The organism is Kribbella sp. NPDC050470, assembly GCF_044458365.1.
GTDB lineage: Bacteria > Actinomycetota > Actinomycetes > Propionibacteriales > Kribbellaceae > Kribbella.
In genome coordinates this window covers 279,904-337,574 of sequence record NZ_JBITHV010000004.1, presented here as the reverse complement: position 1 = coordinate 337,574, position 57,671 = coordinate 279,904, and the positions used below count along the sequence as shown (strand labels likewise).

50 protein-coding genes (1 of these 50 running past the window's edge) are annotated in these 57,671 nt (G+C 69.2%); 28 read left to right on the top strand and 22 right to left on the bottom strand.

Annotated features, from left to right (window positions below):
• Together ACIBGM_RS13660 and ssd are read right to left on the bottom strand one after the other, a co-directional pair.
• Positions 1-389, bottom strand: the 5' end (the start) of a protein-coding gene (locus tag ACIBGM_RS13660) for a TadA family conjugal transfer-associated ATPase (protein ID WP_360527197.1). 772 nt of this gene lie to the left of the window's left edge; the window shows 389 of its 1,161 coding nt (coding positions 1-389); its start codon is at positions 387-389; its stop codon lies beyond the left edge, outside the window.
• Positions 386-1,456 carry a septum site-determining protein Ssd gene (gene ssd, locus ACIBGM_RS13655; RefSeq protein ID WP_360527195.1) on the bottom strand — a complete coding sequence of 357 codons (1,071 nt, stop codon included), beginning with the start codon at positions 1,454-1,456 and terminating at the stop codon, positions 386-388. The genes ACIBGM_RS13660 and ssd overlap by 4 nt, the downstream gene beginning before the upstream one ends.
• A gap of 203 nt (positions 1,457-1,659) precedes the next feature.
• Between ssd and ACIBGM_RS13650 the strand changes: the two genes are divergently transcribed.
• A complete protein-coding gene (locus tag ACIBGM_RS13650; protein WP_360527191.1) occupies positions 1,660-3,372 on the top strand; it encodes a glycosyl hydrolase family 18 protein in 1,713 nt (570 codons plus the stop codon).
• 29 nt (positions 3,373-3,401) lie between these two features.
• The gene (locus ACIBGM_RS13645) at positions 3,402-4,943 is read left to right on the top strand and encodes a cellulose binding domain-containing protein (protein WP_360527188.1); all 1,542 of its coding nucleotides are present in this window, start codon (positions 3,402-3,404) and stop codon (positions 4,941-4,943) included.
• A 45-nt stretch (positions 4,944-4,988) separates the two neighbouring features.
• Here ACIBGM_RS13645 and ACIBGM_RS13640 read toward each other — a convergent pair whose 3' ends face one another.
• Positions 4,989-5,738, bottom strand: coding sequence for a hypothetical protein (locus ACIBGM_RS13640; RefSeq protein ID WP_396385618.1), 750 nt, complete (start codon positions 5,736-5,738; stop codon positions 4,989-4,991).
• A gap of 85 nt (positions 5,739-5,823) precedes the next feature.
• Entirely contained in the window at positions 5,824-6,711 is an 888-nt protein-coding gene (locus ACIBGM_RS13635) for a LysR family transcriptional regulator (protein ID WP_360527182.1), read from the bottom strand.
• Positions 6,712-6,782: 71 nt separating this feature from the next.
• On the opposite strand from ACIBGM_RS13635, the gene ACIBGM_RS13630 reads away from it, so the two are divergent.
• A complete protein-coding gene (locus ACIBGM_RS13630) occupies positions 6,783-8,006 on the top strand; it encodes an MFS transporter (RefSeq protein WP_360527179.1) in 1,224 nt (407 codons plus the stop codon).
• A gap of 4 nt (positions 8,007-8,010) precedes the next feature.
• Positions 8,011-8,460, top strand: coding sequence for a YbaK/EbsC family protein (locus ACIBGM_RS13625; RefSeq protein WP_360527175.1), 450 nt, complete (start codon positions 8,011-8,013; stop codon positions 8,458-8,460).
• Here the strand turns inward: ACIBGM_RS13625 and ACIBGM_RS13620 are convergent.
• Both ACIBGM_RS13620 and ACIBGM_RS13615 read right to left on the bottom strand, forming a co-directional pair.
• Positions 8,457-9,359, bottom strand: a complete 903-nt coding sequence (locus tag ACIBGM_RS13620) for a helix-turn-helix domain-containing protein (protein ID WP_360527172.1) — start codon at positions 9,357-9,359, stop codon at positions 8,457-8,459. The two genes, ACIBGM_RS13625 and ACIBGM_RS13620, sit on opposite strands and share 4 nt — an antisense overlap.
• A gap of 1 nt (position 9,360) precedes the next feature.
• Positions 9,361-10,815, bottom strand: a complete 1,455-nt coding sequence (locus tag ACIBGM_RS13615) for a glycosyl hydrolase family 18 protein (RefSeq protein ID WP_360527169.1) — start codon at positions 10,813-10,815, stop codon at positions 9,361-9,363.
• Between the two features lie 406 nt (positions 10,816-11,221).
• Between ACIBGM_RS13615 and ACIBGM_RS13610 the strand changes: the two genes are divergently transcribed.
• Positions 11,222-12,046: an HAD-IB family hydrolase gene (locus ACIBGM_RS13610; protein ID WP_360527267.1), complete on the top strand. Its 825-nt coding sequence runs from the start codon at positions 11,222-11,224 to the stop codon at positions 12,044-12,046.
• 290 nt (positions 12,047-12,336) lie between these two features.
• Here ACIBGM_RS13610 and ACIBGM_RS13605 read toward each other — a convergent pair whose 3' ends face one another.
• On the bottom strand, positions 12,337-13,110 hold the full coding sequence (locus ACIBGM_RS13605) for a cell filamentation protein Fic (RefSeq protein WP_360527166.1): 774 nt from the start codon (positions 13,108-13,110) through the stop codon (positions 12,337-12,339).
• A 24-nt stretch (positions 13,111-13,134) separates the two neighbouring features.
• Here ACIBGM_RS13605 and ACIBGM_RS13600 point away from each other — a divergent pair, with 24 nt between their 5' ends.
• From ACIBGM_RS13600 to ACIBGM_RS13585, 4 genes are all read left to right on the top strand, one after another.
• Entirely contained in the window at positions 13,135-15,351 is a 2,217-nt protein-coding gene (locus ACIBGM_RS13600) for a CDP-glycerol glycerophosphotransferase family protein (RefSeq protein WP_360527163.1), read from the top strand.
• Positions 15,352-15,488: 137 nt separating this feature from the next.
• Entirely contained in the window at positions 15,489-17,171 is a 1,683-nt protein-coding gene (gene argS / locus ACIBGM_RS13595; RefSeq protein WP_396385834.1) for an arginine--tRNA ligase, read from the top strand.
• An 18-nt stretch (positions 17,172-17,189) separates the two neighbouring features.
• Entirely contained in the window at positions 17,190-18,218 is a 1,029-nt protein-coding gene (locus ACIBGM_RS13590; protein ID WP_360527157.1) for an alpha/beta hydrolase-fold protein, read from the top strand.
• A 41-nt stretch (positions 18,219-18,259) separates the two neighbouring features.
• Entirely contained in the window at positions 18,260-19,228 is a 969-nt protein-coding gene (locus tag ACIBGM_RS13585) for a GNAT family N-acetyltransferase (RefSeq protein ID WP_396385617.1), read from the top strand.
• A 43-nt stretch (positions 19,229-19,271) separates the two neighbouring features.
• Here the strand turns inward: ACIBGM_RS13585 and ACIBGM_RS13580 are convergent, their stop codons facing one another.
• Positions 19,272-20,753 carry an MFS transporter gene (locus ACIBGM_RS13580; protein ID WP_360527151.1) on the bottom strand — a complete coding sequence of 494 codons (1,482 nt, stop codon included), beginning with the start codon at positions 20,751-20,753 and terminating at the stop codon, positions 19,272-19,274.
• A 146-nt stretch (positions 20,754-20,899) separates the two neighbouring features.
• Between ACIBGM_RS13580 and ACIBGM_RS13575 the strand changes: the two genes are divergently transcribed.
• Positions 20,900-21,478 carry a TetR/AcrR family transcriptional regulator gene (locus ACIBGM_RS13575; RefSeq protein ID WP_396385615.1) on the top strand — a complete coding sequence of 193 codons (579 nt, stop codon included), beginning with the start codon at positions 20,900-20,902 and terminating at the stop codon, positions 21,476-21,478.
• Here the strand turns inward: ACIBGM_RS13575 and ACIBGM_RS13570 are convergent.
• Both ACIBGM_RS13570 and ACIBGM_RS13565 read right to left on the bottom strand, forming a co-directional pair.
• Complete coding sequence (locus tag ACIBGM_RS13570; protein WP_396385614.1) at positions 21,459-21,962, bottom strand: dTDP-4-dehydrorhamnose 3,5-epimerase family protein; 504 nt, start codon at positions 21,960-21,962, stop codon at positions 21,459-21,461. The genes ACIBGM_RS13575 and ACIBGM_RS13570 overlap by 20 nt on opposite strands.
• A 10-nt stretch (positions 21,963-21,972) precedes the next feature.
• The gene (locus tag ACIBGM_RS13565) at positions 21,973-23,184 is read right to left on the bottom strand and encodes a DUF2786 domain-containing protein (RefSeq protein ID WP_396385613.1); all 1,212 of its coding nucleotides are present in this window, start codon (positions 23,182-23,184) and stop codon (positions 21,973-21,975) included.
• A gap of 179 nt (positions 23,185-23,363) precedes the next feature.
• On the opposite strand from ACIBGM_RS13565, the gene ACIBGM_RS13560 reads away from it, so the two are divergent.
• A complete protein-coding gene (locus ACIBGM_RS13560) occupies positions 23,364-24,755 on the top strand; it encodes an FAD-binding oxidoreductase (protein ID WP_396385612.1) in 1,392 nt (463 codons plus the stop codon).
• Positions 24,756-24,781: 26 nt separating this feature from the next.
• On the opposite strand, the gene ACIBGM_RS13555 is transcribed toward ACIBGM_RS13560, so the two are convergent.
• Genes ACIBGM_RS13555 through ACIBGM_RS13545 form a run of 3 tightly spaced genes read right to left on the bottom strand, consistent with a single transcriptional unit; the run spans position 24,782 to position 27,010 of the window.
• Positions 24,782-25,531, bottom strand: coding sequence for an SDR family NAD(P)-dependent oxidoreductase (locus tag ACIBGM_RS13555; protein ID WP_360527136.1), 750 nt, complete (start codon positions 25,529-25,531; stop codon positions 24,782-24,784).
• Entirely contained in the window at positions 25,521-26,762 is a 1,242-nt protein-coding gene (locus ACIBGM_RS13550) for an AMP-binding protein (RefSeq protein ID WP_396385611.1), read from the bottom strand. The genes ACIBGM_RS13555 and ACIBGM_RS13550 overlap by 11 nt, the downstream gene beginning before the upstream one ends.
• On the bottom strand, positions 26,759-27,010 hold the full coding sequence (locus tag ACIBGM_RS13545; RefSeq protein ID WP_360527130.1) for a phosphopantetheine-binding protein: 252 nt from the start codon (positions 27,008-27,010) through the stop codon (positions 26,759-26,761). The genes ACIBGM_RS13550 and ACIBGM_RS13545 overlap by 4 nt, the downstream gene beginning before the upstream one ends.
• 310 nt (positions 27,011-27,320) lie before the next feature.
• On the opposite strand from ACIBGM_RS13545, the gene ACIBGM_RS13540 reads away from it, so the two are divergent.
• On the top strand, positions 27,321-29,783 hold the full coding sequence (locus ACIBGM_RS13540; protein WP_396385610.1) for a hypothetical protein: 2,463 nt from the start codon (positions 27,321-27,323) through the stop codon (positions 29,781-29,783).
• A 4-nt stretch (positions 29,784-29,787) separates the two neighbouring features.
• Here the strand turns inward: ACIBGM_RS13540 and ACIBGM_RS13535 are convergent, their stop codons facing one another.
• Positions 29,788-31,062, bottom strand: coding sequence for an ATP-binding protein (locus tag ACIBGM_RS13535; protein WP_396385609.1), 1,275 nt, complete (start codon positions 31,060-31,062; stop codon positions 29,788-29,790).
• A gap of 69 nt (positions 31,063-31,131) precedes the next feature.
• On the bottom strand, positions 31,132-32,691 hold the full coding sequence (locus tag ACIBGM_RS13530; RefSeq protein WP_396385608.1) for a glycoside hydrolase family 10 protein: 1,560 nt from the start codon (positions 32,689-32,691) through the stop codon (positions 31,132-31,134).
• A 124-nt stretch (positions 32,692-32,815) separates the two neighbouring features.
• On the opposite strand from ACIBGM_RS13530, the gene ACIBGM_RS13525 reads away from it, so the two are divergent.
• The 5 genes from ACIBGM_RS13525 (at position 32,816) to ACIBGM_RS13505 (ending at position 36,629) form a co-directional block, all read left to right on the top strand.
• Positions 32,816-33,319, top strand: a complete 504-nt coding sequence (locus ACIBGM_RS13525; protein WP_360527118.1) for a GNAT family N-acetyltransferase — start codon at positions 32,816-32,818, stop codon at positions 33,317-33,319.
• On the top strand, positions 33,320-34,372 hold the full coding sequence (gene pseI, locus ACIBGM_RS13520; RefSeq protein WP_396385606.1) for a pseudaminic acid synthase: 1,053 nt from the start codon (positions 33,320-33,322) through the stop codon (positions 34,370-34,372).
• A gap of 10 nt (positions 34,373-34,382) precedes the next feature.
• Positions 34,383-34,718 (top strand): hypothetical protein, encoded by a 336-nt coding sequence (locus tag ACIBGM_RS13515; RefSeq protein ID WP_360527112.1) that lies wholly within the window; start codon positions 34,383-34,385, stop codon positions 34,716-34,718.
• Entirely contained in the window at positions 34,712-35,134 is a 423-nt protein-coding gene (locus ACIBGM_RS13510) for a hypothetical protein (RefSeq protein WP_360527109.1), read from the top strand. Before ACIBGM_RS13515 ends, ACIBGM_RS13510 begins: the two co-directional genes overlap by 7 nt.
• Before the next feature lie 103 nt (positions 35,135-35,237).
• Positions 35,238-36,629 carry a class I SAM-dependent methyltransferase gene (locus tag ACIBGM_RS13505; RefSeq protein ID WP_360527106.1) on the top strand — a complete coding sequence of 464 codons (1,392 nt, stop codon included), beginning with the start codon at positions 35,238-35,240 and terminating at the stop codon, positions 36,627-36,629.
• Here the strand turns inward: ACIBGM_RS13505 and ACIBGM_RS13500 are convergent.
• Genes ACIBGM_RS13500 through ACIBGM_RS13475 form a run of 6 tightly spaced genes read right to left on the bottom strand, consistent with a single transcriptional unit; the run spans position 36,562 to position 45,294 of the window.
• A complete protein-coding gene (locus ACIBGM_RS13500; protein ID WP_360527104.1) occupies positions 36,562-38,748 on the bottom strand; it encodes a glycosyltransferase in 2,187 nt (728 codons plus the stop codon). The genes ACIBGM_RS13505 and ACIBGM_RS13500 overlap by 68 nt on opposite strands.
• On the bottom strand, positions 38,748-40,403 hold the full coding sequence (locus tag ACIBGM_RS13495) for a hypothetical protein (protein WP_360527102.1): 1,656 nt from the start codon (positions 40,401-40,403) through the stop codon (positions 38,748-38,750). Before ACIBGM_RS13495 ends, ACIBGM_RS13500 begins: the two co-directional genes overlap by 1 nt.
• Positions 40,396-41,217: a hypothetical protein gene (locus ACIBGM_RS13490; RefSeq protein WP_360527099.1), complete on the bottom strand. Its 822-nt coding sequence runs from the start codon at positions 41,215-41,217 to the stop codon at positions 40,396-40,398. Before ACIBGM_RS13490 ends, ACIBGM_RS13495 begins: the two co-directional genes overlap by 8 nt.
• 1 nt (position 41,218) lies before the next feature.
• Positions 41,219-43,501 (bottom strand): glycosyltransferase, encoded by a 2,283-nt coding sequence (locus ACIBGM_RS13485; RefSeq protein ID WP_360527096.1) that lies wholly within the window; start codon positions 43,499-43,501, stop codon positions 41,219-41,221.
• Between the two features lie 53 nt (positions 43,502-43,554).
• Positions 43,555-44,307 (bottom strand): N-acetyltransferase, encoded by a 753-nt coding sequence (locus tag ACIBGM_RS13480; RefSeq protein WP_360527093.1) that lies wholly within the window; start codon positions 44,305-44,307, stop codon positions 43,555-43,557.
• Between the two features lie 12 nt (positions 44,308-44,319).
• Positions 44,320-45,294, bottom strand: coding sequence for a glycosyltransferase family 2 protein (locus tag ACIBGM_RS13475; protein ID WP_360527090.1), 975 nt, complete (start codon positions 45,292-45,294; stop codon positions 44,320-44,322).
• Between the two features lie 68 nt (positions 45,295-45,362).
• Here ACIBGM_RS13475 and ACIBGM_RS13470 point away from each other — a divergent pair, with 68 nt between their 5' ends.
• Positions 45,363-47,588, top strand: a complete 2,226-nt coding sequence (locus ACIBGM_RS13470; protein WP_396385605.1) for a hypothetical protein — start codon at positions 45,363-45,365, stop codon at positions 47,586-47,588.
• Here the strand turns inward: ACIBGM_RS13470 and ACIBGM_RS13465 are convergent.
• Positions 47,581-48,603 carry a spore coat protein gene (locus ACIBGM_RS13465; protein ID WP_360527084.1) on the bottom strand — a complete coding sequence of 341 codons (1,023 nt, stop codon included), beginning with the start codon at positions 48,601-48,603 and terminating at the stop codon, positions 47,581-47,583. The genes ACIBGM_RS13470 and ACIBGM_RS13465 overlap by 8 nt on opposite strands.
• Before the next feature lie 111 nt (positions 48,604-48,714).
• Between ACIBGM_RS13465 and ACIBGM_RS13460 the strand changes: the two genes are divergently transcribed.
• From ACIBGM_RS13460 to ACIBGM_RS13415, 10 genes are all read left to right on the top strand, one after another.
• Complete coding sequence (locus ACIBGM_RS13460) at positions 48,715-48,942, top strand: AbrB/MazE/SpoVT family DNA-binding domain-containing protein (protein ID WP_360527081.1); 228 nt, start codon at positions 48,715-48,717, stop codon at positions 48,940-48,942.
• Complete coding sequence (locus ACIBGM_RS13455; RefSeq protein WP_360527078.1) at positions 48,932-49,366, top strand: type II toxin-antitoxin system VapC family toxin; 435 nt, start codon at positions 48,932-48,934, stop codon at positions 49,364-49,366. Before ACIBGM_RS13460 ends, ACIBGM_RS13455 begins: the two co-directional genes overlap by 11 nt.
• A gap of 121 nt (positions 49,367-49,487) precedes the next feature.
• Entirely contained in the window at positions 49,488-50,468 is a 981-nt protein-coding gene (pseB, locus tag ACIBGM_RS13450; protein ID WP_360527075.1) for a UDP-N-acetylglucosamine 4,6-dehydratase (inverting), read from the top strand.
• Entirely contained in the window at positions 50,468-51,592 is a 1,125-nt protein-coding gene (locus ACIBGM_RS13445; protein WP_360527072.1) for an aminotransferase class I/II-fold pyridoxal phosphate-dependent enzyme, read from the top strand. Before pseB ends, ACIBGM_RS13445 begins: the two co-directional genes overlap by 1 nt.
• A 10-nt stretch (positions 51,593-51,602) precedes the next feature.
• The gene (locus ACIBGM_RS13440; RefSeq protein WP_396385602.1) at positions 51,603-52,982 is read left to right on the top strand and encodes a hypothetical protein; all 1,380 of its coding nucleotides are present in this window, start codon (positions 51,603-51,605) and stop codon (positions 52,980-52,982) included.
• A complete protein-coding gene (locus tag ACIBGM_RS13435) occupies positions 52,982-53,797 on the top strand; it encodes a hypothetical protein (protein ID WP_360527066.1) in 816 nt (271 codons plus the stop codon). The genes ACIBGM_RS13440 and ACIBGM_RS13435 overlap by 1 nt, the downstream gene beginning before the upstream one ends.
• Positions 53,785-54,522, top strand: a complete 738-nt coding sequence (locus tag ACIBGM_RS13430) for a glycosyltransferase family protein (RefSeq protein WP_360527063.1) — start codon at positions 53,785-53,787, stop codon at positions 54,520-54,522. Before ACIBGM_RS13435 ends, ACIBGM_RS13430 begins: the two co-directional genes overlap by 13 nt.
• A gap of 38 nt (positions 54,523-54,560) precedes the next feature.
• Complete coding sequence (locus ACIBGM_RS13425) at positions 54,561-55,424, top strand: class I SAM-dependent methyltransferase (protein ID WP_360527060.1); 864 nt, start codon at positions 54,561-54,563, stop codon at positions 55,422-55,424.
• A 97-nt stretch (positions 55,425-55,521) separates the two neighbouring features.
• Positions 55,522-55,863 (top strand): DUF485 domain-containing protein, encoded by a 342-nt coding sequence (locus ACIBGM_RS13420; RefSeq protein ID WP_360527057.1) that lies wholly within the window; start codon positions 55,522-55,524, stop codon positions 55,861-55,863.
• Complete coding sequence (locus tag ACIBGM_RS13415; RefSeq protein ID WP_360527054.1) at positions 55,860-57,512, top strand: cation acetate symporter; 1,653 nt, start codon at positions 55,860-55,862, stop codon at positions 57,510-57,512. Before ACIBGM_RS13420 ends, ACIBGM_RS13415 begins: the two co-directional genes overlap by 4 nt.
• Positions 57,513-57,671: the final 159 nt, after the last annotated feature.

The following is a 57,671-nucleotide window of genomic DNA, read 5'->3' as shown; positions in this document are numbered from 1 at the left end:
CCGTCGGAGAGGCGCACGTCGACGTACGGCGTGGCGTCGTCGAGTCGGCGACCTGCGGCCGCGGCCAACCGGGTGGCGAGACGGCGGATAGCAGGCTCGTCGCCGGTGCGGACCAGCACGCGTTCGAGGCCGGAACCACGGTCGACGTACACCTCGTCGGGACCGTTCACCAGGATGTCGGTGATACCCGGCTCGGACAGCAGGCTGTCGAGCGGGCCCGCACCCAACGCCTCCCGGCGGAGTGCCGCGACCACGGCGAGCACGATCGCGTCGCCGTAGACGCCGCCATCCGCCCGGAGAGCAGCAGCGACGCGAGCAGGTGTCGGCTCCGCACCGGTGACGGCCAAGGTCGCCCGGACACGATCGATGAGTACGGCGGAGGCACTCATGCCGCCGCCGCTGAGTAGAGGCCGAACAGATCCAGGAGCTCCGACGCCGCACGACCGAGAGGCCCACGCGGACGCGGATCGAACCGCCCCTGATCCATCGCCGCCGGCAGATCCCGCTCGTAACCAACTCTCGTTGCCAATGGCAATGATAGGTGCGCCGCGACGTCAGCAGCAGACAGCCCGTTCACCCGCGGATCCCGCGCCACCACCCGAAGATCACCGGCGACGTCGCGCAGCGGACCGACCAACCGATGCGCCGCGGCGACCGACCTGACATCGCACGGTACGACGAGCAGCGTCGCGCCGGCGCGGACGAAACCTTCCTCCACCGCCGGATCCGCCCGCCGAGGCAGGTCGACGACGACCAGATCGCTGCTGCGTTGGGCCGCGCTCAGCACCGAACTCATCGTCTCCGGCGGCAGGACGGTCACATCGGACCGATCCCACGACAACACCGCCAGCCCGTTCACCGACGGCAAGGCGGACCGCAGCGCAGCAGCACTTACCCGGCCGGACGCGTTGAGCAACTTCGGCCAGCGATCGCCGACATCCTGCTCGATCCCCAGCGCCAACTCGATGCCGCCGCCGAGTGGATCGCCGTCGATCAGCATCGTGCGATACCCACGCCGGTTCCCGAACACGGCCACCGCCGAGGCGAGCGTGGTCGCTCCCGCTCCCCCGCAGCCGCCCACGAACGCGAGCGTCAACGCAGTCCGGACCTCGCCATCCAAGGCATCGGCCAACTTGTCGCCCAAGGCGGACTCGTCCGTGGGTAACCGGAACACCGACTCCGCGCCGATGTCGAAGGCACACCGGTACACGTCGTCACCGCCGGCGAACCCGGCGACGACGACGCCGGATCGCCGTACCGGTTGGGTTCGGGCGAGTGGCTCGGCCAGGTCGTGGCCGACCACGACCAGGGAGCCGGCGTGCCAGCTGCGGCGGAGGCCGAGCAGGTCGTGCTCGACCAGTGGGGTGATCGAGGCCGCCGCGGCCAGCCGGAGCAGGTCGTCGAGCAGCAGGTCGTCAGTAGTTGCCAAGAGCACTGAAGTCGAAGAAGTGTCCATGCCTAGAAGATGCCGTCGTCGCGGCATCCTCCGGCCAACGCACTGAATCCCTGTGGACAAAGGCCTGTCGGGTTTCCGTCAGCAGCGGGAATCCGCCATCGCCAGCCCGCGACCAACCCGCCGGGAACGGTTACGGTTCCTTTCGAAGCGTCTTTAACTAAATTTCACCGGACCGCTTCCGTCCCAGCTCCGGAGGACCGCCCATGAGTCGACTACGCATGCTCGCCGCCACCGCAACCGTCGCCGCCACCGCCCTGATCACCGCCGCCGGCGTCTCCCTCGCCAGCCCCGAGACGGCCCAGGCCCCGGCCGCCACGAGCGGTGGGGTGAAGACGGCGTACTTCACCCAGTGGGGGATCTACGCCAACGCGTTCTACCCGAAGAACCTGATCACTACCGGCGCGGCCGGCAAGCTGGACTTCCTGAACTACGCGTTCGCGAACATCCACCCGACCGACCACACCTGCTTCATGGCGAACAAGGCTGCCTCGCAGGACGAGAACAACCCGAACGCGGGTGACGGCGCCGGCGACGCGTTCGCCGACTACGGCAAGTCGTACGGCGCGGACATCAGCGTCGACGGGGTCGGCGACGTCTGGAACCAGCCGATCCAGGGCAACTTCAACCAACTGAAGAAGCTCAAGGCGCAGTTCCCGAACCTGAAGATCCTGATCTCGATCGGCGGCTGGACGTACTCGAAGTACTTCTCCGACGCCGCCTCCACCGACGCCAAGCGCAAGACGTTCGTCAGCTCCTGCGTGAACATGTTCCTCAAGGGCGACCTCCCGGTAATCGACGGCTTCGGCGGTCCCGGCACGGCCTCCGGCATCTTCGACGGCATCGACCTCGACTGGGAGTACCCGGGCTCGCCGAACGGCCACGTCGGCAACCACTGGAGTCCCGCCGACAAGCAGAACTTCACCCTGCTGCTGGCCGAGTTCCGGTCCCAGCTGAACGCGTACGGCGGCCAGACCGGCAAGCGCTACTACCTGACCGCCGCCACCCCGGCCGGCCAGGACAAGATCGCCACGATCGAGACCGACAAGATCGGCCAGTACCTCGACTACAACAACGTGATGACGTACGACATGCACGGCGGCTGGGACGCCACCGGGCCGACGAACTTCCAGGACCCGCTCTACCAGGCCCCGGACGACCCGAGCACACCGATCCCGCCCGGCTCGGCCAAGTACTCGATCGACGGCGCGATCAAGGCGTGGACCACCGGCGACCCGGCGTACGGCATCCCCGGCGGCTTCCCGGCGAACAAGCTGACGATCGGATATCCCTTCTACTACAGGGGCTGGAAGGGCGTTCCGAGTACGGCGAACGGCAAGTACCAGCCCGCCACCGGACCGGCCGACGGGCACGCGATGAGCGGCAATGTGCCCGGTGTCTCCTTCTACAAGGAGCTCGTCGGGTTCGTGGACGATCCGTCGGCGACGTACTTCGACGAGACCACCAAGGCGTCGTGGTTCTACCGCAACGGCACCTTCTGGACCGGTGACAACGCCCAGTCGATCAAGGCCAAGGCGGACTACCAGCACTGCAACGGCCTGGCCGGCGCGATGATGTACTCCCTCGAGGCACTCGACCCGAACGTCACCCTCTTCAACCACGTGGTGAACGCAGTCAACGCGGAGACCCCAGGCTGCAGCGGCCCGAACCCGACGCCGACGCCCACTCCGACGCCCACTCCGACACCGACCCCCACTCCCACGCCGACACCGACGCCGACTCCCACCCCGACGCCGACCTCGACGCCTCCGACGGCCACCCCGTGGGCGCCGAACACGACGTACGCGACCGGTGCGCTGGTGAGCTACAACGGCCTCACCTACAAGTGCATCCAGGGGCACACCTCCCTGACCGGCTGGGAGCCACTGAACGTCCCCGCACTCTGGGGCCGAGTCTGATCACGTACCGCCCACTGATCGGAGCAATCATGAAACGCATCTCGATGGCTCTAGCGGCTGTCATTGCAGTAGTACTGGCACTTCTGATCGCGCCGGCTGCGAACGCGGCCGGTGTCACCGCAGCCTTCACCAAGGTGTCCGACTGGGGCAGCGGGTTCGAGGGCAAGGTGACTGTCACCAACGGCACCACGAGCTCGGTGAGCACCTGGTCGGTCGCGCTCGACTTCCCGTCCGGCTACACCATCAGTAGCTCGTGGGACGCTACCAGGAGCAGCAGCGGCCAGACACACACGTTCACGCCGCCGAGCTGGGCCGGACCGCTCGCACCGGGCGCCAGCGTCACCTTCGGCTTCAACGGCAGCCCAGGCAACTTCCCAGGGCTCACAGCCTGCCGGCTGAACGGCGGCTCCTGCACTGGCGGCGGTGGCGGCACCCCACCGGGCGCACCGACAGGTCTGTCCGGTACGGCGACCTCGTCGTCGGTCAGCCTCAGTTGGTCCGCGGCAAGCGGTGCAACGAGCTACAGCGTGTACCGCAACGGCACGAAGGTCGGCTCCCCGACCGGTACGTCGTACACGGACTCCGGGCTGACCGCGAACACGACGTACAGCTACCAGGTCAGTGCGTCCAACAGCGCGGGTGAAGGGCCGAAGAGCAGCAGCATCTCGGTGACGACGACCACCGGTGGCGGCAACCCCGGCACCCGGCGGGCGGCGCCGTACCTCTACATGGGCTGGGGTGACCCGCCGAACCCGGCGACCGTCATGAACGCGACCGGCATCAGGTGGTTCACCATGGCGTTCATCCTGTCGTCCGGTGGCTGCAACCCGGCATGGGACGGCAGCAGGCCGCTGCAGGGCAGTGCGGACGCCAACGCGATCGCACAGATCCGCGCCGCCGGCGGCGACATCGTGCCGTCGATCGGCGGCTGGAGCGGCAACAAGCTCGGCCCGAACTGCAGTACGCCGGAGGCGCTCGCCGGCGCGTACCAGCAGGTGATCAACGCCTACAACCTGAAGGCGATCGACGTCGACATCGAGAACAGCGACGAGTTCGAGAACGAGGTCGTCCAGGACCGCATCCTGAACGCGCTCAAGATCGTCAAGCAGAACAACCCGGGGATCCAGACGATCCTCACCTTCGGTACGACGACCAGCGGCCCGAACTACTGGGGCAACCGGCTGATCGAGCGGTCCGCGGCTCTCGGCGCGAACATCGACATCTACACGCTGATGCCGTTCGACTTCGGCAGCTCGAACATCCAGCAGGACACCATCAACGCGTCCGTCGGCCTGAACAACAAGCTGAAGGCGACCTTCGGCTGGACCACCGCGCAGGCCTACGCGCACCAGGGCATCTCCGGCATGAACGGTCTGTCCGACCAGCAGGAGATGACCACCACGGCGACCTGGCAGAACATCACCAACTGGGCCAAGTCGAACGGGCTCGGCCGGCTGGCGTTCTGGTCGGTCAACCGCGACCGCCCGTGCCCGGGTGGCGGCGTGGTCTCGAACTGCTCCGGCATCTCGCAGCCCGAGTGGGAGTTCACCCGGATCACGGCCGGGTTCTGACAGCGGTACGGCGACGTGCGGGCAGCAACCCGCGCGTCGCCGTACTCAGCCGGACTTCAGAGCCTCGACGATGAGGGCGTTGCGGGCGTTCTGGCCCAGCGGGATCGACGGGTGCAGGCCGTCGCGGAGGTACTTGGCGAGGCGGTTGGGCTTGGCGGCCAGGTGCTCGGCCCAGCGGATCACGCGGAGGTTCTCGTGGCGGCGCTGCGCCTCGGCGAGCTGGAGGTTGATCCAGGCGCTGTTCCGCTGGTCGGAGACTTGGACGCCGGGACCGTGCCCGGTCCGGGCGGCCTGGATGTTGACCCAGAAGACCGTCCGCTCGGCGCCGACGATCTGCATGGTCCGCTCGACCTGGGCGGCCACCGCGGGCGGGGTGAAGATGTCGTTGGAGCCGACCGACATCAGGATGCGGTGCGGCAGGCCGTAGTCCTGGGCCCAGGTGTCGAGGGCGTCGACGGCGGGCGTGACCGGGCGGCCGGCCCAGTTGTGCACGGCGATGTGAATGCCGTGCGCGGTCAGCTGCTTGGCCAGCGACGGTCCGTCCTGGACGCCGATGCTGTCGCCGAACATGAAGACGCCGTCGGTCTCCCGCGCCTTGCGGATCTGCGACTCGGCCGAGATCGCGCGCGCCTGCCGCTCCCAAGCGCCCAGCACTCCCGACCCGTACGCGCCGGTGGAGCCGAGCTCGCCGGCCGAGGCCGTTGCAGCCGACGCAACCGTCGACGCAGCGGCAGCCGTGCCGGCTGCGAACAGCAGGCGCCGGCTCGGGCGGATCGAACTGAGACGCTTCCTCACGGAGGAAACTGTGCGGTGGAAAGCCCTCTCACTGCAAGTCGACACCGGGAAAATTGGACCAACGCTACGAAAGTCACGGTCAGACTCAGGCCGACCGCACCGGTTGCGACCGGACGAAGTCGCGGAACCGCTCGGCAGCCGGCGTGAGCTGCGCCCGCAACCGCCACGCCATCCCGATCTCCCGCCGCGCCCGCACCCCGGCGAGCGGGATCGACACCGCCCCACTCTCGTTCCCGCGCACCGCACCGGACGGCAACACCGCCACCCCGAGCCCGGCACCGACCAGACTGTCGATGGTCGCGAGGTCGGTCGCCTCGAACGCCAGCCGCGGCGTGAACCCAGCCGCGCGGCACAGCTCCTCACTGATCCGCCGGAACCCGAACCCAGGCCGCAGCCCGACGAACTGCTCGTCAGCGGCCGCAGCCAACTCCACCCGCCGCCGCGACGCCAGCGGATGACCGGGCGGGACATGCAGGCACAGCCGCTGCTGCTCGAGCAGGTGCCACCCGAACAGCTCCGGATCCGGCCGCGGCGCGATGATGCCGATCTCCGCCTCCCCACTCTCCAGGTCCTGGACGATGTCATGCGCCGGCTCCTGCCGCAGCGCGAACCGGACGCTCGGCGCCTGCGAGCGGAACGCCTTCAGCAGGTCCGGCACCAGGCTGGTCGCGACCGAGTGCAGGAACCCGAGCCGCACTGTCCCCGACTCCGGGTCGAGCAGCGCGTCGATGCGCTGACGTGCACTGTCGACAGCCGCCGTACCGGCGCGGGCAGCCTCCAGGACGACGCGCCCGTACGGGTTCAGCCGCAAGCCTCGGTGCTCGCGCTCGAAGAGTTGCACTCCGAACGCGCTCTCGACGCGACGAAGCGAGCGGGACAGGTTGGGCTGGCTCGTCCCCAGTACGGCGGCCGCTTCGGTCAGATGCTCGGTCTCGGCGAGGACGATGAACGAGCGCAGGTCTTCGACATGCATACGAGAAGCGTATCGATTACTGCTGAGATCGACATTTTACGTATCGCACAATGCGTGGCACGGTCGAAGGCATGCACACTTCCGTCGCCGCGCAGCCCGGCTACCGGCCAGGCGAGGCCGGCTACCGCCGGCTGTCCATCGCCCTGTTCGCGGCGGGCCTGGCGACGTTCGCACTGCTCTACAGCACCCAGCCGCTGCTCCCCGAGCTCGTCGATGCGTTCAAGGTCTCGCCGAGCCAGAGCGCGTTCACGGTGTCGCTGGCCACGCTCGGACTCGGCATCGCGCTGCTGATCGCAGGTCCCGCCTCCGAGGTGATCGGACGCACCACTCTGATGCGCTGGTCGGTCGCCGCCACCTCCGTCATTGCCCTGCTGTGTGCAGTAGCGCCGACCTGGCACGCGCTGCTCGCCCTCCGCGGCCTCCAAGGCATCGCGATGGCCGGTCTGCCCGCTGTCGCCATGGCATACCTCCGCGAGGAGGTGCACCAAGACAGCCACGCCCGCGCCAGCGGCCTCTACATCGCGGGTACGGCGGTTGGCGGCATGGCCGGCCGCCTCGTCGCAGGTGGGCTCGCCGACCTCGGCGGCTGGCGATTCGCGGCCGGCGGCATCGCAGTCGTCGGTGTCCTGTGCGCCGCCGTGGTCTGGCTGCTGCTGCCCGCCTCCCAGAACTTCCAGCCGGCCCCGGCCAGCCCGCGGCAGTTGCTGACCCAGACCGGCCGCGTACTGCGGGACCCGGCCTTGCTGGCGCTCTACGGGATCGCTGCCACCGCGGTCGGCGCGTTCGTCGCTGTGTACAACGGAGCCGTGTTCCGGCTGTCCGGAGCGCCGTACGACCTGAGCGCGGGAGCGGCTGGGCTGGTGTTCACCGTCTATCTGCTCGGGTCGGCTGGTTCGGCTACGGCAGGGTGGCTTGCTGACCGGTACGGGCGGCGGGCGGTTGTCCCGGCGGGCTGTCTTGTCACGCTGGCCGGAGTGGCCGTCACCCTTGCTGCGCCGCTGCCGCTGATTGTGGTCGGGCTCGCACTGATGACGGCCGGCTTCTTCGCCGTACATGGTGTGGCCAGCGGTTGGGTGGCCGCCCGGGCACACGCAGGTGGCGGTGGGACCGGGCAGGCGGCCAGCCTCTACCTGTTCTCGTTCTATCTCGGCTCGTCGGTGTTCGGCGGGTTGGCCGGGGCTGCGTGGACGCACGGGGGCTGGAGTGGGGTGGCGCTGGAGGCGTGTGTGCTCTTCCTCATCACTCTCCTGCTGGCCGTACTCCTCAAGGCCGTTCCCAGCAAGGTGCGAAACTAGCCAGGTGACCAGAGCGATCGAGGCAGCCGACCAGTTGGGCCTGAGCTACGAGGTGACCAGGCACGGGCGGGTCAACTCGCTCGAGGAGGCCGCGGCGGCGCGGGGCATCGAGCCGGCCAGCCTGATCAAGACGATCGTGGTCCGGCTGTCCGACGACGACTACCGCTTCGTACTGGTCCCCGGCGATCGGGAGATCGCGTGGCCGAAGCTGCGCACGCTGCTCGGGGTCAACCGGATCTCGATGCCGGACAAGGACACTGCGTTCGACGTGACCGGGTACGTCCGCGGCACCATCACTCCGCTCGGCAGCACGCACGCCTGGCCGGTGATCGCCGACGAGCGCATCACCGGCACGATCTCCCTCGGCGGCGGCGACCACGGCGTCGGCATCACCGTCAATGCCGACGACCTGGTCAAATCATTGAAGGCAGTAGTAGCAGACGTCACCGACTAGGCGAGGAGGCCGCGTTGGCCGGCGCGGAGGCCGGCCTGGAAGCGGGTGGTCGCGTCCAGCGCCTTGAGGATCCGCTGCATCCGGCGCTCGACCGTCCGCTGCGCCACCCCGAGCCGCCGAGCGATCGCCTGGTCCGTCAACCCCGCCGCGGCGAGCGCCAGCAGCTGCTGGTCCTCACCCCTCAGCGGCCCCTCCGAGGCCGAAGGTGCAAGCGGGCTCGCCTGCTGCCACAGCAGCTCGAACAACCGCAGCAGTCCATCAAGCAGGCTGGACGGCCCCACTTCGACGACCACCTCCGGACTGGTCGGCAGCAGCCCAGTACGGCGATCCACCAGAACCAACTCGAGCGGTACGTCGCGCAGGATCCGGCAACCCACCGACCGGGCAGCCGCCAGATCGGTGGGCTCCGACACCGACGCCATGTCGTAGATCACCCGGCACGAGACGCCGCGAACGGGCGTGACGACGTACGCAGGCCGGTTGAGGACGAGCACCTCGTCCTGCGCACACGCCTGCGCCTGGTAGAACCGTTGAGCGATCGCCTCGGATCCGCGGATCACCGTGAACGCGCCATGCCGAGCACGGAACTCCGCAGTGAGCACCGAGGCACCCAGCCGGGCCTCGACGATGGCTGCCTGCTTCCGGAGTGCCAAGAGCTCGACCGCGGCCTCCGGCACGGCCGGGACGTAGCGAGCAGGCCGCCCCGGAGTACGAGACGCCAGGCCGAGTGACAGCAGTGACCGCAGGTGCCTGCCGACGCGCGTCGCAGGCCAACCGGTGTCACGTGCAAGGGCGACAGTCGTGGACTCCGGTCGGGCCAGAAGCGCCCGGTAGAGCTGCTCGTCCTGCGAGCAGACACCAAGCGCTTCCAGCACCGGAGCCGGTCGGTAACTGTGCATGTCAGGGCAGCGCGTGCACGTGGGCGCCGACCTGGTTCGCGAACGCGTTGCCGTTCAGCGCGTCCCAGTTGGTCGACCAGGTCATCGCACCGCGCAGCGACGGCCATGTGGTGCTCGGCTTGAAGTTGCCGCAGTTCGTGCCCCGGGTCAGGCAGTCCAGGGCGTTGTTGACGATCTGCGGCGAGACGTAGCCGCTGCCGGCCGCACGGGACGAGGCCGGCAGGCCGAGACCGACCTGGTCGGGCCGCAGTCCGTTCTGCAGCATGATGCAGGCCTGTGCGGTGATGAAGTCGACCGTGCCCTGCGAGTACACCTGCCCGTCGCAGCCGTTCATCGAGCCGGAGTTGTAGTACTGCACGTTGACCACGGTCAGGATGTCCTTGATCGCCAGCGCCAGCTTGAAGTACTCGAACGACGTGCTCTGCATGTCGATCGTCTGCGGCGCCATCGCGATGATCAGCCCGCTGCCGAACGAGTTGCGCAGGCTGCGCAGCGCCTGGCCCATGTACTGCGCGTTGACCCCGTTCTCCAGGTCGATGTCGATCCCGTCGAAGCCGTACTCGCGCAGCACCGTCAGCGCGCTGTTGGCGAAGTTGGTCGCGGCCTCGGCGCTGCCGACCGAGATGGTGCCGTTCTGGCCGCCGACCGACAGGATGACCCGCTTCCCGGCCGCCTGCTTGGCGGCGATGTCGGCCTTGAACTGGGCCACCGTGTAGCCACCCAGCCCGGCCGAGTCCAGGTTGAAGGTGATGGCACCCGGTTGGGACGGTACGGCGTCGGCGAACGCCACCGCGATCAGGTCGTACGCCGCGTGGACGTCACTGATGCGCTGGACGGTGGCACCGTTGTTGAAGTTCTGCCAGTAGCCGGTCAGGACGTGCTTCGGCAAGGTCCCATCAGACGGCGGCGGAGTGGTCGGCGGCGTGGTGGGCGGAGTGGTCGGTGGCGTGGTCGGGTCCGGCGTACCGCCCGGACCGTCGAGCACGACGTCGTCAGCCTGGTACGGCGGCAGTCCGTACCAACCGTGCAGGTAGATCGTCACCCGGGTCGTGGAGGCACCAGTGGTGAAGGTGGTCGTCAGTTGGTTCCACGTGGTGCTCGTGCTCCAGGTCGACGTACCTCCCTCGAAGCCCAGGTAGACGTTCGAGCCCTTGACCCAGGCGGACAAGGTGTACGTCGTACTGGACTTGACCGGAATCGACTGGCTGCAGCGGGCGTTGTCGGACGACGTCGGGCTGCCCTGGAGCGCGTAACTGCCGGTGCGGGCCGAGGTCGTGGCGGCGCCGGCGGCACAGGTCCAGCCGGACAGATCTCCGGTTTCGAAGGTGCCGTTCGTGACGAGATTGGTGGCGGCGGATCCGGTCGCGGGGACCAGAAGCAGGCCCGTGAGGGCGGCGAGAAGCGTGATCAGGGCGGGGATGATCGCGGCCTGGGGGCGGAGTGCACGCGTTTTCATGACTTACAAACTGTGACTGCGTAACTACATTGTCAAGAGCCTGCATAAAGTGAAAGCGCTCCCACAGGCAGAAAACTGAGGAAGCTTTTACATCCGCGAACCGGAGGAGGAAAGGCGACGGCCCCCGGCGGGGGGGGTGACCGGGGGCCGTCTTCGGCCACGGGCTCGGGGGGAGGAGCCGGGGGCCGTTCAGGAGGCGACAGTCTGCCACTGTCAGGGGGTATGTACCCCCCAAGACCGAGTTCCACACATCTCAGTTCGGTTGCAACTGAGACTGCGTCACCCAGGCGCTGAAACCGCCCGATCAGGCGTTTCCGGCCAGTGTCACTGTCACACTGTCAAACAGTCTAACGGGAGACCGGCCCACACAAAAGCCCGGGTCCCTCGGCGTTTCGCCCCGATGCCTATGCTCGACCCCATGGCGCACCCCGGGACGGGCCGATCGGCCGCCTTCTTCGATCTGGACAAGACCATAATCGCCCGATCCAGCACGCTGGCCTTCTCGCGGCCGTTCTACGCCGGCGGCCTGATCAACCGCCGGACCGTCCTGCGCAGCGCCTACGCCCAGTTCGTGTACCTGCTCGGTGGCGCCGACCACGACCAGATGGAGCGGATGCGCGAGTACCTGTCCGCGATGTGCACCGGCTGGGACGTGGAGACGGTCAAGGCGATCGTCGCCGACACCCTGCACCACATCGTCACGCCGATGATCCACGAGGAGGCGGTCGAGCTCATCGACCAGCACCACGCGGCCGGCCGGGACGTGGTGATCGTGTCGTCGTCCGGGGCCGAGGTGGTCGAGCCGATCGGCGCGATGCTCGGCGCCGACAAGGTGATCGCGACCCGGATGGTAGTTGCTGACGGCAAGTACACCGGCGAGATCGAGGACTACGCCTACGGTCCGCACAAGGCGACCGCGATGTTGGCGCTCGCCGAGGCCGAGGATTACGACCTGGCGAGTTGCTACGCGTACTCCGACTCCGTGACCGACGAGCCGATGCTGGCTGCGGTCGGTCACCCGTTCGCGGTCAACCCGGACAAGGGCCTGCGCCGGATCGCGGTCGCCCGCGGCTGGCCGGTGCTCGACTTCAACGAGCCGGTCGGGCTCGCCGAGCGGAACCGTTTTCGCGACGTACGGCGACCTGCCCTGGCCACCGCGGCGGTCGCCGGACTGGCGGCGTGGGCGTTCTTCCTAGCCTCGCGGCGGCGTACCCGACGGCCCGAAAGCTGAGCCGGCGCCGGGACCGGAAGCTGAAGGATGCTTCATTGTTCTCAACTCCATGAAGGTCACGTAAGCCCTTCACAGAAAGGGTTTTCAGGAGTACAAAGGAAGCACAAAGGACCTTCGGGTCCGGTAGAGATTGCACGGAACCCAGGCACCCACGCGGCGACCAGCCCATCCCAACCGGGCAGCGCGACCCAGGCCAAGTCCTGTGGCGGCAGACAGGTGCACGCATGGTAACCAGGATGACGTGCCAGCGACGGCGTTCTCATCAGAGAACGCCGTTCGCACGTCCCGGGTCAGCCCGCCAGCGGCGAGCGCTCGGCACCGAGTGACACCACTTCACAGGACCGCAGCAACCAGTCACGAACTCCGGTCAGCCCTCGCGCTGCGTAGTCGCCGAGGCCCGACGAATAGGTGCCTGCCAACTCATAGTGACCGGCCTCGGGCACCGTGACCGCGACGGGGTCGATGCCTCGGGCAACCAACATGCAGCGTTCGGCCGCCCGGGCAACCAGTCCGTTGGCGGTCGGGAAGGGGCGCAGGATGGCGAGCTCGGCATGGACGACCGCCGCGACCACGAGACCGGGCGCCTTGGTCGGGCGGGTCAGGTTCTGGGCCAGGGCGCTCAGCCGCTCCCACATCTCGTCCGCGCCCGGGGCCGGCGGCAGGCCCGGGATGTCGTCCGGCACCGGTTCGCGACTGGTCCGGAGATGACCCAACTGGTCTTCCGGCCCCAGATCGGCCGCGGCCAACTGGTGCAGTCTGGTCCAGACCTGCACCGGGGCGGTGTCCGTCCGGGGCGCGAGCCGCATCAGCTCGCCGGTGATCCGGACCGCGCCGGTCGCCAGTCCGTCCGCGGCTCCTCGCCGTACCTCGTCGAGGGTCGCCGGGCTGCCGGCCAGGGCGGCCGAGGCGTGCGCGCCGCGGAGCAGCGCCTCGGCGGTGACGTCCGAGCCGACCTTGCGCAGACCACGGTCCCGGAGCAGTACGTCGACCGCGTCGCGGGCCGCCCGCGCCGCCGACCCGACCCCCTCGAGACCGCCTAGTGGCTCGAACACATCAGCACTCATAGCTGCACCCTAGGATGACGTGGCATGGCGCTCGGCACCGTCCCCAAGTTCAGCATCGTGGTCCCCTGTCACGCCTCCCGGGCGTGGTTGCGGTCGTGCCTGGACTCGGTGCTCGGTCAGTCGTTCACCGACTTCGAGATCATCGGGGTGGATGACGCCGATCTGGACGGCTCCGGCCGGATCCTGGACGAGTACGCCGCGGCCGATCCGCGGGTCCGGGTGCTGCACCTGGACGAGAACGTCGGTCTGGGCCTGGCCCGGAACGCCGGGCTGAAGGAGTGCCGCGGGGACTACGTGCTGTTCCTGGACGCCGACGACCTGTACCTGCCGGGCTCGCTGGAGGCGATCGCGACCCGGATCGACGCGACCGACCGGCCGGACATCCTGCTGTTCGACTACGAGCGGATCTTCTGGGACGGCCGGGTGGTCCGCAACCAGCGGCACGACGCCTTCGCCGGCCACGGCGCCGGGGTGTTCACCGCGGCCGAGCGGCCGATCTTCCTGACCTTCCTCGAGGTGGTCTGGAACAAGGCCTGCCGGCGGGACTTCCTGACCCGGCACGGCTTCGCGTTCACGGCCGGGTTCTACGAGGACGCGCCCTGGACCTACTCGACCATGCTGACCGCCGAGCGGATCGCCACCCTGGACCGGGTGGTCGTTCACTACCGGCAGCACCGCACCGGCGGCAACATCCACGCCACCGGCGGCCGCCGGCAGTGGGACATCTTCGACCAGTACGACCGGGTGCACGCGTTCATCCAGTCCGACCCGGAGCTGGCCGGCTGGCGGCGGTTCGCGTTCGACCGGTCCCTGGACCACATCCTCGCCGTCCTGGCGAAGCCGGAGCGGGTCGCGCCGGACGACCGGGCCGACTTCTTCCACGCGGCGCACGCCTTCGCCAAGCGCTGGAAGCCGGAGGGCTACAACACCGACCGCACGGGCCGCGGGTTCAAGCGCTGGATGCTCATCCACGACGACTACGCGACGTACTCCACGCTCAAGCTGAGCGCCAAGATGCTGCAGGTCCAGAACCCGCGCAAGGCGGTCGGCAAGCTCCGGCACCGCGGCAAGCTCGACCCGAACCTGGCCGCGTACTGCTCCTACTGGTTCAAGCAGTACGCCTGCAACCCGCGGGCGATCTACGAGAAGGCGGCCGAGCTGGCGCCGCAGCTGCGCGGGGTCTGGGTGGTCGACGCCGACCACCTGCACGTCGTCCCGGAGGGAGTCGAGTACGTCGTCGCGGGCTCACCGGCGTACCAGAAGCTGCTCGACAAGGCGACGTACTTCATCAGCAACATGAATTGGCCGAAGGAGCTGGAGAAGCGGGAGGGGCAGATCCACCTGCAGACCCAGCACGGGACACCGCTCAAGACGATGGGGACCGACCTGCGGCACTTCCCGGAGGCCGGCCGGGACCTCGACCTCGACGAGCTGATGCGGCAGACCGACCGCTGGGACTTCAACCTCTCGGCGAACCGGTACTCCTCGGAGATCTGGGAGCGGACCTACCCGGCGTACTTCGAGGAGCTCGAGTACGGCTTCCCTCGGAACGACCGGCTGCTCAACGCGAGCCTGGACGAGGTCCGCGCGATCCGGGCCGGGTTCGGCTTCGACGACTCGCACCTGGTGGTGCTGTACGCGCCGACGTTCCGGGACGGGGTCGACTCGGTGCGGCTGCCGACCGGCCTGGTCGATCTGGGCGGGACCGGCATCCACCTCGACCTGGACCGGCTGGCCTCCTCGGTCGGCGACCACGGCCGGGTGCTGGTGCGGACGCACTACTCGCTGTCGGCGACGCCCGAGGTGCACTCGGGCAAGGTGATCGACGTGTCCCGGCACCCGCGCGTCGAAGACCTGATGCTGGCGGCCGACGTGCTCATCTCGGACTACTCCTCCATCACCTTCGACTACGCGAACCTGGACCGGCCGATCGTGCTGCTGGTCGAGGACCAGACCTTCTACGACGGCCGCCGCGGCACCTACTTCGACATCACCGAGTTCCCGCCCGGCCTGGTCGCGCGGTCGCCCGAGGAGCTGCTGGCCGGCCTGCGGTCCGGCGCGTTCGCCTCGCCGGAGGCCGCCAAGCACCGGCATCTCTACCGGGAGAAGTTCTGCGAGTTCGACGACGGCCGCGCGGCCGAGCGCGTCGTACGGCGGGTGTTCCTCGGCGAGACCGACGTGCCGCCGATCACGCCGCTCGCGGAGCGCAGCCCGGCACCCTCGGCGCACTTTCGTGCATAATGGCTGACATGTCGATCAGCCTGGAGTCCGCGAGCGCCCTGCGCCTGCGCCTCAGCCTGCGACGACGACGCACTGTGTGAACACCTCATCCGTCGTTCCAGTGCGTCTACTTCAAAGGACCTGTGATGTCCGCTGTTCTGCCTGTCCTGGCCACCAGACTGTCCACCGCCGCCGCGGCTGCCTTCGGCTCGTCGTACGGCGACCTCGACCCTGAGCTGCGGTCGGCGACCAAGCCCGAGTTCGGCCACTACCAGAGCAACCTCGCGCTGCGGCTCGGCAACGCCCTCGGTCAACCGCCGCGGGCGGTCGCCGTACGCCTGGTCGAGGCGCTCGACGTCGCGGACCTGTGCGAAACGCCTTCCATCGCTGGGCCCGGCTTCATCAACCTGACGCTGAACCAGTCGACGCTCGCCGCCGCGGTCAACCAGCCGCAAGCCTTCACGCCAAGGAACCAGCGGGTGGTCGTCGACTACTCGCAGCCGAACGTCGCGAAGCAGATGCACGTCGGCCACCTCCGGTCGACGGTCATCGGCGACGCGCTCTGCAACGTCCTGCAGTACGTCGGCTACGACCTGGTCCGGCAGAACCATGTCGGCGACTGGGGCACGCAGTACGGCATGATGATCGAGCAACTCCTGAGTGAGGACCTCGCCGCGGAAGCCCTTGATCTGGAGGGTTTGCAGCTGCTGTACGAGCGGAGCCGGAAGCACTTCGATGCCGACGGCGCCTTCGCCGACCTGTCCCGGGCCCGGGTCGTCCTGCTGCAGTCGGGCGATCCGGAGACGCGGGCGATCTGGCGGCGGATGGTCGAGGTTTCGCTCGACGACTTCGACCAGGTCTACGCGCTGCTCGGCTCCAAGCTGACGCGGGACGACGTGGTCGGCGAGAGCGCCTACAACGACGACCTGCCGCGGATCGTCGACGAACTGCTGGAGAAGGGTCTGCTGACCGAGTCCGACGGTGCGCTGTGCGCGTTCCTGCCGGGATTCAGGGGCCGGGACGGGCAGCCGCTGCCGGTGATCGTGCGGAAGTCCGACGGCGGGTTCGGCTACAGCGCGACCGACCTCGCCGCCGTCCGGCACCGGGTGTCGACGCTGCACGCCGACCGGATCGTGTACGTCGTCGACCACCGGCAGGCTCTGCACTTCGAGCAGATCTTCACACTCGCCCGGATCGCAGACTGGTTGCCGTCGACAACGACTGCGGAGCACGTCGGCTTCGGGACCGTGCTCGGCCCGAACGGGAAGCCGTTCAAGACCAGAGCCGGCGGCACGGTCAAGCTGACCACTCTGCTCGACGAGGCGGTCACCCGGGCCGACGCCCTGCTCGAAGGGCGGGAGGGCATCGACCGGCAGGCCACGGCGAAGGCCGTCGGGATCGGAGCAGTCAAGTACGCCGACCTGTCCAGCGACCGGGGCAACGACTACGTGTTCGACCTGGACCGGATGGTCGCGATGACCGGCAACACCGGTCCGTACCTGCAGTACGCGCACGCCCGGCTGACCAGACTGCTGTCCAAGGCCGGTACAAGCCACGACCAGGTCACCCAGCTTAAGGACCCGGCCGAGCAGCAGCTGGCGCTGCTACTGACCGGCTTTGCGGACGTCGTCGTACAGGTGGCCGAGACGCTGCAGCCGCATCGGCTCTGCACCTATCTGTACGACGTCGCGACCGCACTGTCGGCGTTCTACGAGCTGTGCCCGGTGCTGACCAGCGAAGGCGAGACCAGAGCAAGCCGGATCGCGCTCTGCACGGCGACCCGGAAGGTGTTGCACGATGGACTGGGCCTGCTCGGCATAGCGGCCCCGGACGCCATGTGACTCTTCAGGAGGTTGCCCATGCTGCCGTGGTCCGCGGATCTGGCCGGCCGGTTCGAGCAGACGACGTACACCAGCGAGTTGCTGCGCGGGAACCCGCTCGGTGACCCGCATGAGCGGCCGGTGCTCGTCTACCTGCCGCCCGGGTACGACGACTCCGACCGGCGCTACCCGTCGATCTACGTGACGATGGGGTACACCGGTCACCTCGGGATGCTGTTCAACCGGACGGCGTTCCGGCAGCCCTGGCCGGAGTTGGTCGACGCGCTGTTCGCGACCGGCGACGTGCCGCCGGCGATCGTCGTGTTCGTCGACACCTGGACGAAGTACGGCGGCAGCCAGTGCCTCGACTCCCCCGGCACCGGGCAGTACCACTCGTACCTGTGCGAGGAGATCGTCCCCTGGGTCGACGCGACGTACCGGACCGTCGCCGACCGCGACCACCGGGCGATCACCGGTAAGTCCAGCGGCGGCTACGTGGCCATGGTGACGCCACTGCTGCGACCGGACGTCTTCGGCGCCCTGGCCACGCACGCCGGCGACGCGGCCTTCGACCTGTGCTACCGGCCCGAGTTCCCCGAGCGCGCACGGACACTGCGGGACAAGTACGACGGCAGCTACGACAAGTTCTTCGAGTCGGTGGCGACCCGGATCGGGCGGACCACTGACGAGGACCTGCACCTGATGGAGATGTACGGCTACGCGTCGGCCTACTCCGCCGAACCGGACGGGAAGGTGCTGCTGCCGTTCGACGAACTGGGTGTGCTGATCCCGGAGGTCTGGGCGCGCTGGCTGTCCCGCGACCCCGTCGAGATGGTCCGCGAACCGCAGTACGCCGACGCGCTGCGCTCGCTGCGGGCGGTGTGGATCGACGCCGGCCGGCAGGACGAGTTCTACTTGGACCTCGGCGCGACTGCGTTCCGTCGGGCAGCCGGAAGGGCAGGTTTCCCCGACGATCGGCTGCACTTCGAGCTGTTCGAGGGCACCCACGGCGGGATCGAGTTCCGCTACCCGATGGCGATCGGCTGGCTGGCCGAACGGCTGCAGTAATTCGGGTGCCCGGATCGCGAGGCACGCCGTACCTTCGAACCATGAGCTGGCCGGAGGGGATCGAGGCGCGCCCGATCGACAAGGGTGACGCGGACGCGTGGGCGGAGTTGCTGGCCGCCAAGGAGAAAGTCGACCAAGAGGGGGAGAACTACGACGCCCAGGACCTGATCGACGAACTGGAGGACCCGCACCTCGATCCGGCGCTGGACACCATCGGCCTGTGGGCCGACGGCCGGATGGTCGGGTACGGCAAGCTGCATGCCCCCGAGGGCCTGGTCGAGATCGACCGGGTCACCACCGAGGGCACGGTCCATCCGGAATGGCGCCGGCGCGGCATCGGCTCGGCTCTGATGCCGTGGCTGATCAAGCGGGCCGGCGAGCTGCACGTGGCCCGGCACCCGCAGGCGCCGGGTGAGGTGACCGGCAACCGGATCAACACGAACGTCGGCGCCGAGCGGCTGTTCCAGAAGTTCGGCTTCGAGGAGCGCCGGTACTTCTTCGACATGAAGCGCCCGCTGGACCAGCCGGTGCCGGAGGTCGCGCTCGCGGACGGGCTGCGGATCGTCCCGGTCGACCTGGCGATGAACGAGGCGCTGCGGGTGGTTCACAACGACGTGTTCGCCGACCACTGGGGTTCGACCCCGCGCGACGCGGACAGCTGGAACACCTGGTTCACGGGTGCGCGGGCGTTCCGCGGGGAGTCGTCGTACGTCATCCTCGACGGCGATGCGATCGCGGCCTACGTGCTCGGGTACGAGTACGAGGCCGACACGGAGGCGACCGGGATCCGGGAGCTGTACATCGGCCAGGTCGGGACCATGAAGGCCTACCGCGGCCGCGGTCTGGCCGGCGTGGCACTGGCGAAGGTGCTGACCGAGGCGGCCAAGGCCGGCTACCAGCGGTCCGCGCTTGGCGTGGACGCGGACAACCCGACGGGCGCCCTGGGCCTGTACGAGCGGCTCGGCTACTCGGTGTCGTCCAAGTGGACCAGCTACGGCCTGCCGATCTGACCTCAAGGGGTACGCCAATGACCGGCGCACCCCCTGGGGGTTCTCAGATGTGCGAGTCGACCATCACCGGCTCAGGCGAGCGCTCGATCGGACCGCGGCGGAACCAGGTCCACGGGCGGACGCTGAGGATGATCACCGTCAGGCTCAGCGCGGCGTAGACGAGCGAGCCGACGAAGGCTGCGTGCACGCCGTCGGTCAGCACCTCGCGCGGAGCGGCCGACGTCGAGTTGCGGCTCGCCGTACCGAAGATGGTGACCAGGATGCCGAGGCCGAGCGCGCCGCCGACCTGCTGGACCACGTTCAGCATGCCGGACGCGGCGCCCGAGTCCTCCGGTGCGACGCCCGAGATGGCCCGGCCGACCAGCGGGATGAAGATCATCCCGGCGCCCAGGCCGAACAGCAGCATCGGCCCGACCACATCGGCCAGGTAGGTGCTGCGAGCATCCAGTCGGGTCAGCCACACCGTGCCCAGAGTCACGAGTACCGACCCGGTCAGCATCAGCTTGCCGCCGTCGATCCGGGCGACCAGCCTCGGCACGATCCGGGACGAGGCGAACAGCAGACCGGTCAGCGGCAGGAAGGCGAGACCGGCCGCCAGCGGGCTGAGCTCGAGCACACCTTGCAGGTACTGCGTGAGGAAGAAGAACATCCCGAACATCGTCCCGACCACCAGCAGCATGGTCAGGTACGACGCCGAGCGGTCAGCCGACCGGAACAGCCGCAGCGGGACGATCGGGTGGCTGACCCGGCGCTCGATCAGCACGAACGCGACCAGCAGCACCACGCCGACCGTGAACGCGGCCAGCACCTCGGCCGACGTCCAGCCGACCTCGGCGACCCGGATGAAGCCGTAGACGAGCGAGGTGATGCCGAGCGTCGAGGTGAGCGCGCCGGCCACGTCGAACCGGCCGGTCTCCGGCTCGGTCTCGGTCAGCACCTGCCGCGCCGCGATGACGAGTCCGATGCCGATCGGCACGTTGATGAACAGACCCCAGCGCCAGGACACCCAGTCCGTCAGCATGCCCCCGAGCACCAGGCCGACGCTGCCACCACCGGACGACACCAGGCTGTAGTAGCCGAGCGCCTTCATCCGTTCCGGACCTTCGCGGTAGGTGAGCATGAGCAGGGTCAGGGCGGCCGGGGCCGCGATGGCGCCACCGATGCCCTGCAGGACACGGGCGGCGAGCAGGAGCTCGGCGTTCGGGGCGAGGCCGCCGAGCAGGGAGGCGAGCGTGAAGACGCTCACGCCCGTGACGAACACGCGGCGGCGGCCGAGCAGGTCGCCGGCCCGGGCGCCGAGCAGGAGCAGGCCGCCGAACGCGAGCGCGTAGGCGTTCTGCACCCAGGACAGGCTGGAAGGGCTGAAGTCGAGGGCTTGCTGGATCTTCGGCATCGCGATGTTCACCACGGTGCCGTCGAGGATGACCATCAGCTGGGTGATCAGGATGACCGCGAGGACGACCCCCGGCCGCCGCGCGGGCGAGCCGGCAGCGGCGCCGGCCGGGCCTGAGGTTGTTGCCGACATATTGCTCCTTACCCCGAAGGGGTTACAGTTGAGAGAGAAAGCGGAGCGCTCCTCCGGATACAATACGGAGGCTGCCTCCGCTTTAGCAAGCGATATTCTCGGTGAACTTTGTGCGGAGCCCCCGCTACGGACAGTGAGGAGGCCGGATGGCGCCGACACCCCTGCCGTCGACGCGGCCGACCCGTGCCGACGCGGCGCGGAACTACGACCTGCTGGTCACCGCCGCCCAGGAGGCGTTCGCCGAGCACGGCACCGACACCTCGCTCGAGGAGATCGCCCGCCGGGCCGGCGTCGGCATCGGCACGCTCTACCGCCGGTTCCCGAACCGGGTCGCGCTGCTCGAGGCGGTCTACATCGACGAGATCCAGTCGGTCTGCGACCGGGCGTACGACTTCGACCGGGAGCTCGAGCCGTTCGAGGCGCTGGCCGCCTGGCTGCGCAGCTTCGTCGGGTACGGCCTGTCCAAGAAGTCCCTGGCCAGTGAGCTGACAGTTGCTCTAGGCAAGGACTCGCCGTTCTTCCAGTCCTGCAAGGTGAACGTGCAGGAGGCCGGGCAACTGCTGCTGGACAAGGCGAAGGCGGCCGGCGAGGTCCGGCCGGAGCTCGAGCTGATGGACATCATGCGGCTGGTCGGGGGGATCAACATGGGCCGGGACATGGAGCCCGAGCAGGCCCACCGGCTGCTCGACATCGTCCTCTGCGGTCTCAGGCCCGCGTCCGCCTGACCTCGGCCAGCGACGGGTTCGCGGCGTCTCGCTCGGTGTAGGTGAGCCGCTCCCGCGGGAACGGCCAGTAGATCGCAAGCTCGGGGTCGAACAGGTCCACCGTGACGCGCTCCGGCGACCAGTACTCGTTCACCAGGAAGTTGTAGACGGTGTGCGGCTCCAGCGTGCAGAACGAGTTGCCGACGCCGCGTGGGACGTAGAGCGCCTGCCCGGCGTCGAGCTCGAACGTCTCCACCCGGCCGAAGGTCTCACCGGCACGCAGGTCGACGATCGCCGCGAACACCCGGCCCACCGACGGCGACAGGTACTTGTCCCAGGGCTCGGCGTGAATTCCGCGGGTGACGCCGGGCTCGGCCAGGTACAGCACGTTGTGCTGCCGCACCTCGAAGTGTGGCATCCCGGCGGCCTCCAGCTTGGCGGCGTGGAAGCTCTCCTTGAACCAGCCGTCGTCGTTCGGCTGGACGTCCAGATCGATCCGCAGCACACGGGGATCGTCATCGGCGCACCTGCCGGCGGGCCTCGAGCTGCGCCTGGTCGGCGGCGGTCAGACCTGCGTCCCAGCCGGCGCCGTTGGTGATCCTGGTCCGCCGGGTCGTGGTCCTCGGGAACAGCCTGGTGAACAACGCATCCACCTGCTCCTCCCGTTTCGTCAGCACCGGCAGCAACCGGTCCGCGTCCTCCTCCGGTACGGCGGCCTGAGTCGCAGCCGTGGTCGCCTGCAACCGCTCCCCGATCCGCTGCGCGTACGCCATCAGGAACGACTGCCGGAAGGACCTGGTCCGGGATTCGCCGCGCCGCCCAATGTGTTTGCCTGCGGCAAGCATCGCGCGGTTGGCCTGCACCAGCAGGGAGGTGCTGAGAATCTCGGTGAGCTGCAGGTCCAGCTCGGCGCCGACGATGGAGACCACAGCGAGGTCGTCGATCACGACCGTCCGGCACCGGTTCGCCGACGCGACCGCGCCGACCAGTTGCGCCTTGGCCGACACGTACGGCGTGTCGACCCAGATCCGGCGGCCGGCGGAGTCGTCGGGGATCTCCACCGCCGGGTCGGCCTCGACCAGGGCGCGGTCGAGGGAGAACTTCGCCATCAGCTCCTGCGCCTTGCCGGACAGCGCCTCGGCCTCGTCCGGGAACTCGGTTGCCTCCGCCTTTGCGAGCAGTCCCCGGATCCGCGCGAGCACCTTCCCGTTCGCCGGGACCACGGGCTTGGTGGCCTGGTTCGCCGTACCCGGCAGGGAATAGAGACGAGCCAGGATCGGAAGTGATTGGAGGAAGCCGGCGAGGGACAGGGCGTGGTGGAGGGTGAGGTAGCGGCCGACTCGAGCCGCTGCGGCCCAGGCGGTGAGGCTCAGCTCGGTGAAGGGTTGCGAGACTCCCAAGTCCGTCAACTGGTCGAGCCAGCGTGGGTCGATGGTGGTGACGCGATAGCCCTGGTGCTCCGCGGAGATCGCTGCCAGCAGCAACGGTTCGATGCCCGGATCCAGCTCGCGCCGCCCGTGCTGGACGACGTCGGCCGGGGACCAGCCGCGCTGCCAAGTGGCCCGGAGCAGACCGATCAGAAACCCTTGCAGGCAACGGTCCACCTGCGCCTGGTCGCGCTCGTCGTACGCACCCAGGCGGGCCAGTTGCTGGTCGGCCCGATCGTCGCGCACGGCAACGATCGACGCCGCAACCGGCAACAATCGAAGGACCTCCTCATCACTCACGCGGTCGAGTCTGACACTCAACGAAGTTGTCACTCAAACGCGATGCGGAGCCCTTGTGGAAAACCGGCCCTTTCTTAAGCCTGTCTGAAGACAGCGCGCGAAGATCTGCCCAAAAGGCCGCTGTCGCACGGGAGGCAGGCGCCTAGCCTGACAGCAGCACAAATCGGGGAGGGGAATCAATGACTCAGCTTGCGGAAGCCGGCTTCGACGAACTACGCGCGGCCCTGACAGGCAGCGTGCTCGGACCGGGCGAGGACGGGTACGACGACGCCCGGCGGCTGTGGAACGCACAGCACGACCGGCGCCCGGCGGTGATCGCCCAGGTGCGGTCCGCCGAGGACGTCGCCGCCGCCGTCCGGTTCGCGGTCGCGCAGGGACTGGAGATCGCGGTTCGCGGCGGCTCGCACAGCATGCCCGGTGCGTCGTCGGTCGACGACGGCCTGATGATCGACCTGAGCGGGATGAACCAGGTCACGGTCGACGTGGAGGCCCGCCGGGCCCGGGTCGGCGGCGGCGCGCTGCTGCGCGACCTCGACGCGGCGACCCAGCCGCACGGTCTCGCCGTACCGGCCGGGATGGTCAGCCACACCGGTGTCGGCGGGCTCACGCTCGGCGGCGGGATGGGCTGGCTGAGCCGCCAGCACGGGCTCAGCATCGACAACCTGGTGTCGGTCCGGATCGTCACCGCGGACGGCAGCATCCTGCGCGCCGCCGAGGACGAGAACCCGGACCTGTTCTGGGCCGTCCGGGGTGGTGGCGGCAACTTCGGCGTGGTGACGGAGTTCGAGTTCCGGCTGCACCCGGCCGGGCCGATGGTCAACTACGGCCTGGTGTTCTGGGGCCTGGAGCAGGGCGTTGACGTGCTCCGGCTGGCCCGGGAGCTGATCCCGAGCCTGCCGCCGACGTTCACCGTCGTACCGGCCTGCCTGAACGCGCCGCCGGCGCCGTTCGTGCCGGAGCAGCACCACTTCCAGCCGGGCTACGGCCTGGTGGTGGTCGGGTTCGGCGCGCGGGAAGAGCACACGGAGGTGCTGGAGCGGATCCGCGCCACGTTGCCGCCGCTGTTCGAGTTCGCGACGCCGATGCCGTACGTCGCGCTGCAGCAGTCGCTGGACGAGGCGAACGACTGGGGCCACTACTGCTACGAGAAGGGCACCTACCTCGAGGAGCTGTCCGACGGCGCCATCGAGGTCATCACCGAGCACGTACCGAAGAAGAACTCACCGCTGTCGGCCGTGCTGTTCTACCGGCTCGACCACGCGTACTCGGCGGTCGCCGACGACGCGACCGCGTTCGGTGGCGGGCGGACGGACCGGTACGCGGTGTTCGCGATCGCGCAGACCCCGGTGCCGGAACTGCAGGACGCCGAGATCGCCTGGGTGCGGGGGTTCTGGGACGCCCTGCAGCCGCATGCGGTCAACATCGGCAGCTACGTCAACGGCATGACGGACTACGACGAGGCCCGGCTGCGGGCGTCGTACGGCGATGCCAAGTACGAGCGGCTGGTCGAGATCAAGCGAAAGTACGACCCGGCCAACGTGTTCCACCGGAACCAGAACATCAAGCCCTGAGGCCGGCTCCTGGTCCGTCGGCGGCGTCAGATCGAGGCGGCGCCGTCGACGACCAGGACCTGGCCGTTGATGTTGGTGGTGTCGAGCAGCAGCATCCGGACCACCGGCACGACGTCGTCCGGCTCGGTCAGGTGGCCGGTCGGCGTCCGGCGGACGATCTGGTCGAGCTGGGTCTGGCCGAGCACCGCGGACATCTCCGAGGCGAAGAAGCCGGGCGCGACCGCGTTCGCGAGCACCCGGCCGCCGAGCTCGCGGGCCAGCGAACGGGTCGCCGCGTCCATCCCGCCCTTGGTGGCGGAGTACGCGACCAGGCCTGGGTAGCCACGCTGGCCGCAGATCGAGGTGACGTTGACGATCCGGCCCTTCAGGCCCTTCGTGAGCATCCGGCGCAGTACGAACCGGGTCAGGATCAGCGGCGAGGTCAGGTTGGTCTGGATGATCTCGGCCAGGTGGTCGGCCTTGGTGTGGACGTGCAGCGAGTCCTGGCCGATCGCGGCGTTGTTGACCAGGCCGTCGATCGGGCCGAGGGTCGCCTCGACCGCCTTCACGAACTCCTGACCGGCCGCGGCGTCGTTGACGTCGACGGAGCCGTAGTACAGGTGGTCCGGGTACTTCTCGCCGAGGGCGGTCAGCTCCGGGGTCACGGTCCGGGCGAAGGCGGCCACCTTCAGCCCGGCGGCGAGCAGGTCGGTGACGATCGCCAGCCCGAGGCCGCGGGACCCACCCGACACCAGGACGACCGACGCGGGCGGGACCACGCTGGATTCAGACTTCACTCTTGAGCGTCTCTTTCTGCGGGATCTCGTCGAGGAACCGGATCCGCCGCGGTACGCCGTAGTCCGGCAGCCGGCTCGAACACCACTGGACCAGGTCGGAGTCGGTGATCGGGCCGAGCGCTGGGTTAGGCACCACTTCGGCGGCGACCATCCGCCCGACCAGCGGGGCCTTGCGGGCGAACACCCGCGCCCAGGAGACGCCCGGGTGACCCATCAGCACGTTGCGGACGATGCCGGCCGAGACCTTCGAGCCGCCGACGTTGATCTCGTCGGTGTCGATCCGGCCGGTGATCAGCACCCGGTCGCCCTCGAACTCGACGCGGTCACCGGTGTGCACCGCGCCGACCAGTCCGGCGCCGTGGTGCGGCGAGCGGATCACCAGCTCGTCGCCGTCCAGCGACAGCATCGGGCGGTCCGGATCGGGCTTGCGGTCCAGCCACTCGCGCGGGAACCCGGCCTGCCCGTCGTGCACCACGATCGACGCCCCGACCTCGGACGACGCGTAGATCCAGGAGATGCGGGCCTTCGGGAAGAGCTCGCGCAGCTGGTCCAGGATCGCCTGGTCCACCGGTTCGCCGCCGAGCGTGACCTGCTCCAGCGGTACGTCGGCCAGCGCATCGGCATCGCGGTAGATCGCCTGACGCCAGAAGGTCGGCGTACCCGAGGCGGCGGTGACACCGTGCTCGGCGGCGATCGCCGGCCAGTCCTCCAGCTCGTCGGGCTCGATCACGACCAGGCCTTGATCGGCGTGGGTCAGTGAGAGCGTGACGACCTGCCACCACGCATAGGTGCCGGGTGAGTACGGCAGGAGCCACGTGCGCGGCGGCTGCTCGCCGGTCACGGTCGTCAGGGTCTCGAGGGTGTGGCCGATGCGCCTGGGCCGACCGGTCGAGCCCGAGGTGAGAAGCCAGGCGCGGCCGGATTCCTCGACCCGCTTGAGCTTCGCCGGTGTCACGTCGCCCTCGGGCAGCACGATGGCGAAGCCGGACTCGCCCAGCTCCTCGCGCATGCGCTCGTCGACACGGGTGCGTGTCGCCACCAACAGCTCGGTGCCGTGCACCGCGTGGTGGCGCAGGGCGGCCAGCGCGTCCGCACCGTTGTCGACCAGCACGGCGGCCGGCGACGGAAGTTGCGGAAGCTTGTGCAGGGTCCGCCAGGTCAGGCTCTTCCCGGCGACGACAACCGTGTTGTCGTCACCGATGAGGGCGGTGCTCCGGCGCCGCGTGGTCACGCCGACTGGAGGTGCTCGATGAAGTCCAGCACGTCGCCGACAGTGGCGATCCGGCGCAGCCCGGGGGCATCGAAGTTCAGCTCGTCACCCAGCTCGTCCTCGACCCGGAGGGCCAGCTCGGAGAAGTCCAGCGACCGGAAGCCGATCTCGCGGAGATCGGCGGTGTCGTCGCCCGGCAATGTTCGTCCTTGCGCCGTCATCACCTCGCCCATCAACTCCCTGACCCTGCCGCGTGCTACCGAAGTCATGAGGCCAAAGCCTAGCTGGTGCGTTCGGCGGCTCAGGGCGGCTGATCGGCGGCGCGACGTCGTACGAAGGCCTTGAAACGTTTGACCCGGCTGGAGATCTCCCAGCCGATCAGGGCGATCAACGGCGCCGCGGCGGCGACCGCCGCGAGCACGATCCTTTCCTCGACCGGCAGGCCGGCAATATGCAGAGCGGGCGAGCATCGGACCTCCCGTCTGACCTGGGAGATTACCGAGTGTAAAGGTGAACTTCCGTGCGGTAAACGGCTCGCCGCCTGCCAGTGCGAATCCCGCGACTCATACACTTCTGCGGGTGATCAGAGTCGGGCGGAGCAAGCGGGTGCCCACCGCCCGAGGCCGGCGGGTGGCGCGCGGTCGTGGGGCCCGGGTGGCCGCGATGGTGAGCCTGCCGGTGCTGCCACTGGCCTGGTTCGTCGCGTTGCAGGAGCATCCGCCGTGGATGCCGGGCGCGTACCTCGGCTACCTGCTGCTGGTGATCGCCGTACCGGGCACGATGTTCTGGCGTCGGCTCACCGGCGGCACCGGGTGGTTCACGACCGACGTCGTCCTCGGTACGGCCTTCGGGCTGGCCGTCGAGGCGTTGCTCTACCCGCTCGGGATGGTGTTCAGCATGCCGCTCGCGGCGCTGCTGATGCCTGCGCTGGCGTTCGGCATGGTTCGCGCACTGCCTCGGCGCAAGCTGCCCGAGCGTCCGACGCCGTGGTGGGCGATTGCGGGCGGCATGGCTGCGGTCGGTGTGGCGGCCGCGTGGTTCGTGCGGGTCGGCTCGCAACTGATCCCGCTGAACGGGCCGAGTGCGCTGCGGCCGAACTCGGACGCGCCACACAGCCTCGCACTGGCTGCCGAGCTGACGCACCACTTCCCGCCGAGGATCCCGTACGCCGACGGCAAGTCGCTGACCAGCCACTGGGCCGCGTACGACCACATTGCGTCTTCGCACTGGATCACGAGTGTTCCGCTCGATGTGCTGACGCACCGGATGGTGCCGTTCGCGTTGCTCTTGCTGACCCTGCTGGGAGCCGGCGCGGTCGGCATGCTGCTGACTGGGCGCGCTGTCGCCGGGCCGATCGCAGCCGGGCTCACAGTGTTGGCCGGCGATCTTACTGCTTGGCCGTGGAGCGTGTCGGACCGGTTGTTCACCGACACCCCGTTCTCGCTCGGCCAGCTGACGAATCCGCCGCAGGCGTTCTCCACGGTGTTACTGCTACCGCTGATCGCGGTCACTGCGGTGCTGTTGCGACGCAAACCCGGTCAGACGCGTGCGCAGCTCTTTGGACTGTTCGTTGCGGCCGGAGTGCTTGTTGCTGCGCTTGCTCTGACCAAGGCGACCACGCTGCCGGTGTACGCCGCTGGGCTTGCTGCAGCCTGGGTCTACTTGACTGTCCGGGCTGGTCGGCTCAACCTGCGTGCCCTGGTGCTTGGTGTGGGTGTGGCGGCCGCGTATGCGCTGGCGTTCTTCGTCGTACTGGGTGGTGCGTCGTCCAGCGTGATGTTCGACCCGGGTGCGACGTTCGAGTACATGGCCGAGCGGATGGGCGGTAGTGGGTCCACGGTCGCTGTGATTGCTGCGGTGGTCGCGATCGGGTGGCTGATGCCGGCTGCCGGTGTGCTGCTGATCCGGCGACGGCTGCCACGTGATCCGATGCCGGTGTTCCTCGTCGTTGGGTTCCTGGCTGCGCTGGCGGCTGGAGCGTTGCTGTACGACGACGGACAGGCCCAGCTGTTCTTCGTCCGCACTGGCTTCATCTACGGCGTGCTGCTCGCCACCTGGGGACTTGGCTCGCTGGAGCGGCGTCAGCACTGGGTTGCCGCGATCGCATTGCTCATCGGGGTCGCCGCGATCTACTGGGGTCGCTACCGGTCCCCGTCGTCGTGCACGTCGGAGAGCTGCTTCGGTCAGGGGCTGGCGGTGGCTCTGGCGATCGCGGTGCTCGGCATCGGCGTGTTCGGGCTGATCTTGCGCGGCAAACGTCGTACCTGGGCTGTCATCGCGGTCTCGGTCCTCCTGGGTACGACGGTGTCGCCGACGGCGGTGTCGTTGCGTGAGTTCGCCACGCCGTCGTTGACCGAGTACGAATCGATCGCGCCGGGCGGGATCGAAGCGGCGCGGTTCATCCGGCGCAACTCGGGGTCGGGCGACCTGATCGCGACCAACCTGCACTGCCACCGTGCCCGCGCGTCGCACTGCCTGACGGGCTCCTACTGGATCGCCGGGTACGCCGAACGCCGCGTGCTCGTGCAGGGCTGGGCCTACAAGACCAGAGTGGACGACACGTACCCGGACGGCGTGCAGAGCAGCTACTGGGACGAGGAGAAGCTGCGCCTGAACGACGAGGCGTTCACCAACCCGACGCGCGACGTACTGGAGACCCTGCGGACGCGGTACGGCGTCCAGTGGCTGCTACTCGACGACCGTGTCGGCGCCCCACCGAAGAACCTCGAGCGCCTCACCGAGCTCCGCTTCCACCTGGGCACGGTCCGCGTCTACCAGCTCTACCCACCCCCACCGGCCAACCCGTTCCCGACGACCACACCGTCCCCGACGGGCTCGCCGACCGGTTCCCCGACCGGGTCACCGACCCAGTCGCCGTCGACCCCGGGCCAGACCTTCCCGTCCCCGACGTTCCCGACCCAGACCCTCCCCACGCCGGTTGTCCCCGGCCAAACCTTCCCGACCACAGGCACCACCCCAACCTTCCCCACCGGCCCCCTCCCGACCCAGATCACCACCACACCAGGCATCCGAGTCCCCTGACCGCTCAGGGCCCGAGCAGCGCTGCCGGGACGACCGCGATCGCGTCGGCCCGCCGGTACGCCTCAGGTCCGGTGTAGACAACCACTGCATCCAGCAGGTCGTCGCCGATCTGATTCTTCAACCACAGCAGGTGTTTCACGTCGGCGTCACCGACGGAGGACGCCAACTTCACCTCGAACGCAAGCACCCGTTGATCGGCGCGCTCCACGATCAGATCGACCTCGTGGTCGCCGTTCCTCGTCCGCAGATGCCGAACGGATGCCTCCGCAGCCTGCGCGTACACCCTCAGGTCCAGGGTCACCAGCGCCTCGAACAACTGGCCGAGTAGGACACCGTCCCGAATCTGAGGCGGCCCCTTGATCGCCCCATCGAGCAGAGCCGGCGCATCTGCACCGAGCAAAGCCGCGGCCAGCGCCGGATCAGCCAACTGATGCTTGGGAGCGGACGCCAGCCGGTTGAGCCGGTTGCGCGTCGGCAGCCACGCTTCGACGGGCTCCAGCAGCCACAGCTGACTGAGCACATCCCGGTACGCGATGGTCGTCGTCTTCGCAGGCTTGTCGCTGTCACCGGCGGTCGCGGCGTCCAAAATCGCGTTGTACGACGTTGTTGTCGCGGTGGCCGCCGCATAGGCAGCCAACCAGGCTCGCAACGTGGCCGGCCGACGTACCAGGTGTCCGTGCTCCGGGAAGTCCCGCTCGACGATCCGTTCCAGGTAGCCCGCCAACTGCGCTCTGCGAGCACGGCCGGACAGCCGCCGGATTCCCGGGAAGCCCGACCGGACAATCTCTTCGGCGTACGCTTCCAGGTCCAGGTCCGACGTTCCTTCGACTGGTTCGCGAGCGCCGCTGAGCAGCGCGCGAAGGCTGACACGCGGTACTGCGATGCCGCGCTCAGCCAGAGACATCGGCCGCATGCGCAACCGGACGATCCGGCCGGCTCCCGAGTGGGTCGGAGTGTCGGCCGGACTCGCGCTACCGGTGAGCAGGTACCGGCCCGGCTCGGCACCGCGGTCCACCGCCCGCCGGATCACATCCCACACCGGCGGGTGCAGCTGCCACTCGTCGACCAGGACCGGCGGCGACGTGGCCCGCTCGAGCCGAGCCGGATCCGCCGCGAGCAGTTCCCGCTGGCCTGCCTCGTCGAGCGCGAACACGGTCTTGGCCCGGCGGACCGCAGTCTCGGTCTTGCCGACGCCTTTCGGACCGTCGAGCGTGATCGCGGGCAGGTCGGTGAGGTCGTCCAGCTCGGCGTCGACGGCTCGCCGCAGGTAGCCACTCACCGCGCTAGACTACCGTTAGCAGGACTCAAAGACTACCTTTAGCAGCTCTTTAACACTACCGTTAGCAAGTCAGCGCACGACCAGTGCCGGGATTGGGAGGCTTTGGTTGGCGAGGCGGTCTAGGGCTGTGACTGTGTAGAGGTAGGGCTTGCCGGGGGTTGCGGTGGGGTCTGTGTAGGTGGGAGTGCGGGTGGTGGCGATCAGGTTGCGGGCGTCGGTGTCGGGGCAGTGGTCGCCGCCGGTGAGCTCCCGGCGGTAGATGGCGTATGACGTGGTGTCGGATGACGTACGGCGCCAGGTGAGCTCGACGCCGTCAGCGGTGCGAGTGGCCCGGACGGCGTGGACGGGGAGGGGTGCGCGGGAGTCCAGGTTGCGCATGGTGGGGATGAGGGCCGGGCGGGTGTACCAGATGTTGTTGAGCAGGGTGGTCGCACCGAGGCGGTCGGCGCGGACGTCCTTCGCGGAGAAGTAGATGTCGCCCTTGACCTCTGGGACCGCGGTGTTGAAGGCCAGTTGGTCACTCAGCTCGGCCGGGTCGGACCAGTCCGGCGACTGGGTCGACGTACCGACCTTGTAGGTGGCGTGGCCGATGTAGAGGTGTACGTCGGTGCCGCGCACCTGCTCGGCCCACCACGGGACGATCTTGTTGTAGTCGGCCGGCGCGAACCCGCCGGCCCAGTAGACCTGCGGGACGATGTAGTCGATCCACTCCTCGCGCACCCAGCGCCGGGTGTCGGCGGACAGGTCGTCGTACGTCTGGACGCCGGCAGTCGTGTCGGAGCCGAGCGGGTCGGTGCCCTTGTTGCGCCAGACCGCGAACGGCGAGATGCCGAACTTCACCCACGGCTTGGCGGCCTTGATCCGCTGCTGCATCTCCTGGACGAGCAGGTCGATGTTGTTCCGCCGCCACTCGGCCAGCGTCGGGAAGCCGGCGCCGTACTCCGCGTACGTCGCCGCGTCGTCGAAGACCTGTCCGGCCACCGGGTACGGGTAGAAGTAGTCGTCGAAGTGCACGCCGTCGATGTCGTAGTTCGCGACCGCGTCCATGATCGCGTCCTCGACCAGCTTGCGGGCGGCGGGGATGCCGGGGTTGTAGTAGAGCTTCCCGCCGTACGTGACCACCCAGTCCGGGTGCTGCCGCGCCGGGTGCGTCGGGACGAGCGCGTTGATGTCCGTGCCCATCGACAGCCGGTACGGGTTGAACCAGGCGTGCAGCTCGAGGTTGCGCTTGTGCGCCTCGGCGACGGCGAAAGCGAGCGGGTCGTAGCCGGGGTCGCCGCCCTGCTTGCCGGTCAGGTACTGCGACCAGGGCTCGACCTTGGACGGCCAGAACGCGTCCGCGGTCGGGCGGACCTGCAGGATCACGGCGTTGTGGCGCTGGCGGACCGCGTCGTCCAGCCAGCCGATCAGCTCGGCCTGCTGCTGGGCCGCGGTCAGACCGGTCTTGGACGGCCAGTCGATGTTCACGACCGACGCCACCCAGCTCGCCCGGAACTGCCGGAGCGGCGTGGATGCGCTGGGCTCGCACCGGTCATGAGGTGCGGGTACGGCGGACGCCGTACCGGTCAGACCGCTCAGCAACAGACCTGCCGCCACGCCGAGGACGCCCATGACTCGCCAGACTCTCATGTCACTCTCCGACCATCTTCGCCGATGAACTCGAAAGATGTTTACACACGAAGGGCGGTGCAGAGAAGACGCTGCGCCTCGTCGAGGTGCCGAACGCCCCTCGACGAGGCGCTAGGTTAGGTGCATGCTGCGCAGCGCCACTGAACGAGATGTCGACACGATCCGGCGGCTGCGGAACCAGCAGGCCAATCGCGACGTCAGCATCACCTCGCACGAGATCGGGGCGGACGAGCACGCCGCGTGGTGGGCGAAGGCGTCCGCCGACGCCAGCCGCCGGGTGCTGATCTACGAACGCGACGGCGCGACCGCCGGGGTCGTGAACTTCTTCGACCTCGAGGGATCCACGGCCGCCTGGGGATTCTTCCTCGACGCCGACGGCCTGGCCGAGCGCGGCGAGACGCTGCCGGCGTGGATCGAGGTGATGCGCGAGGCGACGTCGTACGCGTTCGACGTGCTCGGCGTCGACCTGCTCACCGGCGAGGTGCTGGAACACAACACCGTGGTCCGGCAGATGAACCGCCGGTTCCGCTTCACCGAGGGAACGCCAGAGACCCGGTACGCCGACGGCCGCGAGCTGACCGTGATTCCGATCAGCCTGCGCAAGCAGGACCGCAGACAGGGGAAGTAGATGAGCACCACGATCGACATCGGCGGCGTGCAGGTCGGTCCGGACCACCAGCCGTTCGTCATCGCGGAGATGTCGGGCAACCACAACGCCGATCTCGAGCGGGCGAAGGACATCGTCCGGGCGGTCGCGGAGTCCGGGGCGCAGGCGCTGAAGCTGCAGACCTACACCGCGGACACGATGACGCTCGACGTCGACCTGCCCGCGTTCCGGCTGCCGTCCGAACACGAACTGTGGGCCGACGCGCGCCTGTACGACCTGTACGCCGAGGCGAACACCCCCTGGGAGTGGCACGAGCCGCTGTTCGAGCTGGCCACGTCGCTCGGCCTGGTGGCGTTCTCGTCAGCGTTCGACCAGACCGCGATCGACTTCCTGGAGAAGCTGAACGTCCCGGCGTACAAGGTCGCCTCGAACGAGATCGGCGACCTGCCGCTGGTCCGCGGGATGGCGGAGACCGGCAAGCCGATCATCATCTCGACCGGCTCGGCGACGTTGACCGACATCGACGCCGCGGTCCGCGCGGCCCGCTCGACCGGCAACGAGCAGATCATCGTGCTCTCGTGCACGGCGAGCTACCCGGCGCCGCCGGAGCAGTCCAACCTGCGCGCGATCCCGGTCCTCCGCGACGCGCTCGGCGTCCAGGTCGGCCTGTCCGACCACACTATGGGCATCGGCGCAGCGATCGCGGCCGTCGCCCTCGGCGCCACCGTCATCGAGAAGCACGTCACCCTGAAGCGCGACGACGGCGGCGTCGATTCGGCCTTCTCCCTGGAGCCGGGCGAGCTCGAGTCACTCGTCGAGAACACCCGCATCGCCCAGCTGGCCCTCGGCCAGCCGATCATCGGCCCCAAACAGGCCGAGCAGAACGTCCTCCGCTTCCGCCGCTCCCTGTACGTCACCAAGGACGTCCAGGCCGGCGACCTCGTCACCCCCGAAAACGTCCGCTCCATCCGCCCCGCCGGCGGCCTCGCCCCGGACCTCCTCGCCCAGGTAACCGGCCGCCCCTTCCGCACCAACGCCCAAGCAGGCACCCCCCTCACCTGGGACCTGCTCTGAGATAGGGTTCGTGGCTCCGGCGCCGATCGTCGAGGCGGTGATGATGAAGAAGCGAGTCAGCTGGCCGACTGTCCTGACGACCTTCGTCGCGATTGCAGTGGCGGTGCTGTTCAGCTTCCTCTCCGAGATCGTCAGCGATCGCGCGGAACAGGCCTGGGGTTATCCCGTGGCGCTCACGGTGACTTCACTTGCGGCGATCCCGCTCGTCATCGGCGGGCTCGCCCTCCGGCGGAGCGTGTTCCCGCGGCAGCCACCACGCGTCTTCACCGCGGCCGACCAGGCCTGGCACGAGGCGCTCGCCGACCGCGAAGTCGTACCGGGCGGCAGCAAGGAACTCCGTTGGTGAAGCCAAGCGTGCCGAGCCGTCGCCCCGCCGGCGCCGACCCGGACGACGACTGGGCTGCCCGCCTCCCATGGCACGAGGACGCCCGCGACGCCGGCCAGGCAACGCTTCGGCGGCACGCCGCCGAGCTACGCAACGAAGCCGAACGGATCGCCCGGCGCAAGGGCGCCGCGACCGTCTCGAAGACCTTCGTGCACGAGGCCGGCGCCCACCTCGGCCTGTCCACCCCCTCGGGCGGATCCGACGTCCTGCTCGGTGTCGGCGGTCTCCTCCTCGGTATCGCCGGCGGTTTCGGTGCCGCCCTCCTGCTCACCCCGACGGAGGTGACCACGGCTCTGACCGTCATCTCCGTCATCGTGGTCGTCCTGGGAACCGCAGCCTTCGCCGTCGGGGCAACCCTCAAGATGAAACAGCGCTGAGATGTCCGGGTACTTGTTGTTTCCGGGGCGGCATCATGTGCTGACGAGGTTTCAGGCGGGGTTTCTGCAGGGGCATGCGGACGGGCGGACTGTGGTTTGGGCGGTGACTTCGGCCAATCACCACACGACCAAGCGGAATCCGGTGGGGGTGGGGCGGCGGGAGGCCGCTATCGAGCGGTTCAGTGTGGTGGAGGGGATCCGGTCAGTGGTGGTCGGGGTAGTGGACACCCGGCCGACGGACGAGTTTGCAGAGGTAACGGTCAAGGCCATCGAGGCGGGGACCGATGATCTGGTGCGGTTGACGCCGGAGAACACGGTGGTTGCGTGCTCGACGCCCGAGGTGAGCAAGCTCTACGAGCAGCTCGGGTACGACGTGATCGGCGTCGAGCCGCCCGGGGTGGCGCGGCCGTGGGACGTCCTCCTAATGATTGCCGACGGCAATGACCAGTGGCGGGAGCTCGCCCACCCGGCGACGGTGGACGTGTTCGAGCGCTACGGCCTGGACGCGCACATCGCCCGCTGCGTCAACGACCCGGTGGTCGGCGACGACGGCGGGCTGACCACGACGCGGGACTACAAGACGTACGCCGACGCCTTCGAGACCGCCGCCGACCGGAAGTGGCGGCAGATCAAGGACTTCGTGCAGCCCGGTCGCATCCTGGACATCGGCTGCGCGACCGGCGCGACCCTCCAACTCGTCGACGCGGACCCGCGCTTCCACGAGTCGGACCTGATCGGCGTCGAGGTCGCCCGGCACCTGTACGCCGAGTGCGTGCACAAGAAGGAACAGGGTCTGTTCACCAACCCCAACGTCTACTTCTACCAGCGCAACATGCTCGGCTCGGCCGTCTTCCCGGCCCGCTCGATCCACAGCACGCTCACGCTCGCCCTCACCCACGAGATCTGGTCGTACGCCGACGGCTCACGCCCTGCCACTGTCCAGCGGTTCGCCGACGCGCTCTTCGCGCACACCGCGCCCGGAGGTGTCTGGGTCAACTCCGACGTCTGCGGTCCGGCCGAGCCCGATCGTCCCGTCGTACTGCGGCTCGATGACAGCGACGGCGTCAACCCGGACGGGGTGACGGAGCTCGAGTCCCTCGACGACCCGGCGGCGTACGTCGGCAAGCTCTCCACCCGGGCCAGGTTCTTCCAGTTCGCCCACGACTTCCGGCGGAACGCCAAGGTCCCCTTCGAGTACGACGTACGCCAAGACGGGCTCGTGCTCCGGCTGGCCGACGCGATGGACTTCCTGACCCGCAAGGACTACGTCGACAACTGGCTGAGCGAGACGCACGAACAGTTCTGCGGGCTGAACTTCTCCGGTTGGTGCGCGGTCGCCGAGCAGGCCGGGTTCACCATCGACCCGGCCTCGAAGGCCTGGCGCAACGACTGGGTGATCGACAACCGCATCGCCCCCGTCGCGTCGATCACGACGCCCGACGGCGATCCGCTGGACTGGCCGGACACCCACCAACTGCTGGTCGCGCGTCGCTGACCTGGACGTGCAGCGTCCCGGCCTGCGGTCGTACGGCGAACTCGTGAGCGCCCCGCGAGATCGTCAACGGCAACCGGCTGGACAGGAACGGCTCACACTGTACGGCGTGTGACGAACCGTCCGGCACCGTCGCGAACAGAACCCACTCCGCGTCGTCGGCAGCGATCAACGCCTCGACGTCCACCACCGCCGCCCAGCCGTCGTCCGAGAAGGTCCGTCGGCACGACACGTCCACGTAGTCGTCCGAGCCGGCCAGGTACCGCCGCCAGGCGAACGTGACGTCACCCCAGTCCGGACCGCGCACGACCAACATGTCGCCAGCAGCAACCGCCGCGGTGGCGGTGGTCCGGATCGGCGACTCGTGCAGGTTGACGTACCCGCCGGTCGAACGGGTCAGCATCACCGCCCGGCCACCCTCGGCATGGGAAACCAATCGGTCACCGGCCGTCCACAGCAGCGCCTGGTCCTGCCCGGCGGGACCGCGGAGCCGGAACGCCCGCGTCGTCCGCTGGGTGAACGGGTCGTCCGGGTTCGTCTCCTCGAGGATCGGCCCGATCGGGAGCCGCGCGGTGAAGTCGCGGCCGTCGACCTCCAGCGGCACCTCGGCCTCGCCACCCGCGACCGGCCGGGTCACGAACAACGACGGCTCGTCGAACGACGACCGGCCGTGCAGCACCAGCGCGTCCGGCGTCTGCTCGACCGAAGTCAACCGGCACGGATCCGACAGCCGCCGTACGGCGAAACAACCGTCCTTCCCGGGACCCGGCTGAATCCAGCTGGTCTCGTCGATCCATGCACCGGGCGGCCACCCCGGACTGCCGGCGCGTTGCCCACGCAGCACGCCATGCCGCCGGACCCGACCGACTCGCAGACGTACGTCGAAGTGCGCCGGCCCAGCCGTGCACTTGGCGAGCAACGACTGGTCCAGGACGACCTCGAACTCGTCGACGCCGGATCGCCGTACCCGCAGCGGATAGTGCCTGTCGGCGATGACGAGCGCGATCCGCAGACTCGACGAGCCACGGTCCGTCAAGTGCCGGATCGCGGCAGTGCCCTTGATCGACAGGTTGCCGTCGACCCAGGTCACCTCGCGCACGCTCGTCGCCAGGGTCAGATCGTCTTTCGACGGCCGCCACGACTGGGGCGTCGCGTCGGACGTGGTGAGCTCACGAAGCAGTTCGACGTCGCCGGACCGGAGTGCCGCGTACTGCATCCGGTGCAGCGGCGGCGCCTCGTCGAGCACCGACTCGTCCAGCCGATCGAGCAGTTGCAGAGCCAGATCAACGAGTTGTGGCTCTTCCTGCGCGGGCACGGTTGCGAAGGCCATCAGCAGTGCGAGCAGGTCGATCTGGGTGAAGTGCGCATGTACTCCGCGGCGGATCGACGGCAGTGCGTCCTCGACCAGGTCCATGACCAGACCGGCCGAGACGACCCGGTCGCGCAGGTTGCCGAGCTGGAACTTCTGCTGGGTGATCGAGTCGCCCGACTCCCGCTCGCGCCAGTAGTACACGGGCGTGGCGAGGATGTCGACGGTGACTGCGTCGAGGTGCGCCTTGAGGGTGACCGGGTAGTCCTCGTACCGGATTGCCGGGAAGCGGTAGCCGTACTCGGTCCAGAACGAGCGTCGATAGACCTTGTTCCAGACCATCCGGTCGAGCACGAGCTCGGGCGTCTCCGACACGTGCGTGGCGAACCGGTCCTGGGTGAAGCACTGCCCGTGCAGGTACGACGGCCGGACGCCATAACTGTTGTTGAACCGCCGCGCGTTGCCGCCGGCGAAGTCCGACCCGGTCCGGTCGAGCGTCCGGACCAGCAGCCCGAAGCCGTGCCGGGTGACCAGGTCGTCGCTGTCGACGAAGGCGACGTACTCCCCGACGGCGTGGTCGGCTCCGGTGTTGCGGGCCGGACCGAGCCCGGCGTTGTCCTGCTGGACCAGCCGGAACCGCGAGTCGCGGGCGCAGTACTCCTTCGCGATCACCGCGCTGTCGTCGAGCGAGCCGTCGTCGACCAGGATCGCCTCGAAGTCGGACCAGGTCTGGCGGGCGATCGAGTGGAGGCAGTCGCCGAGGTACGCGCCGACGTTGTAGAACGGCACCACCACACTCAGGCGCGGTGTCATCAGCGTCTGCGCAGCCGGCGCGACAGCTTGCGGGCCACCACGTGCGGCCGGCGGATCTGCGCCGCGTGGAAGATCACCCGGGAGACCGCGTAGGTGCGCGATCCCCGGATCCGGGCGTGGTCCACGGTCAGCTTCTGCAGCTGGGTCCGGAGCTCACGGATCCGGTTCTCACGCGTCTTCATCGCCTTGTTGCGGAACCCGAGCGTGCGCTCGAGCCCGTAGACGTGCCCCTTCAGCTCGAACAGCTCCTGCCGCGCCCGCTGGGCGTCGGCCATCACGGTCCGTACGTCGACCGCCGCCTGCTCGCGGGTCTCGAGCGACTCGGCCAGCGCGGCCGCGATTTCCTTGCCGCGGGCAACGTGGTCGACGGACTCGGACGCGCTGTCCGACGAGGACGCCGGGAGTTGCTCCGGCGGCTCGACGCCGGACATTCCCAGCCAGGTGGCGATCAGGTCGTCGCCGATCATCCACGGCGGCCACGGGTGGCGCCGGTGCCGGCCGATCAGCCGGTCGTGGAACCGGGACCACGCGGCCGCCAGCAGGTCGGCCTTGTCGGTCGGCTCCTCGGTCGCCCAGGGCGAAACGCCGTACGCGAAGGTTTCCTCGTCGACCACGACGTCGTCCCACCGGAGCATGACGCGGGAGTCGCTGGCCCATTCGCCGAGCCGGGCAGCCAGCTTGCGGAATGCCGGCACGTCCTCGGCCGCGGCCAACCGGACCAGGACAGATTCGACGGTCACACCAGCTGGCACCTCAGCCGGTACGACGCTCGCGTCGAAACCAAACCCGTCGCCACCATCAACCGCGGTCCGCCAACGGTCGTCAGCCTTGTCGGCCGTGAGCACGGCCGGTCCGGTCTGCACGTAGAGGTCGTGGGCCGCACGCGTGCCGGAGACCGCGAGCCACCCCGTCGGCAGAGATGCCAGCAGGCCGGCCCGTGCCGCGGAGTCGACACCTTCCGCGATCGGTGAGAGGAGCGGAACGTCGACTGCCTCCAGCGCCTCGACCGCGAGCCGGGTCGGCAGCTCTCCGGGGCGGGCAGCCGCGGCGACCTCGGCGGTCACGAAGGCGCGGGAACCGAAGTCGGCGTAGATCTGCGCATCCCAGGGCAAGGCGGACCGAAGTTGCTCGACTGACACCGGACGGGTCGGGTCGTCGTGCAGCGGACGCCACTCGTCGTCGCCGTGACGCTGATCGGCCGGACGACCGTCCAGCAGGTTCAGCAGGGAGAACTCGTTCTCCAGCCCCAGTACGACGACAGCGTCGGACGAAGCGAGCGCGGCAACGGCAGCGAGGCGCTCGGTCCAGCTGAGCTCGTCGCTGTCGTACCCCAGCACCCGATCGAGACCGTCGGCCGCGACGACCACGTCGAAAGGCTCAGCCCGCAGACCGTCCAGGGCGCCCGCGACAACCTGCAGGCAGGGGCCGAAGCTCTCGCTCAGCTCCTGGGCGTCGGAGACCGAGCGGACCAGGATCGTCACGTCCGCGGAGTGCGCCAGCACCGACTCGATCAGCAGCGGCGAGTGCGGGCCGAGGATCAGGGTCCGCCGGTTCGCGGGCAGAACGCCGGCCAGCACCGCCGCCAAGGCAGGCCGCACCGTCGTGTGATCGGTCCACGGCTGCATTTCGCCGCGGACCACCTGGACCTCAGACACGTTCTCTCCAATCGAACAGCATTCGTAGCTCGGCGGCCGGCGCCATCCACAGCTTGCCGAGTTCCAGGTCGGTGGTCGCCCGGGCGGCCTCGAGGTCGATCGACTTGCCGAGCATCTCCGGCCAGAGCCGCTCGATCCGGCCCTGCCCGCCGAACAGCGGGTTCTCGCCTTCCATCTCCATCGGGTCGCCGTACACGGCCGGTTCGCAGCCGGCCGCGACGCCGTAGAAGATGGCCGTCGACAACCGGTTGGCGGCGACCCGCTTGTGCCGCCGGAGCTCGTCCAGCTGCTTGAACAGGAAGCGCCGGTCGGTGCCCTCGTAGGAGAACCCGCGCCGGCCGAACGACACCACGCGGAAGCCTGCGTCCTCGTAGTACCGCCGTACCTCCGGACGCTCGTACTCCGTGTAGTACAAGGAGAAGGTGACCGGGCCGGGCTCGGTCTCGCGGATCTCGTCGATCAGTCGCTGGTGGTCGCCGTGGATCTTGCCGCCCTCCCACCCGTGGAACAGGAACCACAGCGTGCCCTCGCGCTCGACCGGCTCGGCCTCCTGCTCCAGCTCCAGCAGGTAGAGGAAGGGCGCGCCGATGCTGTGGTAGTTCCGCCGGCCGAGGGCATGCCCGCGCCGACGGGGCGCGTCGCTCCAGGTGAACCGCCAGGCGCCGTCGTAGAACTCGTGCACCGGGTTCCAGCCGCAGCCGATGTTCCAGCCGTGCTGCAGGTAGCCGCGCAGCCGGGGCGGGTGGTCGAAGTCGAAGCCCGCGTAGCGCGCCAGGATGTGGGCCTGGCCGTAGTAGTGATTGTGGTGATGCATGTCAGCGGACCTCCACGTGCAACGTGCCGGCGTGCGGTCGTACGGCGAGCGCGTGCCGGCCGGCCGCGATCGTCAACGGCAAGCGGCTGCACAGGAACGGCTCGCACTGCACGGCATGCGACCGGCTGTCGGGCCTGGTCGCGAACAGGATCCAGTCCGCCAGCGAGGCCAGCGGGTCGACGGAGACCTTGACCGCCGCGGCCGGGATCAACGCGTCGATCTCCACAGCGGCAGACCACCCATCGACGGCCAAGGTACGGCGGCATGCCACGTCGACGTGGTCGTCGGAGTCGGGCAGGTAGCGCCGCCAGCTGAAGGCGACGTCGCCGCCGTCGACACCGCGCACCACCAAGCTGTTGCCGTCAGCAACCGCAAGGGTGGCCGTCGTTCGGATCGGCGACTCGTGCAGATTCACGTACCCGCCGGTGGACCGGGTCAGCGTGACCACTCGGCCGTCGCTGGTCTGGGAGACCGCGGACTCACCTGCCGTCCACAGCAACACCCGCTGCTCCCCGCCGGGACCACGGAGCCGCAGCACCCGCGTCGTACGCTGCCCGAACGGGTCGTCCGGATTGGCCTGCGCCAGCAGGTCCTGCATCGCCAGCCGGGCGGTGAAGTCGCGACCTTCGACCTCCAGTGGCACTTGTTCCTCGCCACCGACCACCGGCCGGATCACGAACAACGACGGGTCGCCGAACGACGAGCGACCGTGCAGGACGAGCGCATCCGGCGTCCGTTCGACTGACGTCAACCGGCAGGGATCCGTGAGCCGCCGTACGGCGAAGCAGCCACCCTTCCCGGGTCCAGGCTGAATCCAGCTGGTCTCGTCGATCCACGCTCCCGGCGACCACCCGGGACTCCCCGGTCCCTGCCCACCGAGCACGCCCCGCCGATGCCGCCTCCCGGACTGCATCCGGACGTCGAAGTGCGCAGGCGTCCCTGTGCAGGCCGCGAGCAGCTCACGGTCGAGCAGCACCTCGAACCCGACCAGTGTGGTGTCGCCGTGCAGGTCCAGCGCGTCGTACCGCCGTACCTCGAGCGGGTGCGGCACGTCCTCGATGACCAGCGAGATTTGCAGGGTCGACCCAGGCTCCGTCTCCAGGTGCCGGATCTCCGCCGTACCCTGCACCGACAGCCGGCCGTCGACCCAGGCCACCCGACGCACACTCGTCGCGAGCGTGAGATCCCGGTCCGCCACCCGGTACAGCTCCTGCGGTACGGCGGCCGTCCGCAGGCCCGGGTAGTTGTAGTCGAGCTGCCGTGGCCGCCGCGGCCGGGGCACTGCCCGCGCACCGCCGCGCAGACCGCCACCGTTGCGGAAGAGCGCGAGCTGCCGGAGCAGATCGACGTCACCGGTCCGGAGGGCTGCGTGCTGGATCCGGTCGTAGCGGTGGGTGGCCGACAGGACCGAGTCGTCGAGGCGGTCGAGCAGCTCACGGGACAGGTCGACCAGGTGCTGCTCCTCCTCGGCCGGCACCGAGCCGAACGCGGACAGCAGGGTGAGCAGGTCGATCTGGGCCAGGTGTGCGTGCACCCGGCGGCGGACCAGCGGCAGGGCGTCCTCGACCAGGTCCATCACCATCCCCGCCGAGACGACCCGGTCGCGGATGTTGCCGAGCTGGAACTTCTGCTGGGTGATCGACTCGCCCGACTCGCGCTCGCGCCAGTAGTAGACCGACTGGGTGATCGTGTCCACAGTCACCGCGTCCAGGTGCGCCTTGAGCGCGACCGGATAGTCCTCGTAGCGGATCGCCGGGAAGCGGTAGCCGTACTCGGTCCAGAACGAGCGCCGGTAGACCTTGTTCCACAGCATCCGGTCCAGAACCAGGTCGGGGAACTCCGACACGTGGGTGGCGTGCCGGACGCGCGCGAAGGGCTGCCGGTGCAGCCAGGACGGCCGGACGCCGAAGCTGTTGTTGAACCGGCGCGCGTTGCCGCCGGCAAAGTCCGAGCCGGTCCGGTCCAGGGTCCGGATCAGCGCCGCGAACCCGTACCGCGCGACCAAGTCGTCGCCGTCGACGAAGGCCAGGTACTCGCCGGTCGCCTCCCGGATCCCGGTGTCGCGGGCCGGTCCCGGGCCGGCGTTCTCCTGCTGGACCAGCCGGAACCGGGCGTCGCGGGCGCAGAACTCCTTCGCGACCACCGCGCTGTCGTCCGGGGAACCGTCGTCCACCAGGATCGCCTCGAAGTCGGTCCAGGCCTGCCGGGCGATCGAGTCCAGGCAGTCCTCGAGGTACTCACCGACGTTGTAGAAGGGCACCACCACGCTCAGCCGCGGCGTCACTCCGGCAATACTCCCCTCGGCGGTCGCTCAGTGGGTGCCCCCCAAAGCACTCTCTACGAAGCCGCAACGAGGTGAACGGTCAGAAGGTTATGCACGGGCTCGAATCCGTAGCGGGCCCAGACGCGCTGGATGCCGGTGTGGTGTGACTGAGTCGACACCACCAACCGCCGGGTCGTGCACGAGTCCTCAATCGCCGCGAGCAGGTGACCGTACCGACCGCGGCCCTGCTCGGCGGGTACGACGCCGGCCAACTGAATCTCGGTCCACGAGCGCTGCTGGTCGATCGAGCCCAGCGCGAGCACGCGCCGGTCCGGCCCGCGCAGTACGACGGCGCCCACGGCGGCGACCCGGCGCCGGGCCCACTCCTGCCGGCCGGCCAGTGCCAGCCCGCGGTCGAACATCGGGTTGGCGCAGTAGTGGTTGCCCGAGTCGCCGAAGACGTCCGCGACCAGGTCGTCCAGCATCATGACATCGGCCGACGGCTCCACCCGTGCCGTGAACCCGGCCAGCGGCGCCGGCCGGCGGCCCTTGCCGACCGGGAGGGCCCAGTAGGTGACGGTGTCAGCGAGCAGCGCCCGCCGCGGTCCGCGCGCCAGCGCGGCGAACCAGGTGTTCTCGCGGGCCGGGTAGCGCAGCACGACCATGTCGGCCGTCGACTTCTCGACCGCGGCCAGCACCTCGGCGAGCGGCGTGCCGGCCGAGGCGGACACGGACATCCGGTCGATCGAGACCCCGAACCGTTTCGCCGCGTCCACGGACGGCCGCACGGTCAACTCACCGGCCTCGAGCGCGTCGTACCAACTCATAGGCCAGGGAGCTTAGTCGTTGTCCTCTGAGAAGGTGTGGTGGCCCGAGTCGTCGAGGCTGTCGTAGCCGACGAGGAACTGCGGGCGGCGCTGGCTCGACTGGAACAGGCGGGCGACGTACTCACCCAACAGGCCCAGACACAGCAACTGGATCGCGCCGATCACACTCACCGCGAGCACGGTCGAGGTCCAGCCCGGAATGCTGCGACCGGTCAGCTTGATGATCAACGCACCGACCACGAACAGCCCCGACATCGCGCCACCGAGCAACCCCAGCCAGGTCGCCAGCCGCAGCGGCGCCGCCGAGAACGCGGTCACACTGTCGAACGCCAACCGCAGCATCTTCGACAGGTTGTACTTCGTCGTCCCGGCCGCCCGCTCCGCCCGGACGTACCTCACCTCGGCGCTGGGGAATCCGAGCCATGGGATCACCAGCCGGAACACCCGGCCGTCCTCGGGCAGCGCGTTGACGGCATCGACCACCCGGCGCGACACGAGCCGGAAGTCGGCCGCGTCGAACGGGATGTCCTTGCCGACCAACCGGCACATCAGCCGGTAGTACAACCGGGCAGTGGTTCGTTTCGGCCACGAATCACTCGACCGGTCCGCGCGCACGCCGTACACCACATCGACGTCCTCGTCCCGGGCCACCTTGAGGAAATCCGCGATCACCTCCGGCGGGTCCTGCAGGTCGGCGTCGATCGTCACGACGAACTCACCGCGGGCCCGCCGGAAGCCGGCGGACTGCGCGGCCTGATGACCGCTGTTCCGGAGCAGCCGCACGACTCGCAGCTGCGGCCACGCCTCCGCCGCCTGCAGCAAGAGATCGGCCGTCCGGTCCCGGCTGCCGTCGTCGACCACCAACAACTCGTAGGAGATCCCGAGGCCGTCCAGCAGCGGATGCATCCGCTCGAAGAAGATCGGCAGCACCTCCTCCTCGTCGTACATCGGTACGACGACGGAGAGCGCCAGGGCCTCGGTTCGCATGACTCGGACACTACTCGTGGTGACGCTCCGCGTTCGTGACATGACAGGTTTCACATTAGTGTTACGACATGCGCGCGAAAGCGAGGCGGCGGGGACCGCGAACGGCGGGGCCTTCCTTCTCGGGCCTCCTCGCGGGCCTGGCCGTCCTGGTGCTGGCGGTCGTGCTGCTGTTCCAGCACTCGACGCTCACCGAGGTCGGGCGGTTCGTGCTGTTCACCGGGCTCGGGATCGCGTTGCCCGGGTTCGCGCTGTGGCGGCTGGTCGGCGGTTACGCGCGCAATCTGGTCGAGGACTTCGCGGCCGGGTTCGCGGTCGGGACCGCGGGCCAGATCGTGGTCTACCTGGCCAGCGCGTCGATCGGGCTGCAGGCGTGGTCGTGGGTCTGGGCGCCGGTCGTGCTGCTGATCACGTTCGCGGACAGCGACGTGCGGGCGCGGGTGTGGCGCCGGGTCGACCAGCCGGTCCGGCCGCTGCAGGCCTGGCTGCTCGCGGCGGCGACCGCAGTAGTCGTTCTGATCGTCTACCGCCGCGGTCCAAGTCAGTTCCTGCCCGCGTACACCGACCCGCTGCGGTCGTACCCGGACCTCGCGTTCCAACAGGCGCTGGCTGCGAGCGCGAAGTACGACGTACCGATCTCGACGCTGTGGCTGGGCGGCGACCCGATGAAGTACCACTCGTTTTTCCACCAGGCGACGGCTGCGACGGCGTGGGCGACGCGGATCGACCTGACCGACCTGATCCACTCGCTGACCTGGTTGCCGCTGTTCCTCGCCGGCTGCGGGCTCGTGTTCGCGTTGACCACCCGGTTCACCCCGACCGCCGAGTCCGGCGCGACCTGGGCCGGGCCGCTCGCCGTACTCGTCGCCGGTCTCGGTGGGACCCTGCAGCCACTGGACGACGTCGGCCTGGGCGGGGTCTCGACCGGGGTGGCGGCGTACCTGAGTCCGACGCAGAACCTCGGCGTGCTGATCGCGCTGGCGCTCTGCCTCGTGGCCGTCGACCTGCTGCGGGCGGACCGGCCACGCAGCCGCTGGGTGCTCCTGGTCCTGCTCGCGCTGGTCGCGGCCGGCGCGAAGGCGACGATTCTGCCGCTGCTGGGTTTCGGGTTCGGCTTCGCGTTCGTGCACCTGGCGATGACGCGGCGCAGCACGCGTACGGCGTTCTGGGGCGGCCTGCTGTCGTTGGGGCTCTTCCTGGCCGCGCTGGTGGTGATCTTCGGAGGCAGCACGTGGGGCACGGAGATCAAGCCGTTCCAGACGTTCGTGCAGCTGGCGCCGTACCCGATGCTCGTGGCGGAGCCGCATGCGCAACTGCTGTCTGCTGCGACGACCTTGCTGAGCTGGGGACTCGCAGCGTCCGGGCTGCTGTTCCTCGGTCGGAAATGGAGTGATCCGGCCACGGTGTTCCTGGTCGGCTTCGCGTTCGCCGGATTGCTGGGCACGCTGCTGACGACCCAGTCGGGGATCAGCCAGCTGTACTTCGTGCGGACAGCCTTTCCGGTGGTCGCCGTACTCGCGTGTGTCGGCCTGGCCAACCTGGTGGGGCGGCTTGGCGATCGGCGCGGCGTCGTACTCGTGGGTGCTGCTGGGCTGTGTGGCCTGGTGGCGTTGGGGTACGCGCGTCTGGAGTCCACTGAGCTGCCTGGGATCAAGGGGCCGTGGCTATGGACGACTGCTGCGCTCGTCGCAGTCGCTGTGGTGATTGCCCTTGCCTGGAAGGTGTTGCGGCGGCCGGGCAACGTTCTGGTCGCCTTCCTGGCGTCCGGAGTCGCTGCGAGCATGGTCGGCGCGGCGCTTGTCCCGTTACAGGCATTCGGCTCGCAGAAGGCGTCGGACCTGGTCTTCGCGCACCCCAGCCGAGGCGGAGCGACCGCGGCCGAGGCCGGAGCGGCGCGCTGGCTGCGCCGGAACAGCGAACCGGGTGACCTGGTGGCGACGAACGCGCACTGCATCATCCAGCGCAACGTGCTGTGCGACAGCCGGCACTTCTGGATCGCAGCGCTCTCCGAGCGGCCGGTGCTGATCGAAGGCTGGTCCTACTCCAACCAGGCCAACCGGATCGCGCTCACCACCGACTCGAACCCGAGCCTGATCCCGTACTGGAACCGCGCGGAACTCGCCGCCAACGACGCCGCCTTCACGGCGTCCAATCCGGCGGCGATCGAGCGGCTGCGCAACGTCGGAGTCCGCTGGCTGTACGCCGACAACCGGGCCGGGAAGGTGTCGCCCGCGTTGCGCAACTACGTCCGGCTCCGGCACGCCACCTTGGACGCGACCATCTACGAGATCAGGTGAGCGCCAGCAGCGCGTCGGCCACCCGCGTGCGACCGTTGCCGTCGACAAGCTCCCAGCCGGCCGCCGCCAGCCGGGCTCGCTCGGCCGGATCGGTGAGCAGGCGCTTGAGTACGGCGGCCGCCGCGGACGGATCGGCCTTCAGGTCGGACAGGACGCCGACTCCGGCCGCCGTACCAGTAGCGACGGCACGCTCGTAGCCCATCACCTGGTTGTCCACGACGCACACGAGCCCGGCCGTCGCACCGAGACACAGGAGCTCCCAGGTCGACGTACCCGACGCACTGATGGTCAGGTCGGCCTCGCGCACCGCGGCAGCCAACTGGTCCGTCGGTCCGATGACTGCGACACCCTGCTGCGGACCGAGCTCGACCGCAGCGATCTGGTCCGCAAGCTCCGGCCGGGGCGCGACCACAGTGGCCTCGAACGGTACGCCGGTCGCCGCCAGCGCCTGTACGACGTACGGACCGGCGCCGAACGCGTCCGTCCCGCCGAAGAACGCGAACACCTTCGGTACGGCAACCGGCCGCAACGCAGGGGGTTCGAGCGGGCGGAGGGCGAGGATCTCGTCGCGGATCATCACGTAGGTCAGTCCCGCCAGCCTGGTGCTGCTGGCGGGCAGCTGCGGACGGTCCAGCTCGGCAGCGAGGTTCTGGTCCACCAGCACGTCCGCATCGGCGCCACGGAGGTCACCATCGACGATCGCGAGCGTGGGAACGCCGGTCGCGCGGACAGCCGGATACACGGCCGCGTCCAAGTCGTAGGAGTCGAAGACGAGGGCGTCCAGCCGAAGCCGCGCGATCAGGTCGGTGTGCTCTGCCGGCGTCCAGACCGCCGGCTCCACCGCGATCCCCCGGGCCGCGATCTGCGCCTCGGCCCACGGCACCGTGTGCGCGTCGCAGACGAAGATCACCTCGAGCCCACGCCGCAGGAGCTCCTCCGCCAGCGCCAGGCACCGCATCACGTGCCCGATCCCCCGCCCCGGCCCCACATCACACCGAACCCCGACGCGCTCCACGCCCCCGACCGTATCGGCTGCATACCCGGTTTCCGGCCCCGGCCCGGGGTGAGAAGTGGCACTTGGGGATATCATGTAATACGTAGGACGCGTACTACGTGGGAGGCTACGATGCGACTGAACAGCAAGGGCCAGGTGACCATCCCGGCCGAGCTCCGGCGCAAGCACCATCTCCACGAGGGGGACGAAGTGACAGTGATCGAGGCGGACGACGGACTCCGGATCGTCCGGGTGGCCGACGCGGAGACCCGCGGTCAGCGGCTGGTGCGGGAGATGCGCGGCCGGGCGACGACCGAGATGAGCACCGAGGAGCTGATGGAGCTCCTGCGTGGCGACTGAGCCCCAACCGGTCGTGCTGGTCGACACCTGCGTGCTGCTCGACATCCTGACCGACGACCGGGAGTGGGGCGACTGGTCCGCGACCGCGGTCGCCCGGGCGCGCGACGAGGGCGACCTGGCGATCAACCCGATCATCTACGCCGAGGTGTGCGCGGGGTTCGACCGGATCGAGGACGTCGACGCCGCGCTCCCGGTGCTGGACTTCCGCCGCGAGCCGTTGCCCTACCACGCCGGCTTCCTCGCCGCGCACGCCTTCGTGACCTACCGGCGGCGGGGCGGCGCGAAGACCTCGCCGCTGCCCGACTTCTACATCGGCGCGCACGCGGCAGTGCAGCGCTACCGCCTGATCACGCGGGACACCAGGCCGTTCCGGACGTACTTCCCGAGGGTCGAGCTGATCACCCCCAATCAAGCGATCTCTTGACCTCGCGCTGAGACGCGGGATTGAGAGGGGCTCGAACCGGGCAGCTATTGTTCGTGTCTGCACTGCGCGTGCTGCCATCAGAACTGTCCGTCGGAACTGTCCGTCAGAAGGGTCCGCCGACGTGTCCATCCTCACCGGCTCCGACATCCTCGTCACCGGCGGCACCGGTTCCTTCGGCCGGGCGTTCGTCGGGCACGCACTCGACCGGCTGAACCCGCGCCGGATCATCGTGTTCAGCCGGGACGAGCTGAAGCAGTGGGAGGTCCGGCAGCTGTTCGGCGACGATCCGCGGCTGCGGTTCTTCCTCGGTGACGTCCGGGACCGGTCCCGCCTGCTACGGGCCATGCACCGGGTCGACTACGTCGTCCACGCGGCCGCGCTGAAGCAGGTCGACAGCGGTGAGTACAACCCGTGGGAGTTCGTCCAGACCAACGTGATCGGTTCGCAGAACGTCATCGAGGCGGCCATCGACTCCGGGGTGAAGCGGGTCGTCGCGCTGTCCACCGACAAGGCGTCCAGCCCGATCAACCTGTACGGCGCGACCAAGCTGACCGCTGACAAGCTGTTCATCAACGGCAACCACTACGCGGCGGCGTACGACACCCGGTTCAGCGTGGTCCGGTACGGCAACGTGATGGGCAGCCGGGGCTCGATCATCCCGAAGTTCAAGGCGCTGCACGCGGCCGGCGACTCGCTGCCGATCACCGACCTGCGTTGCACCCGGTTCCTGATCACGCTGCCGCAGGCGGTCGAGTTCGTGGTCGACTCGTTCGAGCTGATGACCGGCGGCGAGCTGTACGTGCCGCGGATCCCGTCGATGAAGGTCACCGACCTGGCCGAGGCGATCGCGCCCGGCGCGAAGATGCACGACGTCGGCCTGCGCCCGGGCGAGAAGCTGCACGAGGAGATGATCAGCCCGGAGGAGGGCCGGCGCGCGCTCGCGATCGGCAACCGGTTCGTGCTGCAGCCCGACCTGGCCACCTGGGGCTATCTGCCGCCGTCGGACGGGATCCCGGTGCCGGACGGGTTCCACTACGCCTCGGACACCAACGACCAGTGGTACTCGATCGACGAGATCCGCAAGATCCTCGAGAGTGACTGATGTTGCCCTACGGACGGCAGTCCATCTCCGACGAGGACATCGAGGCGGTCACCGCCGTACTGCGTGGGGACTGGCTGACCACCGGGCCAGCGGTCACGGCGTTCGAGAACGCGGTCTCCGAGCTGACCGGCGGGCATCGCGTCGTCAGCTGTACGTCGGGGACGGCCGCGCTGCACATCGCGTACGCCGCCCTCGGCGTCGGGCCGGGCGACGAGGTCGTCACCACGCCGATGACGTTCGTCGCGACGGCATCGACCGCCGCGATGCTCGGTGCTTCCGTGGTCTTCGCCGATGTCGACGCGGACACCGCGCTGATCGACCCCGTGGCGGTCGAGGCGGCGGTGACCGAGCGGACGAAGGTGGTTGCTGCCGTCGACTACGCCGGCCAGGCGGCGGACTATGCGGCCCTGCAGCCGATTGCCGATCGCGTCGGCGCCCGCACGCTGGCGGACGCGGCGCACTCGATCGGCGGCAGCGCCGACGGCCGTCCGGTCGGTGACCTGGCCGACGTGACCACGGTGTCCTTCTTCCCGACCAAGAACCTGACCACCGGCGAAGGCGGCGCGGTGGTCTGCAAGGACCCGTCGATCGGTCAACGGGCCCACGAGTTCCACTTCATCGGCCTGGTCCGCGATCCGGACCGGTTCCAGATCACCGACGAGGGACCTTGGCACCAGGAGGTCCACGAGTACGGCGTGAACTACCGGCTCACCGACGTCGCCAGCGCTCTCGGCCTGTCGCAACTCCGGCGGCTGGCCGGATTCAAACGCCGCCGCGCCGAGATCACCGCGCGGTACAACGAGGCGCTGCGCGACGTCGACGGCCTGCGGACCCCGGTTCAGCGCGAGGGTGTGGACCCCGCCTGGCACCTCTACCCGGTCCGCGTCCTCGGCGGGCGCCGGCGCGAGGTGTTCGAGGGCATGCGCGCCGCCGGAATCGGTGTCCAGGTGAACTACATCCCCGTCTACTGGCACCCGGTCTTCGCGCAGCAGGGCTACCGCCGCGGCCTCTGCCCGAACGCCGAGGCGTTCTACGCCGAGGAACTGTCCCTCCCACTCTTCCCGGACCTGGCCGACAGCGACGTCGACCGGGTGATCGAGACCTTGGTGAAGCTGGTTAGTTAACGTGTTCGATGTGACCCGATCGATTCTGGTCGGCGGTGAGATGCTCAACTGGTCGGATCTGCACCCGGTCGACGCTCGCCCCGCAGCCGCCGGACCCGCCGCCGCGGCGCTGCTCACTGCCGCCCTCCACCCCGGTGACTCCGTGCTGGTCGCCGGGCCGCACGCCCTTGACCTGCTCACCGGAATCGCCGGCCAGGTGACGTCTGTCGACGTCCTGGTCCGATCCGCGCCGGACGCCGAGGAGATCGCCGAACTCCTCGCCGACACCAAAGGCGACGTGCACTGCGGCTCCCTCGACCGCTTCAACACCGACGAGACGTACGACGTCGTCGTCGCGCTGGACGGACTCGAACGGCTCGTCGGCCCCGACACTGCCACGCTGACCTGGGCGAATGCGCTCACCGCACTGTCGGACCGGCTCACGCCACAGGGCCGCCTGCTCCTCGGAGCCACGAACTCCTTCGGTATCGAGCGTTTGATCCAGCCCGGCATCGCCGCCGCGATCCCGCGCAACGAGGACTGGGGTCGCGATGTCGCCGACAGCGCCCCCGCCGGCCTCAAGCCGCTGCAGGCAGCACTGAGCGCCACGGGCATCACCAAGACCTACGCGGTGTTCCCGTCGTTGATCGAGTCCCAGGTCGCGCTCGTGGCCGTCGGGGGCTTGGCCGCCGTCACCGCCGCCCGGACCGTTGCCGCACGCAACGCGGGCCCGACGCTGATGGATCCCTACCGACTCGTGCTCGACGCGGCCGACGCCGGCCTGGCGTTCGAGCTCGCACCAGCCTGGTACTTCGTCACCGGCGACCTGCCCGCCACGCTCCCGGCCGACGTGGTCCCCTCCGGTCCAGGCGTGCTGCTCGAGGAACACCTGCTGGCCGCCCTCCGCATGGACGATCAGGCGACCCTGCGCCGGATCATCCCCGAGTACGTTGCCTGGCTCGACGCCGGCGGCAACGGCTCCCCGGACAACGTGATTCTCGACGGGTCGTCGTACCGGCTGTTCGGGGAGGCGCAGGAGCTCGACGTCGTCGGGCATCTGGCACGCTTCGCCCGTCGTACGCTGGAAAGTGGCTCGCGGCAACCATGGCCGGCCGGCGGCACTGTGCACGAGCTGACGGCACGGCTCGCCTCGATGGCCGGAATCACTGTGCCTGAAGAGCTCCCGGAGTCCATCGAGGTGGTCCGCCCGCTCGGCAGCGCTGAGCAACTGGCGACGGTCGCGCGGCTGTCCGAGGAGCTGGCCGCCTCCAGCGCGCGGGCGATCCTGTTCGAGGGCACGGTCAGCGGGATCCGCCGGTCGCTCCCCTACCGGGTCGGTCACGCGGTGCTGAACCCGGCCCGGGTGGTCCGCCGCCGGGTCCGCCGGGTGCTGCGGAAGGTACGGCGCTGATGCATCACGCCAACCACTTCTACGGCCACGCCAACATCATGGCGTCGTACGCCGGACTCGCGAAGCCGCCGCGGATCTGGGGATACCTCCAGCACGGCTGGAACATCCTGGACGGGTTCGCCCACGGCACCGCGTTCGCGCCGGGGATGCCGAAGTACGTCTGGTCCGACAGCGTCCGGCGGCGCGGCCACTCGATGGGCCTGCGCAACTACGCCGTGATCGGCTCGGTCTGGCTGTACCTGCTCAAGGTGCACCCCGAGCTGGCCACGCCCGCGAAGCGGGCCGAGGGCACCATCTTCTACCCGTTCCACGGCTGGGAAGGCCAGCACGTGCTCGGCGACCACGGCCGGATCGTTGCCTCGATCAACGAGCACGAGACCGGTCCGGTGACGGTCTGCCTGTACTGGAACGAGTTCGAGAAACCCGCGATCCGAAACGTCTACAAGGATGCCGGGTTCCGGGTCATCACCCACGGCTACCGTGGGCTGCACTGGCGCCGTACCGACGCCAAGTTCCTGGTCAAGCAACTGCGCGAGCTCCGCAAACATCGGCGCGTCGCCTCCAACCGGCTCAGCTCCGCCGTCCTGTACGGCGCCTCGCTCGGCCTGCAGCCCGGGGTCTACGGTGACCCGATGGTGCTGGAGAACGAACACCCCTCGTTCGGCGGCCAAGCCCGGATCAAGCGACTCTGGCCCGAGCTGGACCAGCCATTCGTCCCCCTCGCGACCGCCCGCGAGTTCACCGACACCGAGCTGGGAGTCGACCACGTCGCCTGCCCGGCCGAGATCCGGGAGATGTTCCGGTGGAATTCCTGAAGATTGCCGTTGTCACGCAGGCGCGAGCGACCAGCACCCGGCTGCCGGCCAAGGTGCTGCTCGAAGCGGGCGGCCGGACCTACCTCGAGCACCACGTCGACCGGCTGCGCCGGACCGGGCTTCCGGTGATCGTGGCAACGACCACGAATGCCAACGACGACCCGATCGTCCGGCTGTCCGAGCGCGCCGGGATCCCGTACTTCCGCGGCAGCGAGGACGACGTGCTCAGCCGGTTCGCCGGCGCGGCCCGCGAGTACGGGCTGGACGGCGTGGTCCGGGTGACGTCGGACTGCCCGCTGATCGACCCGGAGATCGTTGCCAACGGCGTCGAACGGTTCCGGGCCGAGGGCGACGAGAGCGTCTACCTGTCGAACTGCCTCGAGCGCACCCACCCGCGCGGGATGGACTACGAGGTGTTCTCCGCGGCCCGGCTGTTCGAGGCGGACGAGCGGGCGACGCTCCAGGTCGACCGTGAGCACGTCACGCCGTACCTGCACCAGAACCGGGCCGGCGACGTCCGGCTGGTGAGCCTGCCGTGGGCGGGCGGCGGCGCGCAGTACCGGCTCACGCTGGACACCGAGGACGACCGGAAGTTGCTCAGCGCCCTGATCGAGGACTTCGCCGCGGACAAGCTGAACTGCGCCGAACTGGTCGCGCTGCTGGACTCGCAGCCGGAACTGGCCACGCTCAACGCACACATCGAGCAGAAGAAGCTCGGCGAGTGACAGCGCAGCAGCCTGCTGCTACGGCATGATTTACGGTGATGACCACCGATGATCCAGCACCCGCGCCGTCGACCGGCCAGGACCCGCCGAACGGCGGCGCCGGCACCGACGGCGGCCGGGCCATGGACGCGGCCCGGGCCAAGTCGTTCGGCGCCGTCGCGGCCGCGTACGACGCGGCCCGGCCGACGTTTCCCGCCGAGGCGCTGACCTGGATCCTCGGTCCCGGCCGGCTGCAGATCCTGGACCTCGGCGCCGGCACCGGGAAGCTGGCCGCGGTCGCGGCCGGGCTCGGCCACGACGTGGTCGCGGTCGACCCGTCCGAGGAGATGCTCTCGATCTGCCGCCGCCGGCCCGGGATCGACACGATGGTCGGCGCCGCCGAGTCGATCCCGCTCGCGCACGCCTCGGTCGACGCGGTGATCGTCGGCCAGGCGTTCCACTGGTTCGACCACGCCCGTGCGCTGCCCGAGATCGCCCGGGTGCTGCGGCCGAACGGTGTCCTCGGCCTGCTCTGGAACGACGCCGACCGGGTGGTCCCCTGGGTCCGGCGGCTGGACCGCGCGATCATGGGCGACGACTTCGGCGGCGACCAGTTCGACCCGGTGCCCATCCTGCTGCAGTCGGACCTGTTCGGGGGCGTGGAGACGGCCCGGTTCCGGCACTGGCAGGACCTGGATCGCGCCGGGCTGCGGCAACTCGCGCTGTCACACTCCCGGGTCGCCATCCTCACCGAGTCCCGCCGCGAGTCCGTGCTCGACCAGATCAACGCCATCTACGACAACACAGCGCGACCGCCGGAGCCGCTGCGGATGCCGTACTTCACCGGTTGTTACCGAACTCGCCCTAGTGACCTGGCGAACTACCGCCGTACTCTCGACGCCCCGGTGGCACCGCACCTCTGAAGTCCCGCGAAACGTTTTGGTTGCGGTAGGTCACAAATGCGCCACCAGCGGCTAACGTGCACGTGTTTGTGTCGAAGTACGAGGGGAACTCGAACTCATGGACGAGGATGTGGTACGCGAGCGGGACGCCCGCGCGTATGAGGCCGTACACGAAGCGGCCGACTTCACCGAGTTGAAGCGGCGCTACAAGAACTTCGTCGTGCCGTGGACCATCGCGTTCATGGCCTGGTACCTGGCCTACGTCGCCTGCAACAACTGGGCGCGCGACTTCATGGGCCAGCAGGTGGTGGGCCATGTCAACGTCGCGTTGATCTTCGGCCTGCTGCAGTTCGTCTCCACGTTCGTAATCGCGGCCCTGTACGGCCGGTTCGCGAACCGGAAGATGGATCCGCTCGCCAGCGGGCTGAACGCCAAGTACAAGAGGGAGCGCCGCCGATGAACGTCTTGAGCATTCCCTCGCTGGTCCCGCTTGCCGACGCCGAGCCGGGCAACCGGGTGCTGACCATCTCGCTGTTCACCGCGGTCGTCGCGGTGACGCTGTACATCACCTGGTGGGCGTCCCGGCAGAACAAGAGCGCGGCCGACTACTACGCCGGTGGACGCTCGTTCAGCGGCGCCCAGAACGGCCTCGCGGTCGCCGGTGACTACATGTCGGCGGCGTCCTTCCTCGGCATCTCCGGCTCGATCGCCCTCTTCGGGTACGACGGCTTCCTGTACTCGATCGGGTTCCTGGTGGCCTGGCTGGTGGCGCTGCTGCTGGTCGCCGAGCTGCTGCGGAACTCGGGCCGGTTCACGATGGCCGACCAGCTCGCCTTCCGGATGAAGCAGAAGCCGGTCCGGACCGCGGCCGCGACGTCGACGATCGTGGTGTCGATCTTCTACCTGCTGGCCCAGATGGTCGGCGCCGGCTCGCTCGTCGGGCTGCTGCTCGGGGTCAAGAGCGAAGGCCTGAAGGCCGGCGTGATCGTGCTCGTCGGCGCGCTGATGATCGTCTACGTGACGATCGGCGGCATGAAGGGCACCACCTGGGTGCAGATCGTCAAGGCCGTCCTGCTGATGTCCGGCACGATCGTCATCACCTTCCTGGTGCTGCTCAAGTTCGACTTCAACCTGTCGAACCTGCTCGGTGCCGCGGCGGAGAATTCCGGCAAGGGCGAGGCGTTCCTGCAGCCCGGCCTGCTCTACGGCAAGGACCTGGTCGGCCAGATCGACTTCCTGTCCCTCGGCCTCGCCCTGGTCCTCGGTACGGCGGGCCTGCCGCACATCCTGATTCGCTTCTACACCGTGCCGGACTCGCGGTCCGCGCGCCGCTCGGTGCAGTGGGCGATCGGCCTGATCGGCGCGTTCTACCTGATGACGCTGGCGCTCGGGTTCGGTGCGGCCGCACTGCTCGACACGTCCAAGGGGTCCGCGGTCGAGACATCGAAGGGCAATGTGGCGTCGCCGCTGCTGGCCGAGTCCGTCGGCGGTGGGGCCGACTCGCTCGGCGGCTCGATCCTGCTCGCGCTGATCGCGGCGGTCGCCTTCGCGACCATCCTCGCGGTGGTCGCCGGACTGACCCTGACCTCGGCCTCGTCGTTCGCGCACGACCTGTACGCGAACGTGATGGCCAAGGAGAAGCCGTCCGAGAAGGACGAGCTGCGGGTGGCCCGGATCGCGGCCCTCGTCATCGGCGCGGTCGCGATCGGGCTGGCGATCCCGGCGCAGCGGCTGAACATCGCGTTCCTGGTCGCGCTGGCCTTCGCGGTCGCGGCCTCGGCGAACCTGCCGGCGTTGCTGTTCAACCTGTTCTGGAAGCGGTTCAACACCGCCGGCGCGGTCTGGAGCATCTACGGCGGCCTGGTGTCGGCCGTCGTACTGGTCTTCTTCTCGCCGGTCGTGTCGGGGTCGCCGACGTCGATGATCACCGGGGCCGACTTCTCCTGGTTCCCGTTGTCGAACCCGGGCATCGTGTCGATCCCGCTCGGCTTCCTGTTCGGCGTGCTCGGCACGTTCCTCGGCAAGGACCGGTCCAGCGAAGCCCGCTACAACGAGCTGTCCGTCCGCGCCCTCACCGGCGCCGGCGCGGAGGGCCCGGCCAAGCACTGACAACCCCGCTGGCAGGTCCAGCGTTCGGCACTACAGAGTCGGGGGGGGGGGGGGGGGGGGGGGGGGGCGGGCCGCCGGGGGGGGGCGGGGGGGGGGGGGCGGGGGGGGGGGGCAGGGGGTGGTTGGGGGTGTGGATCAGGAGGACGAGGCGCGCAAATA

Bases quoted from the DNA above. Each gene is read 5' to 3' on its own strand.
- ACIBGM_RS13610 (WP_360527267.1), top strand. From the start codon at position 11,222: ATGCTCGACCCCATGGCGCACCCCGGGACGGGCCGATCGGCCGCCTTC.
- ACIBGM_RS13620 (WP_360527172.1), bottom strand. From the start codon at position 9,359: ATGCACAGTTACCGACCGGCTCCGGTGCTGGAAGCGCTTGGTGTCTGC.
- ssd (WP_360527195.1), bottom strand. From the start codon at position 1,456: ATGGACACTTCTTCGACTTCAGTGCTCTTGGCAACTACTGACGACCTG.
- ACIBGM_RS13490 (WP_360527099.1), bottom strand. From the start codon at position 41,217: ATGCATCACCACAATCACTACTACGGCCAGGCCCACATCCTGGCGCGC.
- ACIBGM_RS13460 (WP_360527081.1), top strand. From the start codon at position 48,715: ATGCGACTGAACAGCAAGGGCCAGGTGACCATCCCGGCCGAGCTCCGG.
- ACIBGM_RS13575 (WP_396385615.1), top strand. From the start codon at position 20,900: ATGGCGCCGACACCCCTGCCGTCGACGCGGCCGACCCGTGCCGACGCG.
- ACIBGM_RS13435 (WP_360527066.1), top strand. From the start codon at position 52,982: ATGCATCACGCCAACCACTTCTACGGCCACGCCAACATCATGGCGTCG.
- ACIBGM_RS13615 (WP_360527169.1), bottom strand. From the start codon at position 10,815: ATGAAAACGCGTGCACTCCGCCCCCAGGCCGCGATCATCCCCGCCCTG.
- ACIBGM_RS13475 (WP_360527090.1), bottom strand. From the start codon at position 45,294: ATGCGAACCGAGGCCCTGGCGCTCTCCGTCGTCGTACCGATGTACGAC.
- ACIBGM_RS13420 (WP_360527057.1), top strand. From the start codon at position 55,522: ATGGACGAGGATGTGGTACGCGAGCGGGACGCCCGCGCGTATGAGGCC.
- ACIBGM_RS13500 (WP_360527104.1), bottom strand. From the start codon at position 38,748: ATGACACCGCGCCTGAGTGTGGTGGTGCCGTTCTACAACGTCGGCGCG.
- ACIBGM_RS13525 (WP_360527118.1), top strand. From the start codon at position 32,816: ATGCTGCGCAGCGCCACTGAACGAGATGTCGACACGATCCGGCGGCTG.
- pseI (WP_396385606.1), top strand. From the start codon at position 33,320: ATGAGCACCACGATCGACATCGGCGGCGTGCAGGTCGGTCCGGACCAC.
- ACIBGM_RS13580 (WP_360527151.1), bottom strand. From the start codon at position 20,753: ATGTCGGCAACAACCTCAGGCCCGGCCGGCGCCGCTGCCGGCTCGCCC.
- ACIBGM_RS13600 (WP_360527163.1), top strand. From the start codon at position 13,135: ATGGCGCTCGGCACCGTCCCCAAGTTCAGCATCGTGGTCCCCTGTCAC.
- ACIBGM_RS13590 (WP_360527157.1), top strand. From the start codon at position 17,190: ATGCTGCCGTGGTCCGCGGATCTGGCCGGCCGGTTCGAGCAGACGACG.
- ACIBGM_RS13530 (WP_396385608.1), bottom strand. From the start codon at position 32,691: ATGAGAGTCTGGCGAGTCATGGGCGTCCTCGGCGTGGCGGCAGGTCTG.
- ACIBGM_RS13545 (WP_360527130.1), bottom strand. From the start codon at position 27,010: ATGACTTCGGTAGCACGCGGCAGGGTCAGGGAGTTGATGGGCGAGGTG.
- ACIBGM_RS13645 (WP_360527188.1), top strand. From the start codon at position 3,402: ATGAAACGCATCTCGATGGCTCTAGCGGCTGTCATTGCAGTAGTACTG.
- ACIBGM_RS13480 (WP_360527093.1), bottom strand. From the start codon at position 44,307: ATGAGTTGGTACGACGCGCTCGAGGCCGGTGAGTTGACCGTGCGGCCG.
- ACIBGM_RS13470 (WP_396385605.1), top strand. From the start codon at position 45,363: ATGCGCGCGAAAGCGAGGCGGCGGGGACCGCGAACGGCGGGGCCTTCC.
- ACIBGM_RS13425 (WP_360527060.1), top strand. From the start codon at position 54,561: ATGACCACCGATGATCCAGCACCCGCGCCGTCGACCGGCCAGGACCCG.
- ACIBGM_RS13415 (WP_360527054.1), top strand. From the start codon at position 55,860: ATGAACGTCTTGAGCATTCCCTCGCTGGTCCCGCTTGCCGACGCCGAG.
- ACIBGM_RS13560 (WP_396385612.1), top strand. From the start codon at position 23,364: ATGACTCAGCTTGCGGAAGCCGGCTTCGACGAACTACGCGCGGCCCTG.
- ACIBGM_RS13585 (WP_396385617.1), top strand. From the start codon at position 18,260: ATGAGCTGGCCGGAGGGGATCGAGGCGCGCCCGATCGACAAGGGTGAC.
- ACIBGM_RS13630 (WP_360527179.1), top strand. From the start codon at position 6,783: ATGCACACTTCCGTCGCCGCGCAGCCCGGCTACCGGCCAGGCGAGGCC.
- ACIBGM_RS13650 (WP_360527191.1), top strand. From the start codon at position 1,660: ATGAGTCGACTACGCATGCTCGCCGCCACCGCAACCGTCGCCGCCACC.
- ACIBGM_RS13605 (WP_360527166.1), bottom strand. From the start codon at position 13,110: ATGAGTGCTGATGTGTTCGAGCCACTAGGCGGTCTCGAGGGGGTCGGG.
- ACIBGM_RS13445 (WP_360527072.1), top strand. From the start codon at position 50,468: ATGTTGCCCTACGGACGGCAGTCCATCTCCGACGAGGACATCGAGGCG.
- ACIBGM_RS13635 (WP_360527182.1), bottom strand. From the start codon at position 6,711: ATGCATGTCGAAGACCTGCGCTCGTTCATCGTCCTCGCCGAGACCGAG.